This is a genomic window from Aeromonas sp. V90_14, from assembly GCF_029967615.1.
GTDB lineage: Bacteria > Pseudomonadota > Gammaproteobacteria > Enterobacterales > Aeromonadaceae > Aeromonas > Aeromonas hydrophila.
Window position 1 is genome coordinate 1 of sequence record NZ_JASCAS010000040.1, and the last position, 46,222, is coordinate 46,222.

The window sequence follows — 46,222 nt, forward strand, 5'->3', positions numbered from 1 at the left end:
AGCGCCGATGGTAGTGTGGCATTCGCCATGCGAGAGTAGGACACTGCCAGGCATCCAACACGAGAAACCCCGCTCATTTGAGCGGGGTTTTTTATTATCTAAAATCAGCGATTTATGGCCATAAATCGCTGATTTCTCTGCTTTATGCCTGCCCTTGACTGGCGCAGGGCAGCTCCATGTTGACCACCCCATCTTCCAGCTGGATATCGATCTTGAAGCCAAGCCGTTTGGCCAGGTTGATCATGCCGCGGTTGCTGGGCATGGTCATGCCCGACAGCTGGCCAATGCCGCGCTCTCTGGCATAGCGCACTATCTTTTCCATCATCAGCTTGCCAAGCCCCAGCCCTTTTAGGTCGGAGCGCACCAGGATGGCAAACTCTGCATCAGACAGGTCCGGGTTAGAAATGGCTCGAACTACCCCCAGGATCTGCTGGTCGAACGGACCATCCTGCCCCACGGCGACAAACGCCATTTCCCTGTCGTAGTCGATCTGGGTCATGCGGGCCAGCTCTTCATGTCCCAGCTCCCCCACGTCGGCGAAGAAGCGCTTATACCTGTCTTCGTCCGATACCTTGAGTACAAACTGCTTGTGAGCGGGTTCATCCTCCGGTCTGATCGGGCGGAGCAGCACATGGCTCTGATCCTTGAGCCAGGCCCCCTCTTCCAGTTCGGTGGGATAGGGGCGGATAGCCAGTCTGCAGCGGCCTTCTTCAGCAGGTTGCAGAGTCAGGCTGGCATCCAGTACCACCATTTCGGCGCCGCAGGCCTGCAGTGGGTGCAGATCCAGCTGCTGGATCTCGGGGAAGGCGAGTAGGAGCTCCGACAATTGGCACAACACCTGGCCGAGGGCATCGATATCGAGTCGTTCCGGACTGGCCTGCTCGCGGATCTTGCGGCTCTTGAGCGCCCCGATGATTTGGTAGCGTGCCAGCGCCTGGTTCAGCGGCGGCAGGGCCGCCATCATCTCCTGCGGTTCGGCGCCTGATTCACCGAGCAGGATGACGGGGCCGAATACGGGGTCTTGTTGCAGCCGGATCCGCAGCTCCAGCCCCCCGCTGCGGCGCGCCATGCGCTGCACCAGCAGGCCTTCGATACGGGCACCGGGATCATGCTGCCTGACCCGATCCAGAATGGCATCTGCAGCCTGGGCGACTTCGGCCGAGGTACGCAGGTTGAGCATGACGCCGTGTACCGCCGACTTGTGAAGGATGTCTGGTGAACGCAGCTTGACTGCCACTGGATAGCCGATCTGCTCCGCGGTCAGGGTTGCCTCGATGGCATCGGAAACGATCCAGGTCGGCAGGGTGGAGAGCCCCGCAGCCTGCAGAATGGGGTGTGCCAGATGGGTGTCGAGGGTGAGCTGTTTGCGTTCCAGCGCCTGTCTGATCAACTGCTGGCACAGCTCGAGGTTGAGCCTGTCACCCTGCAGGGAGGCGGGGGTCTCCATCAACTGCTTCTGGTTGCGCCGGTATTCCACCATGTGCATGAAGGCGGCGACCGCGCTCTCCGGGGTGCGGTAGGTGGGGAAGCCTGCCTCGCTGAACAGACGACGCCCCTCCTGGGCCGAATATTCCCCCGCCCAGTTGGTCAGGATATTGAAGCGTCTGGCCCTGGGGTGCTGTTTGACGTAGTCGATCAGGCTGCGCGCCAAGGCGGCGCCACGGGCGGTGAGCGACGGGGCGTGGATGAGCAGGATGGCGTCCGCCTCGTCCCCTTGCAGCAGGTCGTCGAGAGCCTGCTGATAGTCATTGATGTCGGCATCGCTGCCGATGTCGCGAGGCGGCATCGCCAGCTTGCCGCCCCGCTCCAGCAACTTGTCGATAGCCATGTTGGCCAAGCCACGGCCATTGGAGATGATGGCGAGCCGCTCCCCCTTGAGGGTCAAGGAGTGACTCAGGGTCTCGACGGCGGCAAACAGTTCGTGGGTATCCCGCACCCGCAGCATGCCGGCCCTACGAATGGCGGCGTCATAGACGTTGTCGAGCCCGTTGTCCGGCTCATGGCGGCCACTCTTGAGCACCAGGATGGGTTTGTTGCGGGCGGCGGCGCGGGCGGCCGAGAGAAAATGGCGGGCGTCCTGCAGCTTGTCCATGTAGAGCAGGATGGCGCGGGTCACGCTGTCGCGAGAGAGCTGATCCAGCAACTGGCCGAAGTTGATGTCGCAGTGATCGCCAAGGGAGATGAAGGCCGAGAAGCCAAGTTCATGCTGCTTGGCCCAATCCAGGATGGTGGTGCTGACGGCGGCCGACTGGGAGAGAAAGGCAACCTGACCAGGCTTGGCGGCAATCGGCGAGAAGCTGGCATTGATGCCCTGACCCGGCAGCAGCATCCCCATGCTGTTGGGGCCGAGCAGGCGGATGCCGTATTGCTGGCTGAGCTGTTGCAGCTGTTCCCGCTCCGGCGCAGTGAAGTCTGCCGCCAGTATGATGGCGGCACCCGTTCCCCGTTTACCAAGTGCTTCGATGAGGGTCAGCACTCGTTCCCGCCGGGTACAGACGATGGCGAGATCCGGGGCCAGCGGCAGGCTGTCGATATCGGCATAGGCCAGCACGCCGGCAATGGCCTTGCTGTGCGGGCTGACTGGCAGGATGGGGCCCTTGAACTGGCCGGCGAGCAGGTGTCTTATCACCACGTGACCCGCCTTCTGCGGGTCGGTCGAGGCACCGATGACGGCGATTGACTGGGGTTTGAAGAGCCGATCCAGGCCGCTTGGTTTCATGGGCACTCCCGTGGGTGGCGGATGGTGCCAGTGTAATACGCTTTCAGCGCCGGTTCTGTGACCGGTTGCGGATCACTGCCTGGTCAGGGCACTGGCTCGCAGGTAAAACTTCAGCTCACCCTGGATCTGGCGTACCGCTGCCAGATGGCGCTCCTGCAGATAGATATCCTGTTCCTGATCGAGCTGTGTTTGTGGTACTCCCAGGCTCTGCAGGTACTCATCGAACAGCAGCGAGCTGTTGATTTCGATCAGATGAGGCATCATGGCGCGGCTCCTTGTTCCATTCAGGCTGAACATCCAGTCTAGTCGGTGAATTGATCCTCAGACTGACCATTGTCAGATTTGACACGAAGTGGCTCACACATCTGTGGCGTCCTGCATCAAGGGGGCCAGGCCTGAGGTTATAGTGAATGGACGGCGGGGGAGGTGCGCGATGAGCAGGATCTGGTTGTGTTGCGTCATGTTGTTTGCCGGCAGCGTGGCGGCGGCAGAGGTGCCCATCAGGGCCTGGAACCTGCTGCTGGACCATCCCAATCCCGCTGTGGCCGGTCTGCTGCGACTCTCGCTCGATCTGACCGTGCCGGAATACGGTTCCTATCGGCTGATTGCCAGCCCGCCGATGGAGCAGGGGCGGGCGGTCAAGGAGTTGCAAAGCGGCGAGCTGGTGCAGATCGGGGTGTTTGCCCCCGACGAGGAGCGCGAGCGTACCCTGCTGGCCATCCATGTTCCGCTGGCAAAAGGGTTGCTGGGCTGGCGGGTGTGCCTCATTCGGCAGGGGGATGAGGGGCGGTTCGCCAACATACGATCGCTGACCGACTGGCAACATGCCGGGCTTCGCATCGGCCAGCACAGATCCTGGCCTGATACCCGTCTGCTCAAGGAGAACGGTCTCAACGTGGTGGTGGGCAGCCTCTACGACGCTCTGTTCAACATGCTGCGCAAGCGGCGCTTTGACTGCTTCCTGCGCTCGGTCATCGAGATCGAGGAGGAGCTCAAGCAACACCCTGAGCTGGCCATCGAGCCGCACCTGGTGTTTCGCTATCCGCTGGCGCTGCTGTTCTTCGTCTCCCCCAAGTACCCGGAACTGGCCAAGCGCATCGAACTCGGCCTGCAGCGAGCCCGCCAGTCCGGTGACTATGAGCGGGTATTCGAGGCGGGCTTTGGCAGCACCATCCGGCGGCTGCAGCTGGATCGGCGGGTGATGCTGGAGCTGAGCAATCCCGATCTGCCGGCCGGCAGCCGGGCCATGATGCAGGATCCCTCGCTTATCTATGCTCCGGCGCTGCCCGCCGTGTCAGCGCAATGAGCCCTGGCCCCGGGCGGTATCCCAGAAGGCACGGATCAGCGGCTCTTCCAGCCGCTTCTTGAGCACGGCGATGCCGACATCGAACGGCTTGAGCGCGGGCTTGGGCTCGACGATGCGCACCTTCTCACCCATGGGGCTGTGGTCGATCACCGCCGCCGGCACCAGCCCCACTCCGAAGCCGAGCGCCACCATGGCGACAATCCCCTCGTTGCCCGCCACCTCCGCATAGATGTTGGGGGCGATCCCCTTGTTGCGCAGCCACTGATCGCAGCGTTTGCGGGCCAGCCCCTGCTCGGAGAGGATCAGCGGCAGCCGCTCCCAGTCTGGCTCCCCCTGGGAAAACCACTGGCTCTGCTGCGGTGCGGTGCGAGGGGCGATGAACACCAGCGGCACCTGCTGCAGGCTGGCAAACTCCAGCTTGGCGGAGAGGGCATCCGGGCGGGCGGCGATGGCCAGATCGGCCTCGTCGGCCAGGATCTTGTCCACCGCCAGCGCCGGGTCGCCGGTCTCCAGCTTGATCTCCAGCTGGGGATAGCGGCGGCGAAAGCGCTCCAGCACCTCGGGCAGCAGGAAGTAGCTGGCGGTGACCGAGCAGAACACCCGCAGCCGCCCCTGCAGCGGCTCATCGCTGCGTTTGAGCTCCTGCTTGAGCTGGCGCCACTCCTGCAGCAGGGCGCCGCCGAATTCACGCAGCTTCTCGCCCGCCGGGGTGAGTCGCACCGAGCGGTTGTCCCGCTCGAACAGCACGCAGCCGGTCTCCTGCTCCAGCCGCTGGATGGCGCGGCTCAGCGTGGAAGGGCTGACCGCCATGGCGTCGGCGCTCTTGCCGAAGTGGAGGGAGTCGGCAAGGTGGAGAAACAGCTCGAGATTGCGAAGGTCCATCTTTTCAACTCCTGGTGCGGCATCGCTGCCCGAGACCCATGTTCTGGGCGGCTTCAATCTACCGTTTGGAGGTAGGTCTTGCCTGCGATGATGAAGGGTTCACGTTTCAATTATTGCAACGTACTGTTTCGAATATATCAGTTCAGGCAATAAGTGTCCCGCGCTATAGTGGTTTCGACAACGCCGCCATCCGGCATGGAATCAATCGAACGGAGCAATCACCATGGCTAACTATTTCAACACCTTGAACCTGCGTCAGCAGTTGGCCCAGCTGGGCAAGTGTCGTTTCATGCAGCGCGAAGAGTTCGCGGACGGCTGCAACGTGCTGAAGGGCAAGAAGGTGGTGATTGTGGGCTGTGGTGCCCAGGGTCTGAACCAGGGCCTGAACATGCGCGACTCCGGGCTGGATATCTCCTACGCCCTGCGCAAGGCCGCCATCACCGAGAAGCGCGCCTCCTGGCAGAAGGCCACCGACAACGGCTTCGCGGTCGGCACCTATGAAGAGCTGATCCCGACTGCCGATCTGGTGCTGAACCTGACCCCGGACAAGCAGCACTCCGACGTCGTCAAAACCGTGATGCCGCTGATGAAGCAGGGCGCCGCGCTGGGCTACTCCCACGGTTTCAACGTGGTGGAAGAGGGTCAGCAGATCCGCTCCGACATCACGGTCGTGATGGTGGCGCCGAAGTGCCCGGGTACCGAGGTGCGCGAAGAGTACAAGCGCGGTTTCGGTGTACCGACCCTGATCGCCGTTCACCCGGAGAACGATCCCAAGGGTGAAGGCATGGCCATCGCCAAGGCGTGGGCCTCTGCCACCGGTGGCGACCGTGCCGGCGTGCTGGAGTCCTCCTTCGTGGCGGAAGTGAAATCCGACCTGATGGGCGAGCAGACCATCCTCTGCGGCATGCTGCAGGCCGGTTCCCTGCTTTGCTACGACAAGCTGGTTGCCGAAGGGACCGACAAGGCCTATGCCGGCAAGCTGATCCAGTTCGGTTGGGAGACCATCACCGAAGCCCTGAAGCAGGGCGGCATCAGCCTGATGATGGACCGTCTGTCCAACCCGGCCAAGCTGCGCGCCTTCGAGCTCTCCGAGCAGCTCAAGACCCTGATGCGCCCGCTGTTCGAGAAGCACATGGACGACATCATCGCCGGTGAGTTCTCCCGCGGCATGATGGCCGACTGGGCCGAAGACGATGCCAAGCTGTTCGGCTGGCGCGAAGAGACCGGCAAATCCGCCTTCGAAAACGCGCCGGCGTTTGCTGGCAAGATTGCCGAGCAGGAGTACTTCGACAATGGCGTGGTGATGGTGGCCATGGTCAAGGCGGGTGTCGAGCTGGCGTTCGAAACCATGGTGGCCTCCGGCATCTATGAAGAGTCTGCCTACTACGAATCCCTGCACGAGCTGCCGCTGATCGCCAACACCGTTGCCCGCAAGCGTCTGTACGAGATGAACGTGGTCATCTCCGACACCGCCGAGTACGGCAACTACCTGTTCGCCAACGCCGCCGTGCCCTTGCTGCGCGAGCACTTCATGCCGACCCTGAAAGCGGGCGACCTGGGTGCCAGCAAGGCGGAAGGGCAGAGCGTCGACAACCTGGCGCTGCTGGCCGCCAACGAGGCGACCCGCAACCACCCCATCGAAGCGATCGGTCAGGTACTGCGCGGTTATATGAAGGACATGAAGCGTATCGCCGTCGGCGGTTAAGCCGGCATAGGGCAGGATGATGAAGGGGCGGGGATGACGATCCCCGTCGCCGGTCGGGCTGGACACCCGACCGGCCAGCCAGAAAACCCGGCCACAAAAAAGCCCCGCTCATCGAGCGGGGCTTTTGCATTCAGAAAGGCCGGCTAAATCAGGCTTTCCACGCTTTCCAGGTGTTGATCAGACCGTTGGTGGAGCAGTCGTGGCTGGTGATAGCCGCATCGGTGTTGAGCTCCGGCAGGATCTTGTTGGCCAGCTGTTTGCCCAGCTCCACGCCCCACTGGTCGAAGCTGAAGATGTTCCAGATTGCACCCTGTACGAAGATCTTGTGCTCGTACATGGCAATCAAAGAGCCCAGCGTCTTCGGGGTCAGGCTCTTGAACAGGATGGAGTTGGTCGGGCGGTTGCCTTCGAACACCTTGAACGGCACCAGATCCTTGACCTGCTCCAGGGTTTTGCCAGCCGCCAGGAACTCGGCTTCGACCTGCTCCTTGCTCTTGCCGAAGGCCAGCGCTTCGGTCTGGGCGAAGAAGTTGGCCAGCAGTTTCGGGTGGTGGTCGCCGATCGGGTTGTGGCTGATGGCCGGTGCCAGGAAGTCACAGGGGATCAGCTTGGTGCCCTGGTGGATCAGCTGATAGAAGGCGTGCTGGCCGTTGGTACCCGGCTCACCCCAGATGATGGGGCCGGTCTGGTAGTCAACCGGCTTGCCGTTGCGATCCACGTACTTGCCGTTGGACTCCATGTTGCCCTGCTGGAAGTAGGCAGGGAAGCGGTGCATGTACTGATCGTACGGCAGGATGGCTTCGGACTCGGCACCGTAGAAGTTGTTGTACCACAGGCCGATCAGCGCCAGCAGCACCGGCACGTTCTGCTCATAGGAGGCAGTGGCGAAGTGCATGTCCATCTCGAAGGCGCCTTGCAGCAGAGCTTCGAAGTTTTCGAAACCGACGGACAGGGCGATGGGCATGCCGATGGCAGACCAGGAGGAGTAGCGGCCGCCAACCCAGTCCCAGAACTCGAACATGTTGTTGGTATCGATGCCGAACTCGGCCACGGCCTTGCCGTTGGTGGAGAGCGCAGCGAAGTGCTTGGCAACGTGGGCCTTGTCACCGGCGATCTTGATGAACCAGTCGCGGGCGGTCAGGGCGTTGGTCATGGTCTCCTGAGTGGTGAAGGTCTTGGAGGCCACCAGGAACAGGGTGGTTTCCGGATCGATCTTCTTCAGGGTTTCGGCGATGTGGGTACCATCGACGTTGGAGACGAAGTGCATCTGCAGGTGGTTTTTGTAGGGACGCAGCGCCTCGGTGATCATCACCGGGCCGAGATCGGAGCCACCGATACCGATGTTGACCACGTGCTGGATCGCCTTGCCGGTGTAGCCTTTCCACTCACCTCCGATTACCTTCTCGCAGAAGCCTTTCATCTTGGCCAGCACGGCGTTCACTTCCGGCATCACATCCTTGCCGTCGCTCTCGATGGGGCGGTCGGAGCGGTTGCGCAGGGCCACGTGCAGCACCGAGCGGCCTTCGGTCATGTTGATCTTGTCGCCATTGAACATGGCGTCGATCGCGCTGCGAAGATCGGTCTCTTTGGCCAGATCTACCAGCAACTTGAGGGTTTCTTCGGTGATCAGGTTCTTCGAGTAATCGACCAGGATGTCGCCGCCGAAGGTGAGGGAGAATTTGTCGAAACGCTGGGGATCCTGGGCAAACAGATCCTTGAGCCGGGTCTCTTTGTTCGCTGCAAAGTGGGCTTCCAGTGCCTGCCAGGCCTGGGTCTGGGTTGGATTGATGTTTTTCATAGGATTATCAGTCTTCCAAGTTGTGTATGAACCTTGCAGGCAAGGCTCCCGCCAAACCTTATTATTCGAGCATTATACCGGGCCAGCTGCGCGGCCCGTGTAACAGAGCTTTACCAATTGTCTGCCATCGACCGAGTTTACAACCAAAACGCTGCGATTATGAGTCACTGATGGCGGCCGGATCTTGCGTTTGCGCATACTTGGTCGGGCTTGCCGCCGTTGAAAGGGCTTTCAGGGCGAGAGCCTGCTGCGAGTGGGGTGGCAGTTTGGCCTGGCCGTCAAAAGAGTATTTGACAGACGCCTTTTCGCTCATTTCATGCGCAGGCGCAAGTTGTTGGCACTGGAGGCTGGCTAGCATATGAGCGAATGGACGAGATCTCCCAGGGATGGCCACTGTCTGGAATGAGGAGATCGCTATGAAAGCTGTGTTGTCCCTGTTTGCTCTGAGCCTGATCGCCACCGGCCTCATCGGCCTGCTGACCATGGTACTGACCAGTGCGGCGCCGACCTTGCCGTTACGGGTGCTGGCGGTGATCGGTGCCGTGCTGGGAGGCTATGTGCTGGTGCAACCGCTGCTCAACCGGGTGGCTCGTCGGCTGGTGTAAGTCGACGCCCCCGGCATGCTGAAAACAAAGTCCGGCCCAGGGTGGCCGGATTTTTTATGCCCGTCAGGGGGCCGGAAACGACAATGCCAGCCCGGAGGCTGGCATTGTGTCATTCAGGAAAAGGCTCAGGCCTGCGGCTTTTGCATGTGCATGACCATCTGCGGAAAGGGGATCTCGATGCCTTCGGCATCGAAGGTGAGCTTCACCTTCTCGTGGAAGTCGAACCAGACTCCCCAGTAGTCGCCGGTCTTGACCCAGGGGCGCACCACGATATTGACCGAGGAGTCGGCCAGCGCGGCGACGGCGATAGTAGCGGCCGGCTCCTTGAGGATGCGCGACTCTTCGCTGACCAGCCGTTCCAGGATCTGCTTGGCCTTGCGCAGATCGGAGCCATAACCGATGCCGAAGGTCATGTCGACCCGGCGGGTATCCATGCGCGAGTAGTTGACGATGGTGCCGTTGAGGATGGCGGAGTTGGGTACCACCACCATCTTGTTGTCACCTGAGGTGAGGGTGGTGGTGAACAGCTGAACGGATTGCACCACGCCATTGGTGCCTGCCACCTCGATGAACTCGCCCGCCTTGATGGGGCGGAAGATGATGAGCAGGAAGCCGGCGGCGAAGTTGGAGAGCGAGCCCTGCAGCGCCAGACCGATGGCCAGACCGGCGGCACCGATGATGGCGACGAAGGAGGCGGTCTGCACCCCGACCCGGCCCAGCGCGGCGATCACCACGAACACCAGGATGGCGTACTTGAGGATGCTGCCGACGAAGTGGGTGACAGTGGTGTCCAGCTTGCGGGCCTGCATCACCTTGACCACGGCGCTGCTGATGAGGTTGGCGGCGATATAGCCGACCAGCAGGGTGATCAGGGCGGCTGCGATGTTGACGGCGTACTCGATCAGCAGGCCCTGGTTGTTGACCAGCCAGGTCTGCGCTTCGGTGATGATTTCGGGTTCCATAGGGTGTCCTGTCAGGCGATAAAAGGTTTATGACGCATGAATCTAACACTGGAATGCGACAATCCGGGTCGCATCTGGTGCTCATCGTCTCTTTTGTGCCACAAAAAACAAGGGAGGCCAAGGCCTCCCTCTTTACTGCAACTCGTCTGGAGCGGCGTTGCCGCTACTGATTGCAAATTGGGCTCGTCAGCTCTGCAGCAGCTGGCTGCGGATAAACTGCCACTGATCTTCGAAGCCGGCGGTGGGCTTGATTTTGAACTCGGAGCGGACGAACTGACTGATGCGTCCCTCGGTGTAGGCCAGCAGCAGGTTGGCCAGCATGGTCTCGTCGAGCTGGAAGCCCTGGCCTTCGCGCAGCCGCTTCTCCCGCAGCACCTGCTTGATCTGGGTCTCCAGCTTGTCGAACAGAGCGCTGATGCGATCTCGCAGCCGGTCGTGCTCACCCAGCAGGGCATCGCCATTGAGGATGCGGGTGATGCCGGGATTGCGCTCGGCAAACACCAGCAGCAGCTGCAGTATGTGGTGGCAGCGGGCCATGGTGTCCTTCTCTTCGGCCATGATCAGGTTGACCCGTGACAGCAGGGAATCCTCGATAAAGTCGATCAGCCCCTCGAACATTCGCGCCTTGCTGGGAAAATGTCGATAGAGCGCGGCCTCGGATACCCCCACCTCGGCCGCCAGACGGGCCGTGGTGATGCGCTGGCCAGGGCTGGTCTCCAGCATGTGGGCGAGCGCCTGCAGGATCTGATCGCGCCGACTCTGTTTCTGATTACTGCTTGCCATGGATTCCCCTAAAAAAACAATGGCCTGATTCTGTTATTAGGCACCGCCGCGCGGGCTGGTGTGGTCTGTTATTGGCGACCAGAAGAACCAAAACCGCCTTCACCCCGTTCGCTCTGATTGAACTCATCGACCAGTTGGAAGCTGGCCTGAACTACCGGCATGATCACCAGCTGGGCGATGCGCTCGCCGGGCTGCATGGTGAAGCTGTCATTGCCACGGTTCCACACCGAGACCATCAGCTGGCCCTGGTAGTCGGAATCGATGAGGCCGACCAGGTTGCCCAGCACGATGCCGTGCTTATGGCCGAGGCCGGAGCGGGGCAGGATGGTGGCACACAGGCCCGGATCCTGAATATGGATGGCCAGCCCGGTCGGCACCAGGGTGGTATCACCCGGGGCCAGGGTCAGCGGAGCATCCAGCAGGGCGCGCAGATCCATGCCGGCGGAACCCGGTGTGGCATAGGCGGGCAGCGGGTAATCGGTGCCGATGCGGGCATCCAGAATCTTCAGTTCAATTTGTGTTGTCATAAATCGTTTTTAATGGAGTGGAGGTGGTCGATTGACTGGCTCAGTGCCGGCAGTGGTCTGCAATCAGGGCGATGAGATGACGAGCCAGCGTCAGCTTATCGGCCAGGGGCAGGGGTGCTTGACCCCCTTGCCAGAACACGGTCAGGGCGTTGTCATCGGCGTTGAAGCCCTGGCCCGCACGAGATACGTCGTTGGCGGCGATCATGTCCAGCCGCTTACGCTGCAGTTTGTCGAGGGCGTATTGTTCCACATCCACGGTTTCTGCGGCAAATCCGACGGTGAAGGGTTTGTCTGACAAGGCCCCCACGGCGGCGATGATGTCGGGGTTTTTGACCAGGGTCAGCTGCATCTGGTCGTTGTCACCGGTCTTCTTGATCTTCTGGTTGGCCACCTGCGCGGGGCGGTAGTCGGCGACGGCGGCGCAGCCGATGAAGAGGTCGCACTCGCCAACCCGGCTCATCACAGCCTGATGCATCTGCTCGGCACTTTCCACGTCGACACGGGTGACGCCTGCCGGGGTGGCCAGTGCCACCGGGCCGCTCACCAGAGTCACCTCGGCGCCCGCTTCACGGGCAGCGCGGGCGATGGCGTAGCCCATCTTGCCTGAGCTGTGATTGCTGATGTAGCGCACCGGATCCAGCGCCTCGCGGGTCGGCCCGGCGGTGAGCAGCAGCCTGACCCCGGCCAGCAGCGGCTCGGCGGCGAGCTGTTGGCAGCAGCGCTCAACCAGCTCGAGGGGATCCAGCATCCGGCCCGGGCCCACGTCACCGCAGGCCTGGCTGCCGGAGTCCGGCCCCCACAGCAGGATGCCGCGGCTGGCCAAAGTCTTGAGGTTGGTCTGGGTGGCTGTGTTGAGGTACATCTGCTGGTTCATGGCAGGCGCCAGCGCCACCGGTGCCGGTGTGGCCAGGCAGAGGGTGGTGAGCAGCTCGTCGGCCATGCCGGCGGCCATGCGGGCCATCAGGTTGGCGCTGGCGGGGGCGATCAGCACCAGATCGGCCCACTTGGCCAGCTCGATGTGACCCATGCCCGCTTCGGCGGCCGGATCCAGCAGACTGTCGGCCACCGGGTGGCCGGAGACGGCCTGCAGGGTCAGCGGGGTGATGAACTCCTTGGCGGAACGGGTCATCACCACCCGTACCTCGGCCCCCTGATCTTTCAGGCGGCGTACCAGTTCGGCACTCTTGTAGGCGGCTATCCCGCCGCTGACACCCAACAGGATGCGTTTATCGGCCAATCTCATCTGCTGCTTCTCTTCCGGCTCACTCTGACTGGTCGGCTAAGATACCACAGGCAGCGGACGACGACAGAGGCTGACATGGGGGACTTGTGGTCGGGCTCCCGCGATTTTTTGCTATGTTTTCTCTCAATAGGCATGAGGGAGAGACAAATGAGCATCAAGGAGTGGCCGGAAGATGAACGCCCGCGCGAGAAGCTGTTGCGTCAGGGGCCTGGCGGTTTGTCCGACGCCGAGCTGTTGGCGATCTTCCTGCGCACCGGGGTCAGTGGCCTGAGTGCGGTCGATCTCTCTCGTCATCTGTTGCAGCAATTTGGTTCGCTGCGGGCGCTGCTTGGCGCCGAACAGCGGGCCTTTTGCGCGGCGCACGGTCTTGGACCGGCCAAATATGCCCAGCTGCAGGCCGTGCTGGAGATGGGCAAGCGCCATCTGGCCGAGCAATTGCAAAGGGGCGATCCGCTCACCTCGCCCCAGTTGACCCGGGACTATCTGCAGGCCCAGCTGCGGGATCGACCGCGGGAGGTGTTTGCCCTGCTGCTGCTCGACAACCAGCACCGAGTGATTCAATTCGTTGAACTTTTTTACGGCACCCTCGACTCGGCGAGCGTCTGGCCCAGAGAAATCGTGCAGATCGCACTCAAACATAATGCAGCCGCCGTGATTCTGGCGCATAATCACCCGTCCGGCGTCGCCGAGCCCAGTCGGGCCGACCGCCAGATCACGGATCGGATCACGGCCGCCTTGGCCCTGATCGATATCAGAGTGCTGGATCACTTGGTGATCGGTGACGGCATCACGGTTTCTTTCGCCGAGCGCGGTTGGTTATGACTGTGCTCTGGCGCCGTATTAGTTGATCTTTGATCACGGATGCTGTATAAAATGCCGCCTTCTGTTTGCCCCGCAATCGAAGGCCAGCGGGGCAGATATTTGCTCGAGCAATGAAGTAAGATTTGGAGAGACTGACATGTCTAGAGTATGCCAAGTAACCGGCAAGCGCCCGGCAGTTGGTAACAACCGTTCGCACGCTAACAACGCTACCAAGCGTCGTTTCCTGCCGAACCTGCACACTCACCGTTTTTGGGTTGAGAGTGAAAAACGCTTCGTAAGCCTGCGCGTATCCGCAAAAGGCATGCGTATCATCGACAAGCGTGGCGTTGAAGTGGTTCTGGCTGAACTGCGCGCCAGCGGTGTTAAGGTATAAGGAATTAGATCATGGCTAAAGGTATTCGCGAGAAAATTCGCCTGAACTCCAGCGCCGGTACTGGTCACTTCTATACCACTACCAAGAACAAGCGCACCATGCCCGAAAAAATGGAGATCAAAAAGTTTGATCCCGTTGTTCGTCAGCATGTGATCTACAAGGAAGGCAAAATCAAGTAATTACTTGATGCTGCATTCCCAAAAACCCGGCCTAGTGCCGGGTTTTTTTATGGCCGAAATTCAGTACACTGCCGGTTCTAAGGGAGGCTTGTCATGTTCAAACTGAGCCGCAAAGGCTGGAACAACGTGATCATCGTGGTGGTGCTGATCGTGATCACCCTGTTGCACCGGCTGGAGCTGGCCCAGCAGGAGAACAGCGCCAAGCGGGCGCGTCCGCTGCTGCCGGAGAGCGCCGTGGTGCTCACCTGGCAGGGGCCGAGCTGGCAGATCGAACGGATCGGGCAGGGCTGGCGCAGCGGGCCGGATCTGGGGCTCAGCAGTGCCCAGCTGGCGACGCACATCGAGGCCTGGCAGGGCTGGTTGCTACCGCCCGGCGAATCCGTGCGCGGCACCCCGGTTACCCTCAAGATCTGGGTCGCCGGCCAGAGCGATCCCATCGAAGTGGGCCTTTATCAGGACAGCGGCAAGTTTGCCGCCCTGCTGCCCCCATCGACCTGGCTCAGCCTGAGCCAGGAGCAGTACCGCAGCCTGCTGCGTCCCGCTCCCTAACCCCTTTTCAGCGTCAGCACGAGGATCCCATGCCTGAATTACCGGAAGTCGAAGTCAGCCGCCAGGGTATCTCGCCCTGGCTTACCGGCATCAAGGTCACCCGAGTGGTGGTGCGGGACGGCCGTCTGCGCTGGCCGGTGCCGGGGGAAATCCAGGAGCTGGTGGATCTCACCATCCACCGGGTCAGCCGCCGCGCCAAGTACCTGCTGCTGGAGACCGACTTCGGCACCGCCATCCTCCATCTGGGCATGTCGGGCAGCCTGCGGGTGCTGGAGATCGGTACCCCGGCCGAGAAGCACGATCACGTGGATATCGAGCTGGCCAACGGCAAGCTGCTGCGGCTCAACGATCCGCGCCGCTTCGGCGCCCTGCTGTGGACCCGCGAGCCGGCCGAGGCGCATGCGCTGCTGGCCAAGCTGGGGCCGGAGCCGCTCACCGACGCGTTCAATGCCGATTACCTGCGTGAGCGCGCCAAGGGGCGCAGCACCGCCATCAAGACCTTCTTGATGGACAACCATGTGGTGGTCGGGGTGGGCAACATCTACGCCAACGAGGCGCTCTACGCCGCCGGCATTCACCCCAAGCGGGCAGCGGGCAGCATCAGCGCCGAGCGGTTGGGCACCCTGGTGGCCGAGATCAAGCGGGTGCTGGCCGAAGCGATTCGGCAGGGCGGCACCACCCTCAAGGATTTCACCAGTGCGGACGGCAAGCCGGGCTATTTCGTGCAGCAGCTGCAGGTCTATGGGCGGGGCGGCCAGCCCTGTTTTCACTGCCACACCCTGCTCAGTGAAATCCGGCTGGGGCAGCGTACCACCGTGTTCTGTTCCCACTGCCAGCGCTGAATCGCGGTTTTTTTGGCCTGAAATGGCCAAGTTGTAAGAGAGTATTTCCAGTCTGTTGAAGATTTGCTCGCCTGTTACTACTATCTCGACCGTTCAGGCGGTTTGAGAAAATAAAATGACAGCTAAATCAATAGACTGGGACCATTTGTCCCGGCAGGGGCACTATTGTGCCCAAAAAATGGCCCGCTTCCTCTATCCCGATGACAGCGCCCGCAAAACCTTCAATCGCGCCAAGTTCGTGCTGCGCAGCCTGCTCTATCGGCAGCAGCTGAGCCGGGTGTTCGAGCTGTTTCAGGCCGAACCGCTCAAGGCCCTGCCTGCCCACTATCCCGAGCTGCTCGACAAGCCGATGCGGCCCTATCGCTTTGCCGGTTCCACTGCGACCGAGCGGGCCGAGATGCTGGAAAACCACTACCGGCTGATGCTGGCCCGCTACCCGGACCTGATCGACCCGCTCTATCTGGGGGGTGGCATCGAGCTCGGCCGTTATCCCGAGAGCGGCTGCCGCATCGTGCTGCGCCACGACGGCACCTTCCGCCGCGAGGCGGAGCTGGCCCTCTCTATCGTCGACCCGCAGGGCAAGCGGCTCTACAGCTGTGCCTTCTCGCTGGCCGGCACCCCCAACCGGCTGGCAGTGGTGATCGGTTCGGTACAGGGACCGGAGCCCTGCATCGAGCAGGCACAGGACAAGGTGCGTGCGCTGACCAAGGAGGGCCACGGTCTGCGACCCAAGTCGCTGGTGGTGATGCTGGTGATGCAGCTGGCCGAGGTGATGGAGGCCGAGCACATCTCGGCGGTGCGGATGAAGGCCCATATCTATCAGGCCCGGCGTTACAGCAAGAAGAAGAAAGCCTGCCTGCAGGCAGACTATGACGAGCTGTGGCAGGAGTTTGGCGCCATCGATCTGGATGACAACTTCGTGCGGCTGCAGCCCGCCCAGCGCAAGCCGCTGGAGGAGATCGCCTCCAAGAAGCGGGCCATGTACCGGCGCCGTTACGAGTGGCTCGATCAGCTGACCCTGGCGAGTCAGCAACTGCTGGGCCCGCGTCTGGCGGGCTGAGCCGCGCAGGCTCCTTGCAGCAAACAGGCTACCCTCGGGTAGCCTGTTTCGTTGTTACTTGGTCTGTTTGGCCTTGATGGCGGCGGCCACGGTGGGGTCGACAAACTGGCGGATGTCGCCGCCGTGCAGGGCAACCTCCTTCACCAGGGTGGAAGAGATGAAAGAGTTCTCCTCGGCCGGGGTGAGAAACACGCTCTCCAGCTCCGGCATCAGGCGACGGTTCATGTTGGCCAGCTGGAATTCGTACTCGAAGTCGGAGACGGCGCGCAGACCGCGGATCAGCACGTTGGCCTGCTGCTCCCTGGCGAAGTCCACCAGCAGGCCGGAGAAGCCGACCACCTTGACGTTGGGCAGGTGGGCGGTCACCTGGCGGGCCAGCTGCACCCGCTCGTCCAGATCGAACAGCGGCCGCTTGCTCGGGCTGTTGGCCACCCCGACCACCACTTCATCAAACAGTTTGGCGGCCCGGCCGATGAGGTCGGTGTGGCCGTTGGTGACGGGATCGAAGGTGCCGGGATAGATTACCTTGTTGGTCATGCTGTTGATTCCTGCAACCGGGAAATTTGGTCGCATTATAGGGTCTGTTGGGGGATTGGCGCGACCGCCTTGGGGCGAGTTTTGGCGCCCCAAGGCCGGCTTTGCCGATCCAAATCGGGGTCACCGGGTCTCTTCGCTTGAGAATAGCGATACATCAGGCAAGAATACCCGCACCGCGCATCAAGCCTCCTTGCATTGGTGACAGGGAGCAAAGGGATTTTTTATGAAACGTATTCTGGTAGTCCGCAATGACAAGATTGGTGACTTCATGCTGGCCTGGCCGAGCTTTGCCATGCTCAAGCGCTCCATGGAGTGTCATGTGACTGCCCTGGTTCCTGCCTACACGGCGCCGTTGGCCCGCCTCTGCCCCTGGATTGACGAGATCATCCTGGATCCGGGCTCACGGGCCGACAAGGAACAGCAACGCGCCTTGCAGGCGCGCATCAAGGCCGCCGCCTTCGATGCCTCCATCTGCCTCTTCTCCAACTCCCGCAACGCCATGCTGGTATGGAAGGCGCACATTCCCTACCGGTTGGCACCGGCCACCAAGCTGGCCCAGGTGCTCTACAACCAGCGCCTGATCCAGCGCCGCTCCCGCTCCCAGAAGCCGGAGTACGAATACAACCTGGATCTGGTGCGCCGTTTCCTCGCCGACCAGCAGGTGAGCACGGTGGAGCCGCAGGGCCCCTACCTCAGCTTCGATGCCGAGAGCCTGCAACAGGTGCGCGAGCAGGTCGCCGCCCGCCTGCGGCTCGATGCCGGCCGCCCCTGGCTGATGGTACATGCCGGCAGCGGCGGCTCGGCCAACAACCTCTCCATCGAGCAGTACGCCCGCCTCATCATCAAGCTCAACCAGGCCTGTCCCGAGTTGCAGTGCATCCTGACGGCGGGGCCGGGGGAGGAGAAGATCGCCGAACAGCTGGCGGCGGAGCTGCTGGCCCACGGCGGCAACGGCTGGATCTACCGCTCCGACGAGGGGTTGCCCAAGTTCTGCCAGGTGATGGCCAATGCCGCCCTGTTCGTGGCGGGCAGCACCGGGCCGCTGCACATCGCCGCGGCGCTGGATGTGCCCACCATCGGCTTCTTCCCGGCCCACCGCTCGGCGACGCCGCTGCGCTGGCGTCCGCTCAACAGCGAGGGGCGCCACCTGGCGTTCAGCCCGCCGGAAGACAGCGATCACCCGGAAGACATGAGCCAGCTCGATCCCAAGACCATGGCGGCGGCGATCGCCCGTTGGGCGCCGCCGTTCTGGCGCACTGAACACTGATACCAGATGATGTAAATGCAGACAGGGCCCTTGAAGGGCCCTGTCTCGTATGAGGGGGGGGCTGCGGCTTACTTGTCCGTCTGATCCGGTGCCTGCGGCTGCTGGCGGATCCAGAGGTCGGCGTACTTCACGAAAGTGGAGTGGGCCGACAGGATGGCCAGCAAGAGCCCCTGCTTGCCATCGAGGAAGCCGACCTTGAGCAGGTACATCTTGAGGAAGCAGCCCAGCGCGTGCACCAGCCCCTGGCCGAGGGAGCCCTTCTTGCCGCGGGCGGTGCGCTGATCGGCCCAGGCGCGGGCATAGCCGGCGGACTTGACCAGATAGTGCTCCAGATCCCGATAGGTGAAGTGGAGCAGGTCGCCGTGCAGGTTGACGATCTTCATGTTGGCGCGCACCTCCACCTTCTCGTGCACCAGCACCTCGTTGTAGCTGGTGAGCGCCTTGGGATAGAGGCGCAGCACCCGGTCCGGATACCAGCCGCTGTGGCGGATGAAGCGGCCGAATACCCAGGAGAGGCGCGGGATCGAGTAGATGGTGTCGCTGGCCGGGTTGGCCATGACGGCGGCGATGGCGGCTTTCAGCTCGGGGGTGAGCCGCTCGTCCGCATCCAGCCACAGCACCCAGTCGGATTGCACGTGGGACTGGGCGAGGCGGCGTTGGCGGCCGAAGCCCGGCCACACCGGATTGACGAAGAAGCGGGCGCCGAATTCGGCGGCGATGGCCGGGGTCTCGTCCTGGCTGCCGGAGTCCATGATGACGATCTCGTCGACCAGTCCGTCGAGGGAGGCGAGGCAGGGGCGCAGGTTTTCGGCTTCATTCTTGACGATAAGGACAGCCGCCAGAGTCGGTTTGTTCACGGATTAAAGGCTCTTGTTGGCGCCCGGCTGGCGGGCCATGCTCAAATTGGCGCCCATTCTAGCCTAAAACGGCAGGCGGAGCATGGTTCCGGCTGTCGGGCTGCGTAAGTTTCAAATGGGTTGCTTTTTGGCATGAGAGCGGGTGGTGCGGGGATCTTCTGTTATTTCTCGGGCCATTCTTGGGGCATAATCTCGGCCAGCAACGATTAACCGCAGGGCTTGGCCCAAGAGACGCGCGAGATGAAGATATTGGTGATCGGCCCCTCCTGGGTCGGCGACATGGTGATGTCCCAGAGCCTCTACAAGGCGATCAAGGCCAATCACCCCGACAGCGAGCTGCACGTGATGGCGCCCGCCTGGTGTGGTGCCCTGCTGGAGCGGATGCCGGAGGTGGACAAAGCCATCCCGATGCCGCTTGGCCACGGCGACTTCAAGCTGGGGGCCCGCCGTCGGCTCGGCAAGCAGCTGGCGGCCGAGAAGTACGATCAGGCCATCATCCAGCCCAACTCCATGAAGTCGGCGCTGATCCCCTGGTTTGCCCGCATCCCGGTGCGCACCGGTTGGAAGGGGGAGCACCGCTTCGGTCTGCTCAACGACATGCGCAGCAACAAGTCCGCCTTTCCGCTGATGGTGGAGGCCTACCTGGCGCTGGCCTATCCCAAGGCACAGATGAAGAGTCGGGCCGACATCCCGACCATTCCCCAGCCGGCCCTCAACGTCGATCTCATCAACCAGGAGAAGGCGCTGGAGCGGCTCGGACTGGATCGCGCCCGCCCGGTGCTGGTGCTCTGTCCGGGGGCCGAGTTCGGCCCGGCCAAGCGCTGGCCGGAGGGCCACTACGCCGTGGTGGCGCAAAAGCACCTCGACGAGGGCTGGCAGGTGTGGATCTTCGGTTCCGCCAAGGACGCGGCGGTGGCCAACACCATCCGCGACCGGATCAACCCGCTGTCGCGCCCCAACTGCCACGTGCTGGCGGGCAAAACCAATCTGTACGAGGCGATCGACCTGATGGCGCTGGCCGGGCGGGTGATCGCCAACGACTCCGGCCTGATGCACGTCGCGGCCGCCCTCAACCGGCCGCTGATCGGGGTCTATGGCTCCACTTCGCCGCTCTATACCCCGCCGCTGGCGGACCGGGTCGAGATCGTCCACACCGACATCGAGTGCCGACCCTGTTTCAAGCGCACCTGCAAGTTCGGCCACCTCAAGTGCCTGATCGAGCTGATGCCGGAGCAGGTCATCGAGGCTGGCCGCCGGCTGGAGTGCAGCGAGACGCCGGCCCCGCCGCTGCCGCCCGGCGAACCGCCCCGTTTCGTCGCCGAGCCGGGCAAACGCGGGGAGCCGCACTAGCATGGGCTATCGGCTGCTCTACAACCTGCTGATCCACCTGGGGTTGCCGCTGGCATTGCTGGCGCTCTACAAGCCGAAGAAGGGCAAGCCCGGCTTTGGCAAGCGCTGGGCCGAGCACCTGGGGCAGACGCCCGCCAGCGGGCAGGAGGCGCCACTCTGGATCCATGCGGTGAGTGTGGGGGAGACGCTGGCCATCACTCCTTTCATCCGCGCCCTCAAGGCCGAGCGGCCCGATCTGCCGATCCTGCTCACCACCACCACCCGCACCGGTGCCGAGCAGGCCGCCAGGCTGGGGGATCTGGTGGAGCACCGCTACGCACCGCTCGACTACCCCTGGGCGGTGGCGGCGTTCCTCAATGCCGTCAAACCGCGCGCGCTCTGGGTGATGGAAACCGAGCTGTGGCCGAACTGGCTGGCCGCCTGCGAGGCGCGCCACCTGCCGGTAACCATCATCAATGCCCGCCTCTCGGAGCGATCCTGCCAGCGCTATGGCCGCTTTCAGGGGGCGTTCGATGCCCTCAGCCGGCCGCTGACCCATTTGCTCTGCCAGCACCAGGACGACGCGGATCGCTTCCATCGGCTGGGGCTGGGGCGCGAGCGGCTGGCGGTGACCGGCTCCATCAAGTTCGACATCCAGCTCGATGAGCAGCTGCAGGCCAGGGGCCGTGCCCTGCGCCAGTTGCTGGGGGCGGATCGGCCGGTCTGGATCGCCGCCAGCACCCATCAGGGGGAGGACGAGCAGGTGCTGGCCGCCTTCGATCGGGTGCTCGCGGCGCAGCCGTCGGCCCTGCTGATCCTGGTACCGCGTCACCCCGAGCGATTCGAGCGGGTGGCGGCGTTGTGTGGCCCCTACGGCTGCGTGCGGCGCACGGCGGGTGGTGCGGTCGGCGAGCACGACAAGGTTTACCTCGGCGATACCATGGGCGAGCTGCCGCTGATGCTGGCGGCGGCCGACGTGGCCTTCGTCGGTGGCAGCCTGGTCAAGGTGGGCGGCCACAACCTGCTGGAGCCGGCTGCGCTCGGCAAACCCTGTCTGAGCGGCCCCGCCTACTTCAACTTCAGCGATATCACCCGCCAGCTGGTGGCTCAGGGGGGCGCCGCCGTGGTGGCCGATGCCGCCGAGCTGGGGGAGCAGGTGAGTGCGCTGCTGGCCGACGAGAGCCGGCGCCGGGAGATGGGCGAGCAGGCCCGCGCCGTGGTGCTGCGCAATCAGGGGGCGCTGGCTCGCACCCTTTCCCACTGCCTCGCCAGCCTGGAGAACGACTGAAGCCGGGCAGACGGACATAAAAAACGGAGCGCATGGCGCTCCGTTTTTGTTTGTCGTGTGGGCTGAGGGTTAGCGTACGATCAGGCCGAGCAGGATCCCTACCACGCCGAAGTCGGCATCGCTGAAGGTGGTGTTGGCAAAGCCGAGATCCCCCAGCACCGGCAGCAGGAACACCGGCAGGAAGGTGATCAGCAGGCCGTTGGCGAAGGCCCCTAGCAGGGCGCCGCGACGGCCGCCGGTGGCATTGCCGAACACCCCGGCTGCCGCGCCGACGAAGAAGTGCGGCACCACCCCTGGAATGATGACGGTGAGCCCCAGCAGGTAGAGCAGCACCATGCCCACCAGACCGGCGGCAAAGCTCGACAGGAAGCCGATCAGCACCGCATTGGGGGCGTAGGGGAAGACGATGGGGCAGTCGAGCGCCGGCTTGGCGTTGGGCACCAGCTTGTCGGAGATCCCCTTGAAGGCCGGCACGATCTCGGCGATGACCATCCGTACCCCCTGCAGGATCACGTAGACCCCAGCGGCGAAGGTGATGGACTGCATCAGGGAGAACATGAACCAGTGCTTGCCCTTGGCGACGCTGGCGACGAACTCGGGGCCGGCGAAGGCGGAGGTGATGAGGAAGATGATGCCCATGGTGAAGGAGATGGCCACCGGGGTATCGCGCAGGAACAGCAGGCTCTTGGGCACCTGCACCTCTTCGCTGCTGTGGGCCTTGTTGCCGAACTTGGCGCCGATCCAGCCGGCCAGCACGTAGGAGCAGGTGGAGAAGTGGCCGAGTGCCACGTCATCGGAGCCGGTGATCTGCTTCATGTAGGGGTGGGCGAGGGCCGGGAACAGCACCATGGTCACGCCGACCACCAGGCTGCCCACCGCGATGAGCGGAATGCCGCTCATGCCGCCGGCGGAGAGGATGGCTGCCACCATCATCGACATGAACAGGGTGTGGTGACCGGTCAGGAAGATGAATTTCCACGGGGTGAGCCGGGCGATCAGGATGTTCACCAGCATGGCGAAGAACATGATCATCGCCATCTCCTTGCCGAACGACTGCTGGGCGATGGAGACGATGGCCTCGTTGTTGGGCACCACCCCCTTGATGCCGAAGGCGTGCTGGAAGATGGTGGCGAAGTCGCCCAGCGAGTTCACCACCAGGGTGGCGCCGGCCCCCAGGATGACGAAGCCCATGATGGTCTTGACCGTGCCCTTGATGCACTCGGTCACCGGCTTCTTCTGGGCGATCAAACCGATGAGGGCGATCAGGCCAACCAGCACGGCCGGCTCCGACAGCACGTCAAACATCAGAAAATTGAAAAATTCCATGGTCAGCTCCAAGCAGATGGAAGCGGCGGCTCACCGGCCGCCCAGACAGTTGCAAAGGGGTTAGAGTGCGCCCAGCTCGCGCAGGGCGATGGCGAGTTTTTCTTTCATGGCGGCCTTGTCGACCATGTTGTCCAAGGACACCAGCCGGCCGTCGACACCCATGCTGACCAGTTGTTCGGCGATGTCGCGGGTGGCGACAAAGATCTCGGCGCTCTCGCTGCCAGCGGAGGCGAGATCCCGGTGATCCACCTCGGCCGTCACGGCCAGCTCCTTGAGAATGCTCTTGATGCTCATCTCCATCATCAGGCTGGTGCCCAGGCCGTGTCCGCATACAACCAGAATCTTCATGTGCTCTTCCTCTGTCGGGCGCAGGGCGCCTCTCAATAACGCGCCAGGATGCGCAAGATGTCGTCTTTGCTGGTGGCCGCCATGATGGCCGCCACCTCTTCTTCATTCATGAACAGCTCGGCCAGCTGGGCGATGGTCTCCACGTGGGAGTTGCTGTCGCTGGCGGCCAGGGTGACCAGCAGCCGGACCGGGTCGTTGCCCTCGGAGCCGAAGTTGACCCCCTCCTTCAGCACGGTCAGCGCCAGTCCCAGCCGGTTGACGCCGTCTTCCGGGCGGGCGTGGGGCATGGCCAGGCCCGGGCCCAGCACGTAGTAGGGGCCGAGCTCTTCGTGGGAGCGATAGAGCGCCGCCACATAGGAGGGCTCGATGGTGCCGTTGGCCAGCAGGGGGGCGGTGGCCAGCTCGATGGCATGACGCCAGTCGCGAGCGCCCGCTTCGATGGAAATGACCTCCTCGGTCAGCAATTGTGTCAGCATGGCAATGTCCGGGCTGGATAAGATGGCGCCAATCTAGCGATCTTGCCGGCTGATAACTGTGAGCCCGATCGCGAAAGTTAGCGCTACCAGATAGCGCTAACATCGATCTGTGATAGCGCTATCATTTCTCCCATAGAAGGGATTCATCTTGCCCCTTCTCTGGCTCAAAGGAGGTAAAATCCGGTTTGAGCAAATAGTCAGTGCCGCGCTTTTGCCTTAAAGTGAGCACCCGTATGCCGAGGAAGGGAAAGGATGTCAGAAGCGAAGAAACGCCGTAGCACGGGTCGGGTGACCCTCAACGATGTGGCCCAGCTGGCCGGCGTGGGGGCCATGACGGTGTCGCGCGCCCTGCGCACCCCCGAGCTGGTGTCCGACAAGATGCGCGAGCGCATCGAGGCGGCGGTGGACGAACTCGGCTATATCCCCAATCGGGCGGCGGGGGCGCTGGCGTCCGCCACCTCCCAGACCATAGTGGTGATCGTGCCCAGCCTGACCGAGTGTGGCTGCGGCGAGGTGATCGCCGGGCTGCAGCAGACGCTGCGGGGCGAGGGCTACCAGATCATGCTGGGGGATGCCCAGCACCTCAAGCAGCAGGAAGAGAGCCTGCTGACCAGTTTTTTGCAGCACAATCCGGCGGCCGTGGTGCTGTTTGGCAGTGATCCCGGCGAGACCATCCGCCAGCGGCTGCAGGCGGCCCGCCTGCCGGTGGTGGAGGTGGGGGCCATGGCCCGCAGCCCCATCGACATGAACGTCGGGGTCTCCAACTTCGATGCCGGCTACCAGCTGACCCGCCACCTGATCGAGCGCGGCTACCGCAATATCGGCTTTCTCTGCGCCCGCCAGGAGCAGTGGATGCTGCAGCAGCGCATGCAGGGCTGGCAGAAGGCGCTGCTGGACAACTACCTCTCCCCCGACGCCATCATCAACACCTCGGAGCGACCCAGCTTCAGCACGGGGGCGGCCATGCTGGGGGAGTTCCTGCTGCGCTGGCCCGAACTGGATGCGCTGGTCTGCGTCAACGACGAGCTGGCGGCCGGGGTGCTGTTCGAATGCCAGCGCCGTCACCTGAACGTGCCGGGCAAGCTCGCCATCGCCGGTTTCGACGATCTGGACGTGGCGCGAGCCTGCTATCCGGCCCTCACCTCGGTCCGCATCCCCTATCAGCGGATGGGGCAGGAGGCGGCCGATCTCATCTTGCGTCAGCTGGCCGGTGAACCCGTCATGGGCTCGGCGCTGACCCTCGATTTCCAGCTGCAGAAGCGGCAAAGCAGCTGACCCCTTTCACACTCATCAAAGAGGCAACCATGTTCAAGGCTCTGTTACTGGAAAACCAAGACGGCAAGACGGTGCCGACCCTGACCCGGCTGGACGAGAGTCAGCTGCCGGCCGGCGAGGTGCGGGTGGCGGTGAGCTACAGCTCCCTCAACTACAAGGACGGGCTGGCCATCACCGGCAAGGGCAAGATAGTGCGCCAGTGGCCGCTGGTGCCCGGTATCGACTTCGCCGGTACCGTGCTGGAATCTGCCGACGACCGCTATCAACCGGGCGACAAAGTGGTGATGACCGGCTGGGGCGTGGGGGAAGGGCACTGGGGCGGCATGGCCGAACAGGCGCGGGTCAAGGCCGACTGGCTGGTACCGCTGCCGGCCGGGCTGGATGAGCGCCAGGCCATGTGCATCGGCACCGCCGGTCTGACCGCCATGCTCTGCGTGCTGGCGCTGGAAGAGGCGGGGGTGACCCCGCAGAGCGGCGAGATCCTGGTGACCGGCGCCGCCGGCGGGGTGGGTTCCGCCGCCGTCGCCTTGCTGGCCGCGCTGGGTTATCAGGTGGCGGCCCTGACCGGCCGTCCAGAGGAGCAGGGCGAGCTGCTGACGGCGCTCGGCGCCAGTCGAATCGTGCCGCGCAGCGAGCTGCTGGAGCCAGCCAAGCCGCTGGAGAAGCAGCTGTGGGCCGGGGCGGTCGATACCGTCGGCAGTCAGGTGCTGGCCAAGCTGCTGGCCCAGATGAACTACGGCGGCGCCGTGGCGGCCTGCGGGCTGGCGGGTGGCTTCGATCTGCCCACCAGCGTGATGCCCTTCATCCTGCGCAACGTGCGGTTGCAGGGGGTCGATTCGGTGATGTGCCCGCTGGCGCGCCGCCAACTGGCGTGGCAGCGACTGGCGCGGGATCTGCCCGCCAGCTTCTTTGCGCAGGCGGTCACCGAGATCGGGCTGGAGCAGGTGGCGGAGGCCGCCGAAGCCATCACCCAAGGGCAAATCGCGGGGCGCACCCTGGTCAAACTTTGATCCAGCCCTGACTGGCGAGCCCCATTTTTCTGGATAGACTTTGAGTGCGGGTGCACTATCCAAGGAGAATGAGCATGGGTGGACACAAGCCGGATTACGATCTCGATGACGATTGGGAGCCGGAATCCTGGGAAGAAGAGCTGGACGAATGGGAAGACGAGAGCTGGCAGGATGATGACCCTCTCGACGACCAGTAATCCGCGTATTGAATACACAGGCGGGCCTCGGGCCCGCCTGTTTTTTTGGGCGGCTCACAGGAATGGGGAGAGGTGCTTGGAGGGGGCTGCGGCTCTGGCTAGAATGAACTGCCCAAACGACACTCAAGGATGATTATGCGACTCTCGGTGATAGTGTTTGCCGTTCTGCTCGGGGGCTGCGCCTCCCATTCGGACGATCCGTGCGAGAAGGTGTGGAGCGAGGTGGGGGAGGCCGATGGCAAGCTGGGCTTTACCACCGAGCGGGTCGAGTTTCATCAGGCCCAGTGCGGCGAGAAGGTGGATGCCGAGCTGTGGAAACAGGGGCATCAGAAGGGACTGGCCTGGTATTGCCGGCCGGAGCATCTCTATCTGGCGGGCCGTTCCGGTGGCGAGTATCGCGGGGTTTGCCCCAATGACGTCCAGGCGCGCCGATTGTTCGAGCAGGGCCGCCAGGGCTGGACCGATCAGTAGCCGGGCTGGCGGCTCAGGCTTCTTTCTCTTTCAACCGCAGTGGCTGACACAGATAGCTCTTGTCGTTGGCGCTGCGGGCACACTTGCCGCAGACGAACTTGGGTTTGCGCACGATTTTGCGCAGGGTCTTGAGATCGGCTGGGATCTCGCTGCGACGCCATTCACACAGGGTCTTGTTGCCCATCTCGACTACCTCGACAACTCGGTGGGCCCTAGTGTAATCAATTTTCATTTCTAAAACAGCGAGCGGGCCCGGATGATCTCGCGGCCCGCTCGTGGTGACGGGAGATTACTGATAGAGGAACTTGGTAAAGATCAGCTCGCGCACCGCCTTCTTGCCGGTCTCCTTCACCAGCAGCTCGTTGGCCCGGGTCTGACACTCCTTGCGCAGGTCTTCGCGGCTGACCAGAGACTTGATCTGGTCGGCACTCTTGCTGCCCATCAGCCGGATGATGGCGTCACGGATGAGGGGGTCATGCTGCTCCAGCAGCTTGAGGTCGGCCTCGTTCTCGGCCATCAGCTCCACCGTCACCCGGACGTAGCCGAGGGTTTTGCCATCGCTCAGGTAGTTGGTGATGATGTCGGGATCCAGCAGGTGATAGAAGAAACCCGGCTTGGCGGCGGCAGCTTCCCCTTCTGCAGGGGCTTCCCCCCCTTCGGAGGCATAGGCCTGAAGTGCACCGCAGCTTAGCAACAACACCAGCAGAAATTTGAATAGCTTCATAGGGATGGCTCATCAGCAAGAGATACCCCATTTTTGATGCTGCCATCGGGGCCGTCAAGCACGGATGTTCTTACAATTCTCGATTGATTTACGGATAATAAACCGGATTTTAACCTGATAACGGAAATCTCCGGATGGTGAAGCTGTGAAGTCCGAGTTGACTGTTCCCCTTGCCCGGCTCGTGCCCTGGCAGACGCCCGCGCAGTGCGAGCCGCCCGAGGCCTTGCTGCCCTGGTTGCTGGAGGCCGATTCCATGACCCGGCGCCTGCGCCGCCACAATCGCCATTTCTCGGTACAACTGTTTGGCAATCGCAGCGTCGCCCTCGATGCCGACGAGCAGCAGCTGGTGGTCGCCGAGCACCCCATGGGGCTGTGCCGCGAGGTGATCCTGCACGGCGATCATGGGCCGGCCGTGCTGGGCTGGACCCTGTTTGCCGAAGCCGCGCTGCAAGAGAGCGGTCTGCGCGAGCTGGGTGAGCAACCGCTAGGTGAACGTATCTTTGGTGACGAGCCTGCCCGGCGCGATCACCTGCAACTGGCCTGTTTCGAGATTGCGAGCAATCCCTGGTGTCCGGCCGGCATCGTCTGGGGACGTCGTTCCCGTCTGTTTCTGGGGCAATGGCCACTGCTGGTCCATGAACTCTTCTTGCCCTCTCTGTCATGCAACAAGGAGCTGGAGTGAATCTGTTAACCAAGGAGCGGGGACTGGCCTACGTGCAGTTGGCCCGCATCGACAAGCCCATCGGTACCCTGCTGCTGCTGTGGCCGACCCTGTGGGCACTGTGGCTGGCGGCTGACGGCCTGCCGGATCTCTGGACCCTGCTGGTGTTCGTGGTGGGGGTGTTTCTGATGCGCTCCGCCGGTTGTGTCATCAACGACTATGCGGATCGCAACTTCGACGGTCACGTGAAGCGCACCGCCGGCCGACCGCTGCCCATGGGCAAGGTCAAGCCGCGGGAGGTGCTGGCGCTGTTTGCGGTGCTGGCGCTCATCTCGTTCGCCCTGGTACTGACCATGAACCCGCTCACCATCGGCCTGTCGTTCGCGGCCCTGCTGCTGGCGGTCTGCTACCCCTTCATGAAGCGCTATATCCCGATCCCCCAGCTGGTGCTCGGCATGGCCTTCTCCTGGTCGATTCCCATGGCCTATGCGGCCCAGGCCAACGCCTTGCCGGCGGTGGCCTGGCTGGTGTTTCTCGCCAACCTGCTGTGGACCATCGCCTACGACACCCAGTACGCCATGGTGGACCGGGACGACGACCTCAAACTCGGCCTCAAGTCGAGCGCCATTCTGTTCGGCCGCCACGACAAGCGGATCATCGGCGCGCTGCAGCTGCTGACCCTGCTGATCCTGCTGCTGGTGGGGCAGTTGAGCGAACTGGGCTCCAGCTACTACTGGTCGTTGCTGGCGGCGGCGGCGCTGTTCGTCTATCAGCAACGGCTGATCCGCGAGCGGCAGCGGGAGGCCTGCTTCCAGGCGTTTCTCAACAACAACTACGTGGGGGCGCTGATCTTTGCCGGGGTAGTGATCAACTACCTGTGAGCAAGCCACTGTCATGAAAAAAGGCCGCATGTTGCGGCCTTTTTTATGGTGTCGTGCGAGCGGGGTCAGAGCCGGTTGCCGGCCTGGATGGTGCGGCGGATCTTGGTGCTCAGCAGCGGCACTATGTTGTCGGCCAGCGCCTGGAAGCGGCCCAGATCCGGCTTGCAGCCCGGGTCGAGGTAGCCTTCGCTGCGCAGGGTGTGGATCAGGGTGCTGAACAGCTTCTGGTCGAAGAACTCGGGGGCGTTGATGCCGTGCAGGGTGCCGAGGCGCTCTGCCATCATCAGGCCGTCCGCCTCCAGCTGCTCGGCCTCGATGCGGGGCTGGGCCAGCACCCGGGTCAGCACGATGGCGTAGCGTTGCAGGGTCTCCTGGATGCTCTCGGCCAAGAGCAGCAGGCGGGTCTGGTTGACCGGATTGACCCAGAAGCCGCCGTCGCGGGCCTCGATCAGCTGCTGGCGCTGCAGTTCGGCCAGCAGGGCATCGACCAGCTCCGGCAGCTCGTCCTCTTCATAGCGCAGGAACAGCTCGGTCTTGAGCAGCGGGTAGATGTCGATGCAGCGGGCAACGATCTCGCTGCGGGAGATCCCCTCGCAGCGCTCGATCAGGGCCGCCACTAGGGAGGGCATGGCGAACAGATGGAGGATGTTGTTGCGGTAGTAGGTCAGCAGGATCGCCTGATAGCGGTCCAGGCTGACGATCTGGCCCAGCTTGTCCTCGCTCACCTCGAACTTGTTGAGCTCCATCGCCTGATCCAGCAGGGTCTTGGCATCCTCGTCCGGGATGGTGCTGTGCGGGCTGTAGGGCACCTGCTTGAGCAGATCCAGATAGGTGTTGAGCTGGGCCTGCAGTTCGTCGCGGGTCAGCGCGTGGCGCTCGGCGGCCAGCAGCGCCAGCGCGCTCAGAGTCAGGCCGTTGACGGCGGCGGCACCGTTGATGCGGGTCATCAGCAGCTCGGCCAGCTGGTTGACGGTGGGCGCCATCCACTCGGGACGCTCCTCCTCACCGATGTGCTCCTTCCAGCTGGGCACGTGTTCGTTGAGGTAATTGTTGAGGGTCAGCGGCTCACCGAAGTTGACGAAGCCGCGGCCGTAGTTGCGCAGCTTGCGCAGGATGCCGAGCACCTGCAGGAAGCTCTCCTTCTCCTTGCGGCTGCCCTTGAGCTCGTTGTGGTAGGTGTTCACCTCCATCACGTGCTCGTAGCCCAGATAGACGGGCACCAGGGTCACCGGTCTGTCCAGCCCGCGCATCATGGCCTGCAGGGTCATCGCCAGCATGCCGGTCTTGGGCGGCAGCAGGCGGCCGGTACGCGAACGCCCGCCCTCGGTGAAGAACTCCACCGAATAACCCTTGGCAAACAGCAGGTTGAGGTATTCCCGGAATACCGTGCTGTAGAGCGGGTTGCCCTTGAAGGTGCGGCGGATGAAGAAGGCGCCGCCGTGGCGGAAGATCGGGCCCGCCGGCCAGAAGTTGAGGTTGATGCCCGCCGCGATATGGGGCGGCACCATGCCCTGGTGGTAGATGACGTAGGAGAGCAGCAGATAGTCCATGTGGCTGCGATGGCAGGGTACATAGACGATCTCGTGCCCTTCCTGGGCCAGCTGGCGCACCTTCTCGGCGCCGTTGACCGAGAGGCCGCGGTAGAGCTTGTTCCACAGCCAGCCGAGGAAGCTCTCGCCGAGCCGGATCAGCCGGTAGGAGAAGTCGGAGGCGATCTCGTCCATGTAGCCGTGGGCCCGTTTCTGGGCTTTCTCCAGGCTGATCCCCTCGCGCTGGGCTTCTTCCTCGATGGCCTGCTGAATGACGTTCGAATCGAGCAGCTGTTTGAACAGCAGGTTGCGGTTGGGCAGTTTGGGGCCGGTGGCGGCCAGCTGCTGGCGGCTGAAGTGGGTGCGAGCAACCCGCGCCAGCTTGTGGGCGATGGCCTCGTCGGTGCCGTGCTTGTCCGCCATGTAACGCAGGGAGAGCGGCGGGGAGAAGCGCACCAGATTCTCGCGCCCCTTGAGGATCACGATCAACGCCTTTTTGAGGCGGTTTGGTGCCAGGCTGCTGATGATGTTCCAGCCGGAGGCCTCCTCGCCTTCCCGGCCGGGGGCGCGGCCCCAGAACAGGGTGACGGGCACCACCTGGATATCCAGTGCCGGATCCTGCTTGTGTAGATCCAGCAGCTGGTGGAACTCCTGCAGGAAGGGCAGCGGCTTGCTGCGCTTGCCAAACAGGGGAGGCGGACGGTCCAGACAGACATAACGGGGCAGCAACTGGCCGTTCAGCTCCAGCGGGGTGAAGGGGCCGGGCAGGCCGAGATCCTCGCAGCACTGTTGCAGGGTCATCAGGTCGGTGATCGAGCTGGTCTTCAGGGCGTAGACGATGGGTCTGGCCGGATCCAGCTTGAGCTCGGTGATGGGATTTTCCGGCAGGCTCTTGTGATTGACCAAGCCGCTGACCGGCCATTGCAAGATGGCTCTGGAAATGTTCTGTCCAAGGGACATGTGCGTCTGCTCTCCAAAAAAATGCGGCGTGAGCATAGCAAATCACCGACTGCTTGTCGCCGAGAGGTACGATGAGTCGGCTGCGCGGGATCAAATCTGCAGCAAATGAGCGCCGGGTCGCGACAAATGTCAGCTGCGCCTTGCCTTGGCCACTGCACTGTATATACTGCCAGTGTGCTGTATAAAAAGACAGGTGCCCATGCTATGAAACCCCTTACTCCCCGCCAGGCCGAAGTGCTGGAGTTGATCAAGGCGAACATGAACGAAACCGGCATGCCGCCGACTCGCGCCGAGATAGCCCAGAAGCTTGGTTTCAAGTCGGCCAATGCGGCCGAGGAACATCTGAAGGCCCTGGCCAAAAAGGGGGTCATCGAGATCATGCCGGGCACGTCCCGCGGCATCCGCCTGTTGCTCGAAGAGGAAGAGCCGCTGGAAGAGAGCGGCCTGCCGCTGATCGGCAAGGTGGCCGCCGGCGAGCCCATCCTGGCGCAGGAGCATATCGAGAGCCACTACCAGGTGGATCCGGCCCTGTTCCACCCGCGGGCCGACTTCCTGCTGCGGGTGCAGGGCATGAGCATGAAGAACATCGGCATTCTGGATGGCGACCTGCTGGCGGTACACAAGACCCAGGAGGTGCGCAACGGCCAGGTGGTGGTGGCGCGGCTCGACGAGGATGTCACCGTCAAGCGCTTCCAGCGCAAGGGCAGCCAGGTGTGGCTGCTGCCGGAGAACGAAGAGCTCTCCCCCATTGAGGTGGATCTCTCCTGCCAGCAGCTCACCATCGAGGGGCTGGCGGTCGGCGTCATTCGCAACGCCGACTGGATGTAATCCTTGCCATGAAACGGCCTCCTGCGGGAGGCCGTTTCGTTTCTGTACTCCTTTCTCCATGATTTCAATCAGATCCTGATACCCGCCACTTTTGTCTGCGGGCGGTGACCGCAGGCGATTCATTTCAGATATATCATTTGGTAAGGCGGACTCGTTGGCTTGAGCCGCCCCCGCTGCTCGCCATGACGCGCGTTATCCAGATCGCTGATAGCAGGAACCCGGAGGGCAGCAGGGAAAAACAACAGCCTCGTGCGGTGTGCAGCGCACACCTGGCAAAGAGGCGCTTGCGGGATAGAAGGGAGAGTGGCCAGGACGCCGGCAGTCGGCACCGCAGCGGCACACTCGCGCAGTCGACACGCGGCAGTCATCGACTCATTCACCCTGGTGGTGATGGGCGGTGCCGGTTGGCGTGACCTGTTGATCGAGGAGGACAGGTATGGCTTCAAGCTCGCCATGGGATCCGGGTCTGGCATCGCCCGTTTCTTCCATCACCCGTTTCATCAAGGGTAACCGGATGACCCGTTTCTATGCCCTCTGGGTACACCACAAGGGCGCCTGCTGGACCATCTGGCTGGGGTGCCCCAAGGACAAGATTGTCCGGCTGGTGCGCCTGTTTCACAGCCATCATGACGGCGGGCTGGCCGACGTCCCCTGGACCGCCCCCGTCATCCCGCTGCGGGCACAATCCAGACGCCCGCATGAGCGGCGTCGACAGCAGCCCTGAGCGTCACTGCTTCTTGTACAGCCCCACCCCATGGTGGGGCTGTTGTTTTGGGCGGGTTCGGGCCGGCATCACCGGCCCTTGCGTCATCTTCTGACGGAAGTTGGCCAGCGAACGGGCATCCGCTACAAGGGGGTGACCGGTGTGGCGCCGGCTGGGTTACAATGGCTCTTCCATTCGGGCCCGGTTGGCGGGTATGTCGAAGTGAAAGGGTCTGTTCTCTTATGGTTAAACCGCGTTACCCCTTGCTGTTTCTGCTGCTGGTCGGGGGCATGATGGCCGGATTTTACTGGAACCAGCCCTCCCTGCCTGAGCATGCCGACTACTACCCGGCGGGGCGGGACATCAATCCGTTCGCCTTCACCGATCAGGATGGCCAACCCTTCGTCCCCGCCAGCCTGACCAGCCACTGGACCTTTCTGTTCGTCGGCTACACCTTCTGTCCCGACATCTGCCCGACCACCCTGGCGGATCTGCGTTCCGTCTATCCCGAGCTGAAAAAGATCGCCCCGAGCAGCCAGGTGGTGTTCATTTCGGCGGATCCGCAGCGGGACGACGTGGCCCGTCTCAAGACCTATACCGCCTTCTTCAACCCGGAGTTCAAGGCGGCGACCGGCCCTCACGACAAGCTGTTCCCGTTCGTGCGCAATCTGGGGCTCATCTACTCCATCGCCGACCAGGGTGAGAAGGACTACCTGATCGACCACTCCGCCTCCATCGTGCTGATCAATCCGGCCGGCAAGCTGGAGGCCGTGTTTCGCCCCCGTCTGAGCGAGGGCAGTGTGCCCAGGGTCGTGATGGCGAGCATGGTGTCGGACTTTGCCAAGATAGTGCGGCTGGACGACGCATGATGAGCAACGGACTCCCTCCGACATGCTGACCCCTGTCTGGTGGCGGGACGGGCGGCGCCACCGCGCCGTGTTTGCCCTGGCCCTGCCCATGGTGTTTTCCAATGTCACCACTCCGCTGCTGGGGCTGGTGGATACCTGGGTGATCGGTCATCTCGGCCAGGCCTGGTTCCTCGGCGGCGTGTCGGTCGGCGCCACCCTCATCAATCTGCTGTTCTGGCTTCTTGGCTTCCTGCGGATGTCCACCACCGGCCTGACCGCCCAAGCTCACGGCGCCAGCAGCCCGGCCGGCCAGCTCGACACCCTGGCCCGTGCGCTGGGGCTTGCCGTCGGGCTGGGGGTGGCGTTGCTGCTGCTGTTGCTGCCGCTGATCCCCACTCTCATCGCGCTCAGCGGTGGCTCTGCCGAGGTGCAGCACTATGCCGCCGAGTATGTTTCGGTGCGGGTCTGGAGCGCCCCGGCGGCGCTCTGCAACCTGGTGATCATGGGTTGGCTGCTGGGCATGCAGGATGCGCGCAGCCCCATGCTGCTGCTGATCTTCACCAATCTGGTCAACATGGGGCTCGATGCCTGGTTCGTGCTGGGGCTGGGCTGGCAGGTGAAAGGGGTCGCCGCCGCCTCGCTGCTGGCGGACTACAGCGCACTCGGATTGGGGCTCTGGCTGGTGAGCCGTCACCTGCGCCGGCTGGCCGCATCGGCGTGGCAGGGTGCCTGGCAGCGCTGGCGGCAGTGGCCTGCGTTGTTGCGACTGCTGGCCCTGAACCGGGATATCTTCATCCGCTCACTCTGCCTGCAACTCTGTTTCGCCTTCATGACCCTGCAGGGGGCCAGGCTGGGGGATGTGGCGGTGGCGGCCAATGCGGTGCTGCTCAACTTCCTGATGCTGATCTCCTATGGGCTGGATGGCTTCGCCTACGCGGTGGAGGCCATGGTGGGCCGCGCCATCGGGCGGCGGGATCGGCAGGGGTTGCGGGAGGCCATCGTGCTCAATCTCGGCTGGGCGCTGCTGATCGCCCTGACGTTCAGCCTGCTGTTTGCGGTGGGAGGCAGCCGGCTGATCGCGCACATCACCGATTTGCCGGCGGTGATCGCCGCCGCCAATGCGCAGCTGCCCTGGCTTATCGCCATGCCGCTGCTGGCGGTCTGGTGCTTCCTGCTGGACGGGGTCTTCATCGGGGCGACCCGGGCGCGGGAGATGCGCAACAGCATGCTGGTGGCGGCACTGTGCGGCTTCTTCCCGGTCTGGTGGCTCTGCCAGGGCTGGGGCGTGGCGGCCTTGTGGGCCGCGATGGCGGCCCTGATGGCGGGGCGGGGGCTGACGCTGGGCTGGCTCTGCTGGCAGCTGGAGCGCGATGGCCGGCTGCTGCACTCAGCCCACGGGGTGGGAGAGGCGCAGCAGGCCTCCTCCTGACCTCAGCGCCTGCCTGGAGCTGTCGGGTTCACTCCTGCAGCGAGCCGGCGTAGCCCAGCTGGCGCCAGCTTTCGTAGACGAACACCGCTACCGCATTGGCGAGGTTCATGCTGCGGCTCTGGGGCAGCATGGGGATGCGCAGCCGCTGCTCGAACGGCAGGCTCTCGATGATCTCGATGGGCAGGCCGCGGCTCTCGGGCCCGAACAGCAGGGCATCGCCTGCGGCAAACTGCACCGCCGAATGGGCGGTGCGCCCCTTGGTGGTACAGGCGAATACCCGCGTCGGTGCCACCGCCGCCAGAAAGGCCTCGAAGTTCGGCCAGCGTTTCACCTCGGCAAACTCGTGGTAGTCGAGCCCCGCCCGTTTCACCCGCTTGTCATCCCACTCAAACCCCAGCGGCTCTATCAGGTGCAGTCGATAGCCGGTGTTGGCGCAGAGGCGGATGATGTTGCCGGTGTTGGGCGGAATTTCCGGTTGGTAGAGCACGATGTCGAGCATGACGGCGTCCTGATGGGGCGAAAAGGGCGCCAGCATACCCAGCGCCCGTACGGATGAAAAGAGTCTGCTCAGCCGATGGGCAGGCGGATGGTGATGGTCAGCCCGGCCGGTTGGTTGCTGCTGGCGCGGATGGTGCCGCCGTGGCGCGCAATGGCCTCCGCGGCGATGGCCAGCCCCAGCCCGGTGCCGCCGGTCTTGGCGTTGCGGGCATCGTCCACCCGAAAGAAGGGCAGGAACAGCTGGGCCTGCTGCTCCACCGGCACGCCGGGACCGTCGTCGCGGATGGTCATCACCCACTCCAGTCCCTCCCGATACCAGTCCACCTTGATGAACTCGCGGGCGTATTTGAGTGCGTTGCGCAGTGGGTTCTCCAGTGCCCGGGCCAGCAGATCGGGCCACATCCGCAGCGATTCAGCCGGCAGCGGTGGCAGCCGGAGCTGCTTGCCACTCTGGTTGGCTTCGAACATGGCGTCATCCAGGATGGGCTCCAGCAGCTCGGCCAACGGCATCACCACCGGCGCTTCCACATGCTGCTGTACCCGCGACAGGTCGAGCAGGTCGCCAATCAGCTTGTCGAGCCGGCCGATCTCCGATTCGATCCGTACCAGCTCGTTGCTGTCACCCTGTTTGCGGCGGATCAGCGCCTGCGCCAGCTGGATGCGGGTGAGCGGGCTGCGCAGCTCGTGGGAGATGTCGGAGAGCAGCTGCTTCTGCTTCTGGATCATGTTCTTGAGGGTATCGACCATGTGGCTGACGTGATCCGCCAGCTGGCCGATCTCGTCCCGCCGCCCCAGGTTGGGGATCTGTGCCTCCAGATTGCCCTCCGCCAGCTGGGAGACCGACTGCTGCAGCTGCAGGATGGGGCGGGTCAGCCGCCAGGCCAGCAGCAGACAGAGCGGGGTGCTGACCAGCATGGCGATGCCGAGGATCTGGATCGGGTGATCCAGGATCTGGATGAACAGGAACAGATAGGAGTTCTCGACGTTGAGGCCGAAGTAGATGTGGTAGATCTGGCCGTGATGCGTCATCTGGAAGGGGCCGGCGATGGCCCGCTTATGTTCGCTGCCCAGCATGGGCTTGGCCGGGTTGTCCGAGTCGAGCATGAAACGGATCACGAACTTGCTCAGGCGGGTACTGGACTGCATCTGCCCCTTGGCATCGCGCAAATAGATGTTGTCGACCGGCAGCAGGCCGGCGGCATCGATGGCCTGGGCCAGATCGAAATCCTGATTGGGGTCGGCCCCCTTCTGCAGTGCCTTCAGGTTGTTGTTGAGGCGGGTGATCTCGTGGGCCGGCAGCGGAATGATGTTGCGGGGATCCAGGGTCGGCAGGATCACCACGGCGGCCACCACCAGCAACAGCATGAACCAGAACCAGAGGAAGATCTGGGTGGAGAGACCGTTGAAGGTGCGGGCGGTTCTCATGCCTGTTCCAGCCACAGATAGCCTCTGCCGCGCACCGTCTTGAAGCGGGGCTGGCCATCGGTGCGCTCCGGCAGCTTCTTGCGCAGGTTGCTCAGGTGCATGTCGATGGCGCGATCGAAGGGCTCGAGCTTCTTGCCGAGCACCAGCTCGGAGAGCTGACTCTTGCTGACGATCTGGCCCGGGTTGCGCAGCAGGCACTCCAACAGGCCGAATTCGGTGGCGGTCAGCTCCAGCAGTTCACCGTGGCAGCTGGCCTGCTGCAGGCCGGGTTGCAGCACCAGATCCATGAAGCGCACCTCTTCCGAGCTGCCGCCGCGCTGGGGCTGGGTGCCCTGGGTACGGCGCAGGATGGCGCGCACCCGGGCCAGCAGCTCCCGATCGTCGAACGGCTTGGCGAGGTAGTCGTCAGCCCCCGCTTCCAACCCGTTGACCCGATCCTGGCTGTCGCCACGGGCGGTCAGCATCAGCACCGGGGTGTCGTGGGTCTTGCGCAGTCGGGCCAGCATGGCGAAGCCGTTGAGCTTGGGCATCATCACGTCCAGCAGCACCAGGTTGAAGTGCTGTTCAGCCAGCCGTTGCAAGCCCTCTTCGCCATCCTCGGCGACGGTCACCTGGAAGCCTTCCAGGGTCAGAATTTCGGTGAGCAACTGGGTCAGCTCGAGATCGTCGTCGACCAGGAGTATTTTGTGCATCTGAAGTCATTCCGCTGATTTTTCGCGCCAATCCGGCGTCGGGGTCAGGGTATAATAGATTTTTAACCGCAAGAGGAAAGCCGGTTTTGAGCCATCAACAATATTCCCGCTGGGTGACGCTGGCCAGCATGGCCGCCGTCACGACCGCCACCCTGCTGATCACCGGCAAGCTGATCGCCTGGCTGATGACCGACTCCTCGAGCCTGCTGGCCTCCCTCACCGACTCCTTCATGGATGTGAGCGCCTCCATCATCAACCTGCTGGCGATCCGCTACGCCCTGTCACCGGCCGACGACGAACACCGCTTCGGCCACGGCAAGGCGGAGTCGCTGGCCGGGTTGATCCAGGCGGCCTTCATCTCCGGTTCCGCCCTGCTGCTGGTGATGCACGGCATCTCCTCCCTGCTCAAACAGGCGCCGCTGGAGCGACTCGAAGCGGGTCTGTGGGTCAGCGGGGGCTCCATCGTGCTGACCCTGCTGCTGGTCAGCTTCCAGAGCCTGGTGATCCGCAAGACCAACAGCGTAGCCATCAAGGCCGACATGCTGCACTACCGCTCCGACCTGCTGCTCAACGGCGGCGTGTTGCTGGCACTGGTGCTGGCGGGGCAGGGCTGGTACTGGGCCGACGGCCTGTTTGCCATCCTGATCGGGTTGTTCCTGCTGTGGGGGGCGCTGCACATCGGCTATGAATCGGTGCAGGCGCTGCTCGATCGTCAGTTGCCAGCCGAGGAACAAGCGAGAATAATGGCCCTCTGCTGTGACGTCGAAGGTGTACACGGGGTGCATGATCTGCGCACCCGCCAATCCGGTCCGACCCGTTTCGTGCAGTTGCATCTGGAACTGGATGATCAGCTCCCTCTGATCAAGGCCCATCAGATTGCCGATGAAGCCGAACTGGCGGTTCGTCAGGCGTTCGAGCGCATGGATGTCATCATTCATATGGACCCCATCTCCGTGGTGCACAAGGAACAGCAAGGCACTCCCTCAGAACAACAGTAGGCTGCAACATGGATGATCTGGTTGCCAGAACCTGGCAAAAAATTCAGCAAGAAGCGGCGAGCATGGCGACCGAAGAGCCCATGCTGGCCAGCTTCTTCCACTCCACCATTCTCAATCACAAGAACCTGCGTTCGGCCCTCAGCTTCCAGCTGGCCAACAAGCTCGACAGTGCCACCATGCCTGCCATCGCCCTGCGCGAGGTGATCGAGCTGGCTCTGCGCAGCGAGCCCGAGCTACTGGCGGTCGTGGCGGCCGACATCTGTGCGGTGCAGGAGCGCGACCCGGCGGTCGATCTCTTCTCCACCCCGCTGCTCTACCTCAAGGGATTCCATGCCCTGCAGGGCTACCGGGTCGCCAACTGGCTGTGGCGCCAGGGGCGTCGCTCGCTGGCGCTCTACCTGCAGAACCAGATTTCCGTGGTGTTCGGGGTGGACGTGCACCCGGCCGCCCGTATCGGCAAGGGCATCATGTTTGACCACGCCACCGGCATCGTGGTCGGCGAGACGGCGGTGATCGAGGACGATGTCTCCATCCTGCAGAGCGTCACCCTGGGTGGTACCGGCAAGGAGAGCGGCGATCGCCACCCCAAGATCCGGGAAGGGGTGATGATAGGGGCGGGCGCCAAGGTGCTCGGCAATATCGAGGTGGGCATGGGGGCCAAGATCGGCGCCGGCAGCGTGGTGATCAACCCGGTGCCGCCACACACCACGGTGGCGGGCGTACCCGCCAAGATCGTGGGCCGTCCGGAGTGCGACAAGCCTTCGCTGGACATGGATCAGTGTCTCTGATCCCCTGACCGAGGTGCATCGATGGCCAAGCGCTGGTCGGGTTATCTGATCCTGGGGATGTGGCTGCTCAATCTGCTGCACCTCTATCTGGGATTCTCCCCCTGGCCGGCAGCCATCGCGGCCTGGGGGGCCTCCCTGCTCACCTGGCCCTGGCTGGTGGGCGCGGCGCGGCGCCAGGCGCTGGCCCTGTACGGAGCTGCGCTGGCACTGCTGCTCTTCTCCTGCTGGCGGGGGGCAAGCCTCACCGCCGGTGACTGGTTGCTGCCCAACATCAACATGCTCACCATGTTTGCGGCGGTGAGCACCCTCAATCTCGCCACCTCGGGCCTCTTGACCGGCACCACCTCATGGCAAGGACGCAAGGGGCTGTGGAGCACCATGGCCAGCCTCAACCTGCTGGGGGCCGTCATCAACCTCTCGGTGCTGTTCATCATCGGCGATCGGCTGGAACGTAACGGCACCCTTGAGCGGCGTCAGGTGCTGGTGCTGAGCCGGATCTTCTGCGCGGCGGCCTTCTGGTCCCCCTTTTTCGTCGCCATGGCGGTGGCGCTCACGTATGCGCCCGGCCTGCAGCTGTCGCGCATCCTGCCGTTCGGGGTGGTGGCGACCCTGTTGGCGATGGGGCTGACCGCCTGGCAGGTGGAGCGGCTGGGGGTGGCGAACTTTGCCGGCTATCCGCTGCGGCTGCAGACTCTGGGATTGCCGGTGGCACTGGCCCTGCTGGTGCTGCTGATCAAGCAGATCTGGCCGGATCTCGGCATTCTGGCGGTGATCGCCCTGGTGGCACCACTGTTGGCCTTTGCCTTCATGCCGAGCGCGGGGCGCGGCCCGGCCCTCAAGCGGCAGGTGGTGGAACGTTTCCCCGCCATCGGCGGCCAACTGGTGCTGTTTCTGGGGGCTGGCCTGCTGGCCGCCGGCATCAACAGTGCGTTGTCGGTGCTCGAGCTGGGTGGCAGCCACGGTTTGCCCTTCTTCCATCACTTCGGCTGGCTGGAGTCTTCGCTCACCCTGTTGCTGATCCTGCTGGTGGCCATCGTCGGGGTGCACCCGCTCATCAGCATCTCAGGATTGGCGCCGCTGCTGTGGCCGCTCTCGCCGGATCCCAGCCTGCTCGGCATGTGCTTCCTGCTGGGTTGGGGGCTGGCCACCGGTACCAGTCCGCTCTCCGGCTCCAACCTGGCGCTGGCCTCCCGCTACAACCTGAGTGCCGGGGCGATTTTGCGCGGCAACCTGTTATACGGCCTGCTGATGTACGGGGTCGCCTGTCTGCTGCTGGGGGCCTATATCGCCCTGCACGCCTGATGATGCGGGCTTGCGGCAAGGGCGTGCAGGGCGGTTGCGCAGGGGCGGGGTGGCGACTTGTGCGGGGCCGGCCGTGGCCCGGGCGCAGGATGCGAGAAAAATAGACGCATATTTAGGCAATACATCCATGGAAGGCGCATTTTACAGCGCACCGGCTTGTTTGTGCCGATAGGCTCGGGGTATGCTGGCTTCACGCGCTTGAATCGCCCTCTGTGGGGCATCGCAATTGAACATACAGGTATGCATATGTCACTAGAAGTCCTTGAGCAACTCGAATCCAAAGTACAATCCGCCGTCGACAACATCTCCCTGCTGAAGATGGAGCTGGACGAGCTGAAAGAGCAGAACAACAAGCTGCAAGACGAGAACCATCAGCTGCGCAACGAGCACGTCGCCTGGCAAGAGCGTCTGCGTGCCCTGCTGGGCAAGATGGACCAGATGGGCGAAAGCATCTGAGTCATCGCCATCCGCGAGAATTGAAAACGGGCCGCTCCATGAGCGGCCCGTTTGTTTGGGTCAGGCGGGAAATCAGAGCGCCAGCAGCTGTTTGACGGTCTTCTCGATGCCGTCTGCCGCTTCCACTATGTTGCTGGCCAGCATGTAGGCGGGGGTGGAGATCACCTTGCGCTCCTGATCCACCACGAACTCGTTGACCGGGCAGTTGAGGTGGCTGCCTCCCATTGCCTCGATGGCGTTGGCAGTACCCTCGTCGTGGCCTATGGTCGCCAGGGTGCCGGCGCCATAGATGAGCGGGATCATGGCCGGTGCGATGCAGATGTAGGCGGCCGGCTTGCCGGCCCTGGCGAAGCTCTGGCACGCCTTCAGTACATCCGGCTGGATTTGGCACTCGGCTCCCTTGATGGCGAAGTCGCACAGGTTCTTGGCGGCGCCAAAGCCACCCGGTACCAGCAGGGCATCGTAGTCGGCCGCATCCAGCTCGGCCACGTCCCTTATCTGGCCACGGCAGAGGCGGGCCGCTTCGACCAGCACGTTGCGGCGCTCGCCTTCACTCACTTCCCCGGTCAGGTGGTTGATGACATGGAGCTGTGGAACATTGGGAGCGAAGCACTGGACTGCTGCGCCCTGCCTGGCCAGCGCCAGCAGACTGATGACGGCCTCGTGGATTTCGGCCCCGTCAAAGACGCCACAGCCACTCAAAATCACGGCCACTTTTTTCATGACAGACTCCTCGTTGTTGAAAATGTGAGCCAGAATGGATTGTTGTACTTTTGTATGGTTATCGTTCGTCCTCAGCTGGTCAAGTCATCTTGCTGTGCTAGGATTGTTTCGTTTTGGATCCTGCCGTACTTACTCCCTTAAATTTTTTTCCACATTGATCGAGATCATCCAAGTCGTCTCGCGATCGGTTTTTACATATGCAACCAATTGTTATTTATTGGTTTTTATATTTTTGTGCACAGTTTTATCACTGTGGTTCATACTGCCCCCCATTTTTGAGCACAGAGTTATCCACAGATTGATGGCCTGTGAGGATCCGCCGACAGGGTCTTTGCCCCTCTTGGTGTGAGGGGGGCCCTGTGGCATCCTAGCGGCTGTTTATCTCTGGCAGGACGATTTCATGGCCCCTAGCAATCCCCTTATTCTGGTCGACGGCTCTTCATATCTTTACCGCGCCTTCTTTGCCTCCCAGCAGGCCGATCTGCGCACCTCGACCGGTTTGCCGAGCGGCGCCGTCCGTGTCATGGCCAACATGATGCGCAGCCTGCGCAAGCAGTACCCCGACTGCCACGTGGCCGTGGTGTTCGATGCCAAGGGCAAGACCTTCCGCGACGACATCTATCCCGAATACAAGGCCAACCGGGCCAGCATGCCGGACGATCTGCGCAGCCAGGTTGCCCCCATCCACCAGATGATCAAGGCGATGGGCTTTCCCTTCCTGATGGTGGAGGGAGTGGAGGCCGACGACGTGATCGGTACTCTGGCCCGCCAGGCGACCGAGAAGCAGCTGCCGGTGCTGATCAGTACCGGCGACAAGGACATGGCGCAGCTGGTCTCCGACCATGTCACCCTGATCGACACCATGAAGGACGTGAAGACCGATCGGGAAGGGGTGATCGATAAGTTCGGCGTACCGCCCGAGCTCATCATCGACTACCTGGCCCTGATGGGGGACAAGGTGGACAACATCCCCGGCATGACCGGCGTCGGCGAGAAGACCGCGCTGGCCCTGCTGCAGGGGATCGGCAGCATCGACGAGATCGCCGCCAACCTCGACAAGGTGGCTGCGCTCGGTTTCCGCGGCTCCAAGGCGTTCGCCGACAAGTTCCGCGAGCAGGAAGAGCAGGTGCGCCTCTCCTACGTGCTGGCCACCATCAAGACCGACGTGGCGCTGGAACAGAGCCTGGAAGAACTGCAGCTCGGCCCCATCGACAAGGAGGCTCTGCTGGCGGTCTACCGTGAGTACGAGCTGCGCAACCTGATCAAAGAGCTGGAGTCCGGCGGCGCTGAGGAGAGTGACGCCGAGGGTGATGATGAAGGCGCTGCCCCGGTAGCCGCCATCGAAACCGACTATCGCTGCATCCTGGACGAGGCCGAATTCGACGGTTGGCTGGCCCGTCTGCAGGTGGCACCGCTGTTTGCCTTCGATACCGAAACCACCAGTCTCGACTATATGGAAGCGCACGTCGTGGGTGTCTCCTTTGCCATCGAGCCGGGCAAGGCGGCCTACGTGCCCTTCGGCCACGATTATCTGGGGGCGCCGGTGCAGCTGACCGAGGCCGTGGTGCTCGGCAAGCTCAAGCCGCTGCTGGAAGATCCGGCCCGTCTCAAGGTGGGGCAGAACCTCAAGTACGATCGCAACGTGCTGCTCAATCACGGTATCGAGCTGCAGGGCATCGCCTACGACACCATGCTCGAGTCCTATGTGCTCAACTCCACCGCCAGCCGCCACGACATGGATTCCCTGGCCCGCAGGTATCTGAACGCCGAGACCATCTCGTTCGAGGATATCGCCGGCAAGGGGGTGAAGCAGCTCACCTTCAACCAGATTGAACTGGAGCAGGCAGCCCCCTATGCGGCGGAAGATGCCGACATCACCCTGCGTCTGCATCAGACGCTGTGGGGCAAGCTCTCTGCCGAGCCGGGTCTCGCCAAGGTGTTCAGCGAGATCGAACTGCCGCTGCTGCCGGTGCTGGCGCGGATGGAGCGACTCGGTACCACCATCGAGCCCAAGCTGCTGCACCAGCAGAGTCAGGAGATCGAAGTGCGTCTGGCAGAGCTGGAGAAACAGGCCCACGAGCTGGCCGGGCAGGAGTTCAATCTCTCCTCGCCCAAGCAGCTGGGGGAGATCCTCTTCACCAAGCTGGGCTTGCCGATCATCAAAAAGACTCCCAAGGGAGCGCCATCCACCGCGGAAGAGGTGCTGGCCGAGCTGGCGGAGACCTATGAGCTGCCGCGCCTCCTGATGGAACACCGTGGTCTGGCCAAACTCAAGTCCACCTACACCGACAAGCTGCCGCTGATGATCAAGCCGCAGACCGGACGGGTGCACACCTCCTATCATCAGGCGGTGGCGGCGACCGGTCGGCTCTCGTCCACCGATCCCAACCTGCAGAACATCCCGGTACGCAACGAACAGGGGCGCCGCATCCGGCAGGCCTTCATCCCGTGTGCCGGTTACAAGCTGGTGGCGGCGGACTACTCCCAAATCGAGCTGCGCATCATGGCGCACCTCTCCGGTGACAAGGGGTTGCTGACCGCCTTCGCCGAGGGCAAGGACATCCACAAGGCGACCGCTGCCGAGGTGTTCGGGGTCGCGCTCGAGGCGGTGACCAGCGACATGCGCCGCAGCGCTAAGGCGATCAACTTTGGCCTCATCTATGGCATGAGTGCCTTCGGTCTGGCCAAGCAACTGGGGATCGGCCGCGCCGAAGCACAGAAGTACATGGATCTCTACTTCGAGCGCTACCCGGGTGTGCTGGAGTACATGGAGCGCACCCGCCAGCAGGCGGATGCCCAGGGCTATGTCGAGACTCTGTTTGGTCGTCGCCTCTATCTGCCGGATATCAAGTCCCGCAACGCCGGTCTGCGCAAGGCGGCCGAACGGGCCGCCATCAACGCACCCATGCAGGGTACGGCTGCCGACATCATCAAGCGCGCCATGATCAACGTGGATGGCTGGATCCGTGGAATTGAAGACCAGTCGATCCGCATGCTGATGCAGGTACACGATGAACTGGTGTTCGAGATCCGCGAAGAGAAGCTGGAGGAGTACATCGCCATCATCAAGGAGAAGATGTCAGCCGCAGCCGAACTGCATGTGCCGCTGGTGGTGGAAGCGGGTACCGGTGACAACTGGGATCAGGCCCACTGACCCAGTCTGATGGTCATAAAGCTATATAAGAAGAGAAGCCCGGCATGATGCCGGGCTTCTTGTTTGTGGCGGCGGGGTATCAGGCTTCTTGCAGATACTCGTCCTTGAGCAGTACATAGTTGTCGGCCGAGGTCTTGAGGAAGGCGATCTCGGCCGGCTTGAGGGCGCGGGCCTGCTGGACCGGATTGCCCATATAAAGAAAGCCTGCCTCGAGCCGCTTGCCTGGCGGCACCAGGCTGCCCGCCCCGATCATCACATCGTCTTCAACGATCACCCCATCCAGCAGGATGGCACCCATGCCGACCAGCACCCGGTTGCCGATGGTGCAACCGTGCAGCATGGCTTTATGACCGACCGTGACATCCTCGCCGATCAGCAGCGGATAGCCGCCGGGATTGCTGGCGCTCTTGCGGGTCAGGTGCAGCACTGTACCGTCCTGAATGTTGCTGCGCGCACCGATGCGGATATGGTTCACATCCCCCCGTGCTGCCACCATGGGCCAGATGCTGGCATCGTCACCCAGCTGGATATCCCCCACCAGGGTGGCGCAGGGGTCCACATATACCCGTTTGCCCAATTGCGGGCGTTTTCCTTTGTAAGGTCTCAGTCGCAAGTCCATCTCGGCCTCCTTGTTTTCGGCCATTCTAGCAATTCGAGACCGGTTTCTGTGGATAAGTTTGTATAAAAGCTGTGCTTGGATATGAATAACTAAAAAAGTGCAGTTTTTTGCAATTTTATTGCCGATGAGGGGTTGCCAGAAAGAATCCGTTCCCTATAATGCGCCTCCATCGACACGGCAAGCGGCAACGCAAACAGCCAGGTCGGTAGCCTAGAAAAGCCTTTGCAAATAAGGCTTGACTCGAGAAGGCGGTTGAGTAGAATGCCAC

The 46,222-nt window shown here is 63.0% G+C and carries 48 protein-coding genes; 27 read left to right on the plus strand and 21 right to left on the minus strand.

Features of this window, described 5'->3' with window-relative positions; translation table 11 throughout:
* Positions 1-142 precede the first annotated feature (142 nt).
* Positions 143-2,719: a bifunctional acetate--CoA ligase family protein/GNAT family N-acetyltransferase gene (locus QLG02_RS16200; RefSeq protein ID WP_282465656.1), complete on the minus strand. Its 2,577-nt coding sequence runs from the start codon at positions 2,717-2,719 to the stop codon at positions 143-145.
* A 72-nt stretch (positions 2,720-2,791) separates the two neighbouring features.
* Positions 2,792-2,983: a hypothetical protein gene (locus QLG02_RS16205; protein WP_011704172.1), complete on the minus strand. Its 192-nt coding sequence runs from the start codon at positions 2,981-2,983 to the stop codon at positions 2,792-2,794.
* 169 nt (positions 2,984-3,152) lie between these two features.
* Here QLG02_RS16205 and QLG02_RS16210 point away from each other — a divergent pair, with 169 nt between their 5' ends.
* A complete protein-coding gene (locus QLG02_RS16210; protein ID WP_282465657.1) occupies positions 3,153-4,025 on the plus strand; it encodes a transporter substrate-binding domain-containing protein in 873 nt (290 codons plus the stop codon).
* Here QLG02_RS16210 and ilvY read toward each other — a convergent pair.
* Positions 4,014-4,907 carry an HTH-type transcriptional activator IlvY gene (gene ilvY, locus QLG02_RS16215; RefSeq protein ID WP_017411123.1) on the minus strand — a complete coding sequence of 298 codons (894 nt, stop codon included), beginning with the start codon at positions 4,905-4,907 and terminating at the stop codon, positions 4,014-4,016. The genes QLG02_RS16210 and ilvY overlap by 12 nt on opposite strands.
* Positions 4,908-5,130: 223 nt before the next feature.
* Between ilvY and ilvC the strand changes: the two genes are divergently transcribed.
* Positions 5,131-6,612 (plus strand): ketol-acid reductoisomerase, encoded by a 1,482-nt coding sequence (gene ilvC, locus QLG02_RS16220; RefSeq protein ID WP_005307463.1) that lies wholly within the window; start codon positions 5,131-5,133, stop codon positions 6,610-6,612.
* A 148-nt stretch (positions 6,613-6,760) separates the two neighbouring features.
* Here ilvC and pgi read toward each other — a convergent pair whose 3' ends face one another.
* Positions 6,761-8,410, minus strand: a complete 1,650-nt coding sequence (gene pgi, locus QLG02_RS16225) for a glucose-6-phosphate isomerase (protein ID WP_282465658.1) — start codon at positions 8,408-8,410, stop codon at positions 6,761-6,763.
* A 416-nt stretch (positions 8,411-8,826) separates the two neighbouring features.
* Here pgi and QLG02_RS16230 point away from each other — a divergent pair, with 416 nt between their 5' ends.
* Positions 8,827-9,015: a holin gene (locus QLG02_RS16230; RefSeq protein WP_005323764.1), complete on the plus strand. Its 189-nt coding sequence runs from the start codon at positions 8,827-8,829 to the stop codon at positions 9,013-9,015.
* 125 nt (positions 9,016-9,140) lie between these two features.
* On the opposite strand, the gene QLG02_RS16235 is transcribed toward QLG02_RS16230, so the two are convergent.
* The 4 genes from QLG02_RS16235 to coaBC all read right to left on the minus strand — a co-directional run bounded on the left by QLG02_RS16235 (position 9,141) and on the right by coaBC (position 12,530).
* On the minus strand, positions 9,141-9,977 hold the full coding sequence (locus QLG02_RS16235; protein ID WP_101150977.1) for a mechanosensitive ion channel domain-containing protein: 837 nt from the start codon (positions 9,975-9,977) through the stop codon (positions 9,141-9,143).
* A 186-nt stretch (positions 9,978-10,163) separates the two neighbouring features.
* Complete coding sequence (gene slmA / locus QLG02_RS16240; protein ID WP_254202084.1) at positions 10,164-10,760, minus strand: nucleoid occlusion factor SlmA; 597 nt, start codon at positions 10,758-10,760, stop codon at positions 10,164-10,166.
* Positions 10,761-10,828: 68 nt separating this feature from the next.
* Positions 10,829-11,287, minus strand: a complete 459-nt coding sequence (gene dut / locus QLG02_RS16245; protein ID WP_017411128.1) for a dUTP diphosphatase — start codon at positions 11,285-11,287, stop codon at positions 10,829-10,831.
* 40 nt (positions 11,288-11,327) lie between these two features.
* A complete protein-coding gene (coaBC, locus tag QLG02_RS16250) occupies positions 11,328-12,530 on the minus strand; it encodes a bifunctional phosphopantothenoylcysteine decarboxylase/phosphopantothenate--cysteine ligase CoaBC (protein ID WP_282465659.1) in 1,203 nt (400 codons plus the stop codon).
* Positions 12,531-12,677: 147 nt separating this feature from the next.
* On the opposite strand from coaBC, the gene radC reads away from it, so the two are divergent.
* The 6 genes from radC to QLG02_RS16280 all read left to right on the plus strand — a co-directional run bounded on the left by radC (position 12,678) and on the right by QLG02_RS16280 (position 16,355).
* Entirely contained in the window at positions 12,678-13,352 is a 675-nt protein-coding gene (gene radC / locus QLG02_RS16255; RefSeq protein ID WP_011704181.1) for a DNA repair protein RadC, read from the plus strand.
* 136 nt (positions 13,353-13,488) lie between these two features.
* The gene (gene rpmB / locus QLG02_RS16260) at positions 13,489-13,725 is read left to right on the plus strand and encodes a 50S ribosomal protein L28 (RefSeq protein WP_005307492.1); all 237 of its coding nucleotides are present in this window, start codon (positions 13,489-13,491) and stop codon (positions 13,723-13,725) included.
* 11 nt (positions 13,726-13,736) lie between these two features.
* Complete coding sequence (rpmG, locus tag QLG02_RS16265; RefSeq protein ID WP_005307500.1) at positions 13,737-13,904, plus strand: 50S ribosomal protein L33; 168 nt, start codon at positions 13,737-13,739, stop codon at positions 13,902-13,904.
* A 93-nt stretch (positions 13,905-13,997) separates the two neighbouring features.
* Positions 13,998-14,453 carry a hypothetical protein gene (locus QLG02_RS16270; protein ID WP_282465660.1) on the plus strand — a complete coding sequence of 152 codons (456 nt, stop codon included), beginning with the start codon at positions 13,998-14,000 and terminating at the stop codon, positions 14,451-14,453.
* A gap of 29 nt (positions 14,454-14,482) precedes the next feature.
* Complete coding sequence (gene mutM, locus QLG02_RS16275) at positions 14,483-15,295, plus strand: bifunctional DNA-formamidopyrimidine glycosylase/DNA-(apurinic or apyrimidinic site) lyase (protein ID WP_282465661.1); 813 nt, start codon at positions 14,483-14,485, stop codon at positions 15,293-15,295.
* A gap of 178 nt (positions 15,296-15,473) precedes the next feature.
* On the plus strand, positions 15,474-16,355 hold the full coding sequence (locus QLG02_RS16280) for a VirK/YbjX family protein (RefSeq protein WP_282465662.1): 882 nt from the start codon (positions 15,474-15,476) through the stop codon (positions 16,353-16,355).
* A gap of 54 nt (positions 16,356-16,409) precedes the next feature.
* Here the strand turns inward: QLG02_RS16280 and coaD are convergent, their stop codons facing one another.
* Positions 16,410-16,892 (minus strand): pantetheine-phosphate adenylyltransferase, encoded by a 483-nt coding sequence (gene coaD, locus QLG02_RS16285; RefSeq protein ID WP_171281887.1) that lies wholly within the window; start codon positions 16,890-16,892, stop codon positions 16,410-16,412.
* A gap of 223 nt (positions 16,893-17,115) precedes the next feature.
* Here coaD and QLG02_RS16290 point away from each other — a divergent pair, with 223 nt between their 5' ends.
* The gene (locus QLG02_RS16290; RefSeq protein ID WP_282465663.1) at positions 17,116-18,159 is read left to right on the plus strand and encodes a glycosyltransferase family 9 protein; all 1,044 of its coding nucleotides are present in this window, start codon (positions 17,116-17,118) and stop codon (positions 18,157-18,159) included.
* Between the two features lie 68 nt (positions 18,160-18,227).
* Here QLG02_RS16290 and QLG02_RS16295 read toward each other — a convergent pair whose 3' ends face one another.
* On the minus strand, positions 18,228-19,016 hold the full coding sequence (locus tag QLG02_RS16295) for a glycosyltransferase family 2 protein (RefSeq protein WP_282465664.1): 789 nt from the start codon (positions 19,014-19,016) through the stop codon (positions 18,228-18,230).
* 240 nt (positions 19,017-19,256) lie between these two features.
* On the opposite strand from QLG02_RS16295, the gene waaF reads away from it, so the two are divergent.
* On the plus strand, positions 19,257-20,366 hold the full coding sequence (gene waaF / locus QLG02_RS16300) for a lipopolysaccharide heptosyltransferase II (RefSeq protein WP_268029770.1): 1,110 nt from the start codon (positions 19,257-19,259) through the stop codon (positions 20,364-20,366).
* A 1-nt stretch (position 20,367) separates the two neighbouring features.
* On the plus strand, positions 20,368-21,633 hold the full coding sequence (waaA, locus tag QLG02_RS16305) for a lipid IV(A) 3-deoxy-D-manno-octulosonic acid transferase (RefSeq protein ID WP_282465665.1): 1,266 nt from the start codon (positions 20,368-20,370) through the stop codon (positions 21,631-21,633).
* A 69-nt stretch (positions 21,634-21,702) separates the two neighbouring features.
* On the opposite strand, the gene QLG02_RS16310 is transcribed toward waaA, so the two are convergent.
* Genes QLG02_RS16310 through QLG02_RS16320 form a run of 3 tightly spaced genes read right to left on the minus strand, consistent with a single transcriptional unit; the run spans position 21,703 to position 23,783 of the window.
* Positions 21,703-22,959, minus strand: coding sequence for a PTS ascorbate transporter subunit IIC (locus QLG02_RS16310; RefSeq protein ID WP_011704190.1), 1,257 nt, complete (start codon positions 22,957-22,959; stop codon positions 21,703-21,705).
* 60 nt (positions 22,960-23,019) lie between these two features.
* The gene (locus QLG02_RS16315; protein WP_016349013.1) at positions 23,020-23,307 is read right to left on the minus strand and encodes a PTS sugar transporter subunit IIB; all 288 of its coding nucleotides are present in this window, start codon (positions 23,305-23,307) and stop codon (positions 23,020-23,022) included.
* Between the two features lie 32 nt (positions 23,308-23,339).
* Positions 23,340-23,783 (minus strand): PTS sugar transporter subunit IIA, encoded by a 444-nt coding sequence (locus tag QLG02_RS16320; RefSeq protein ID WP_282465666.1) that lies wholly within the window; start codon positions 23,781-23,783, stop codon positions 23,340-23,342.
* A gap of 252 nt (positions 23,784-24,035) precedes the next feature.
* On the opposite strand from QLG02_RS16320, the gene QLG02_RS16325 reads away from it, so the two are divergent.
* The 4 genes from QLG02_RS16325 to QLG02_RS16340 all read left to right on the plus strand — a co-directional run bounded on the left by QLG02_RS16325 (position 24,036) and on the right by QLG02_RS16340 (position 26,736).
* Positions 24,036-25,058 (plus strand): LacI family DNA-binding transcriptional regulator, encoded by a 1,023-nt coding sequence (locus QLG02_RS16325; RefSeq protein WP_024946139.1) that lies wholly within the window; start codon positions 24,036-24,038, stop codon positions 25,056-25,058.
* Positions 25,059-25,087: 29 nt separating this feature from the next.
* Positions 25,088-26,068 (plus strand): MDR family oxidoreductase, encoded by a 981-nt coding sequence (locus tag QLG02_RS16330; RefSeq protein ID WP_282465667.1) that lies wholly within the window; start codon positions 25,088-25,090, stop codon positions 26,066-26,068.
* A 74-nt stretch (positions 26,069-26,142) separates the two neighbouring features.
* On the plus strand, positions 26,143-26,265 hold the full coding sequence (locus tag QLG02_RS16335; protein WP_016349017.1) for a hypothetical protein: 123 nt from the start codon (positions 26,143-26,145) through the stop codon (positions 26,263-26,265).
* Positions 26,266-26,400: 135 nt separating this feature from the next.
* Positions 26,401-26,736: a DUF2799 domain-containing protein gene (locus QLG02_RS16340; protein WP_282465668.1), complete on the plus strand. Its 336-nt coding sequence runs from the start codon at positions 26,401-26,403 to the stop codon at positions 26,734-26,736.
* A 13-nt stretch (positions 26,737-26,749) separates the two neighbouring features.
* Here the strand turns inward: QLG02_RS16340 and QLG02_RS16345 are convergent, their stop codons facing one another.
* The gene (locus QLG02_RS16345) at positions 26,750-26,920 is read right to left on the minus strand and encodes a hypothetical protein (protein WP_005307551.1); all 171 of its coding nucleotides are present in this window, start codon (positions 26,918-26,920) and stop codon (positions 26,750-26,752) included.
* A 105-nt stretch (positions 26,921-27,025) separates the two neighbouring features.
* The gene (locus QLG02_RS16350; RefSeq protein WP_011704197.1) at positions 27,026-27,460 is read right to left on the minus strand and encodes a flagellar basal body-associated FliL family protein; all 435 of its coding nucleotides are present in this window, start codon (positions 27,458-27,460) and stop codon (positions 27,026-27,028) included.
* Between the two features lie 145 nt (positions 27,461-27,605).
* On the opposite strand from QLG02_RS16350, the gene QLG02_RS16355 reads away from it, so the two are divergent.
* A complete protein-coding gene (locus QLG02_RS16355; protein WP_041216379.1) occupies positions 27,606-28,142 on the plus strand; it encodes a chorismate lyase in 537 nt (178 codons plus the stop codon).
* Positions 28,139-29,002: a 4-hydroxybenzoate octaprenyltransferase gene (gene ubiA, locus QLG02_RS16360; protein ID WP_011704199.1), complete on the plus strand. Its 864-nt coding sequence runs from the start codon at positions 28,139-28,141 to the stop codon at positions 29,000-29,002. Before QLG02_RS16355 ends, ubiA begins: the two co-directional genes overlap by 4 nt.
* A 65-nt stretch (positions 29,003-29,067) precedes the next feature.
* Here the strand turns inward: ubiA and plsB are convergent, their stop codons facing one another.
* A complete protein-coding gene (plsB, locus tag QLG02_RS16365) occupies positions 29,068-31,491 on the minus strand; it encodes a glycerol-3-phosphate 1-O-acyltransferase PlsB (protein ID WP_282465669.1) in 2,424 nt (807 codons plus the stop codon).
* 204 nt (positions 31,492-31,695) lie between these two features.
* Here plsB and lexA point away from each other — a divergent pair, with 204 nt between their 5' ends.
* The 4 genes from lexA to dinF all read left to right on the plus strand — a co-directional run bounded on the left by lexA (position 31,696) and on the right by dinF (position 35,299).
* On the plus strand, positions 31,696-32,319 hold the full coding sequence (gene lexA / locus QLG02_RS16370; protein ID WP_011704201.1) for a transcriptional repressor LexA: 624 nt from the start codon (positions 31,696-31,698) through the stop codon (positions 32,317-32,319).
* Between the two features lie 436 nt (positions 32,320-32,755).
* Positions 32,756-33,043, plus strand: a complete 288-nt coding sequence (locus QLG02_RS16375; RefSeq protein ID WP_106553619.1) for a hypothetical protein — start codon at positions 32,756-32,758, stop codon at positions 33,041-33,043.
* 221 nt (positions 33,044-33,264) lie between these two features.
* Positions 33,265-33,891, plus strand: a complete 627-nt coding sequence (locus QLG02_RS16380) for an SCO family protein (RefSeq protein ID WP_199796145.1) — start codon at positions 33,265-33,267, stop codon at positions 33,889-33,891.
* 22 nt (positions 33,892-33,913) lie between these two features.
* The gene (gene dinF / locus QLG02_RS16385; RefSeq protein ID WP_282465670.1) at positions 33,914-35,299 is read left to right on the plus strand and encodes an MATE family efflux transporter DinF; all 1,386 of its coding nucleotides are present in this window, start codon (positions 33,914-33,916) and stop codon (positions 35,297-35,299) included.
* Positions 35,300-35,327: 28 nt separating this feature from the next.
* Here dinF and trmL read toward each other — a convergent pair whose 3' ends face one another.
* The 3 genes from trmL to QLG02_RS16400 form a co-directional block, all read right to left on the minus strand.
* Positions 35,328-35,798 (minus strand): tRNA (uridine(34)/cytosine(34)/5-carboxymethylaminomethyluridine(34)-2'-O)-methyltransferase TrmL, encoded by a 471-nt coding sequence (trmL, locus tag QLG02_RS16390; protein ID WP_045528619.1) that lies wholly within the window; start codon positions 35,796-35,798, stop codon positions 35,328-35,330.
* Positions 35,799-35,866: 68 nt separating this feature from the next.
* The gene (locus tag QLG02_RS16395) at positions 35,867-37,222 is read right to left on the minus strand and encodes an ATP-binding protein (RefSeq protein WP_016349024.1); all 1,356 of its coding nucleotides are present in this window, start codon (positions 37,220-37,222) and stop codon (positions 35,867-35,869) included.
* Complete coding sequence (locus QLG02_RS16400) at positions 37,219-37,914, minus strand: response regulator (RefSeq protein ID WP_016349025.1); 696 nt, start codon at positions 37,912-37,914, stop codon at positions 37,219-37,221. The genes QLG02_RS16395 and QLG02_RS16400 overlap by 4 nt, the downstream gene beginning before the upstream one ends.
* Before the next feature lie 86 nt (positions 37,915-38,000).
* On the opposite strand from QLG02_RS16400, the gene QLG02_RS16405 reads away from it, so the two are divergent.
* From QLG02_RS16405 to QLG02_RS16420, 4 genes are all read left to right on the plus strand, one after another.
* Positions 38,001-38,912 (plus strand): cation diffusion facilitator family transporter, encoded by a 912-nt coding sequence (locus QLG02_RS16405; RefSeq protein WP_282465671.1) that lies wholly within the window; start codon positions 38,001-38,003, stop codon positions 38,910-38,912.
* Between the two features lie 8 nt (positions 38,913-38,920).
* Entirely contained in the window at positions 38,921-39,700 is a 780-nt protein-coding gene (gene cysE / locus QLG02_RS16410; RefSeq protein ID WP_011704210.1) for a serine O-acetyltransferase, read from the plus strand.
* Between the two features lie 21 nt (positions 39,701-39,721).
* Positions 39,722-41,002 (plus strand): hypothetical protein, encoded by a 1,281-nt coding sequence (locus QLG02_RS16415; protein WP_282465672.1) that lies wholly within the window; start codon positions 39,722-39,724, stop codon positions 41,000-41,002.
* Between the two features lie 246 nt (positions 41,003-41,248).
* Positions 41,249-41,458 carry a cell division protein ZapB gene (locus tag QLG02_RS16420; protein ID WP_016349028.1) on the plus strand — a complete coding sequence of 70 codons (210 nt, stop codon included), beginning with the start codon at positions 41,249-41,251 and terminating at the stop codon, positions 41,456-41,458.
* A 72-nt stretch (positions 41,459-41,530) separates the two neighbouring features.
* On the opposite strand, the gene elbB is transcribed toward QLG02_RS16420, so the two are convergent.
* Positions 41,531-42,181: an isoprenoid biosynthesis glyoxalase ElbB gene (elbB, locus tag QLG02_RS16425; protein WP_282465673.1), complete on the minus strand. Its 651-nt coding sequence runs from the start codon at positions 42,179-42,181 to the stop codon at positions 41,531-41,533.
* Between the two features lie 400 nt (positions 42,182-42,581).
* Between elbB and polA the strand changes: the two genes are divergently transcribed.
* Positions 42,582-45,335 carry a DNA polymerase I gene (gene polA, locus QLG02_RS16430; protein WP_282465674.1) on the plus strand — a complete coding sequence of 918 codons (2,754 nt, stop codon included), beginning with the start codon at positions 42,582-42,584 and terminating at the stop codon, positions 45,333-45,335.
* A gap of 79 nt (positions 45,336-45,414) precedes the next feature.
* On the opposite strand, the gene QLG02_RS16435 is transcribed toward polA, so the two are convergent.
* A complete protein-coding gene (locus tag QLG02_RS16435) occupies positions 45,415-45,954 on the minus strand; it encodes a gamma carbonic anhydrase family protein (protein ID WP_026080495.1) in 540 nt (179 codons plus the stop codon).
* Between the last annotated feature and the right edge of the window lie 268 nt (positions 45,955-46,222).

What these genes read in the sequence shown, in the direction of transcription:
- QLG02_RS16200 (WP_282465656.1), bottom strand. Translation starts at nt 2,719, where the DNA reads ATGAAACCAAGCGGCCTGGATCGGCTCTTCAAACCCCAGTCAATCGCC.
- QLG02_RS16205 (WP_011704172.1), bottom strand. Translation starts at nt 2,983, where the DNA reads ATGATGCCTCATCTGATCGAAATCAACAGCTCGCTGCTGTTCGATGAG.
- QLG02_RS16210 (WP_282465657.1), top strand. Translation starts at nt 3,153, where the DNA reads ATGAGCAGGATCTGGTTGTGTTGCGTCATGTTGTTTGCCGGCAGCGTG.
- ilvY (WP_017411123.1), bottom strand. Translation starts at nt 4,907, where the DNA reads ATGGACCTTCGCAATCTCGAGCTGTTTCTCCACCTTGCCGACTCCCTC.
- ilvC (WP_005307463.1), top strand. Translation starts at nt 5,131, where the DNA reads ATGGCTAACTATTTCAACACCTTGAACCTGCGTCAGCAGTTGGCCCAG.
- pgi (WP_282465658.1), bottom strand. Translation starts at nt 8,410, where the DNA reads ATGAAAAACATCAATCCAACCCAGACCCAGGCCTGGCAGGCACTGGAA.
- QLG02_RS16230 (WP_005323764.1), top strand. Translation starts at nt 8,827, where the DNA reads ATGAAAGCTGTGTTGTCCCTGTTTGCTCTGAGCCTGATCGCCACCGGC.
- QLG02_RS16235 (WP_101150977.1), bottom strand. Translation starts at nt 9,977, where the DNA reads ATGGAACCCGAAATCATCACCGAAGCGCAGACCTGGCTGGTCAACAAC.
- slmA (WP_254202084.1), bottom strand. Translation starts at nt 10,760, where the DNA reads ATGGCAAGCAGTAATCAGAAACAGAGTCGGCGCGATCAGATCCTGCAG.
- dut (WP_017411128.1), bottom strand. Translation starts at nt 11,287, where the DNA reads ATGACAACACAAATTGAACTGAAGATTCTGGATGCCCGCATCGGCACC.
- coaBC (WP_282465659.1), bottom strand. Translation starts at nt 12,530, where the DNA reads ATGAGATTGGCCGATAAACGCATCCTGTTGGGTGTCAGCGGCGGGATA.
- radC (WP_011704181.1), top strand. Translation starts at nt 12,678, where the DNA reads ATGAGCATCAAGGAGTGGCCGGAAGATGAACGCCCGCGCGAGAAGCTG.
- rpmB (WP_005307492.1), top strand. Translation starts at nt 13,489, where the DNA reads ATGTCTAGAGTATGCCAAGTAACCGGCAAGCGCCCGGCAGTTGGTAAC.
- rpmG (WP_005307500.1), top strand. Translation starts at nt 13,737, where the DNA reads ATGGCTAAAGGTATTCGCGAGAAAATTCGCCTGAACTCCAGCGCCGGT.
- QLG02_RS16270 (WP_282465660.1), top strand. Translation starts at nt 13,998, where the DNA reads ATGTTCAAACTGAGCCGCAAAGGCTGGAACAACGTGATCATCGTGGTG.
- mutM (WP_282465661.1), top strand. Translation starts at nt 14,483, where the DNA reads ATGCCTGAATTACCGGAAGTCGAAGTCAGCCGCCAGGGTATCTCGCCC.
- QLG02_RS16280 (WP_282465662.1), top strand. Translation starts at nt 15,474, where the DNA reads ATGGCCCGCTTCCTCTATCCCGATGACAGCGCCCGCAAAACCTTCAAT.
- coaD (WP_171281887.1), bottom strand. Translation starts at nt 16,892, where the DNA reads ATGACCAACAAGGTAATCTATCCCGGCACCTTCGATCCCGTCACCAAC.
- QLG02_RS16290 (WP_282465663.1), top strand. Translation starts at nt 17,116, where the DNA reads ATGAAACGTATTCTGGTAGTCCGCAATGACAAGATTGGTGACTTCATG.
- waaF (WP_268029770.1), top strand. Translation starts at nt 19,257, where the DNA reads ATGAAGATATTGGTGATCGGCCCCTCCTGGGTCGGCGACATGGTGATG.
- waaA (WP_282465665.1), top strand. Translation starts at nt 20,368, where the DNA reads ATGGGCTATCGGCTGCTCTACAACCTGCTGATCCACCTGGGGTTGCCG.
- QLG02_RS16310 (WP_011704190.1), bottom strand. Translation starts at nt 22,959, where the DNA reads ATGGAATTTTTCAATTTTCTGATGTTTGACGTGCTGTCGGAGCCGGCC.
- QLG02_RS16315 (WP_016349013.1), bottom strand. Translation starts at nt 23,307, where the DNA reads ATGAAGATTCTGGTTGTATGCGGACACGGCCTGGGCACCAGCCTGATG.
- QLG02_RS16320 (WP_282465666.1), bottom strand. Translation starts at nt 23,783, where the DNA reads ATGCTGACACAATTGCTGACCGAGGAGGTCATTTCCATCGAAGCGGGC.
- QLG02_RS16325 (WP_024946139.1), top strand. Translation starts at nt 24,036, where the DNA reads ATGTCAGAAGCGAAGAAACGCCGTAGCACGGGTCGGGTGACCCTCAAC.
- QLG02_RS16330 (WP_282465667.1), top strand. Translation starts at nt 25,088, where the DNA reads ATGTTCAAGGCTCTGTTACTGGAAAACCAAGACGGCAAGACGGTGCCG.
- QLG02_RS16335 (WP_016349017.1), top strand. Translation starts at nt 26,143, where the DNA reads ATGGGTGGACACAAGCCGGATTACGATCTCGATGACGATTGGGAGCCG.
- QLG02_RS16340 (WP_282465668.1), top strand. Translation starts at nt 26,401, where the DNA reads ATGCGACTCTCGGTGATAGTGTTTGCCGTTCTGCTCGGGGGCTGCGCC.
- QLG02_RS16345 (WP_005307551.1), bottom strand. Translation starts at nt 26,920, where the DNA reads ATGGGCAACAAGACCCTGTGTGAATGGCGTCGCAGCGAGATCCCAGCC.
- QLG02_RS16350 (WP_011704197.1), bottom strand. Translation starts at nt 27,460, where the DNA reads ATGAAGCTATTCAAATTTCTGCTGGTGTTGTTGCTAAGCTGCGGTGCA.
- plsB (WP_282465669.1), bottom strand. Translation starts at nt 31,491, where the DNA reads ATGTCCCTTGGACAGAACATTTCCAGAGCCATCTTGCAATGGCCGGTC.
- lexA (WP_011704201.1), top strand. Translation starts at nt 31,696, where the DNA reads ATGAAACCCCTTACTCCCCGCCAGGCCGAAGTGCTGGAGTTGATCAAG.
- QLG02_RS16375 (WP_106553619.1), top strand. Translation starts at nt 32,756, where the DNA reads ATGGCTTCAAGCTCGCCATGGGATCCGGGTCTGGCATCGCCCGTTTCT.
- QLG02_RS16380 (WP_199796145.1), top strand. Translation starts at nt 33,265, where the DNA reads ATGGTTAAACCGCGTTACCCCTTGCTGTTTCTGCTGCTGGTCGGGGGC.
- dinF (WP_282465670.1), top strand. Translation starts at nt 33,914, where the DNA reads ATGCTGACCCCTGTCTGGTGGCGGGACGGGCGGCGCCACCGCGCCGTG.
- trmL (WP_045528619.1), bottom strand. Translation starts at nt 35,798, where the DNA reads ATGCTCGACATCGTGCTCTACCAACCGGAAATTCCGCCCAACACCGGC.
- QLG02_RS16395 (WP_016349024.1), bottom strand. Translation starts at nt 37,222, where the DNA reads ATGAGAACCGCCCGCACCTTCAACGGTCTCTCCACCCAGATCTTCCTC.
- QLG02_RS16400 (WP_016349025.1), bottom strand. Translation starts at nt 37,914, where the DNA reads ATGCACAAAATACTCCTGGTCGACGACGATCTCGAGCTGACCCAGTTG.
- cysE (WP_011704210.1), top strand. Translation starts at nt 38,921, where the DNA reads ATGGATGATCTGGTTGCCAGAACCTGGCAAAAAATTCAGCAAGAAGCG.
- QLG02_RS16415 (WP_282465672.1), top strand. Translation starts at nt 39,722, where the DNA reads ATGGCCAAGCGCTGGTCGGGTTATCTGATCCTGGGGATGTGGCTGCTC.
- QLG02_RS16420 (WP_016349028.1), top strand. Translation starts at nt 41,249, where the DNA reads ATGTCACTAGAAGTCCTTGAGCAACTCGAATCCAAAGTACAATCCGCC.
- elbB (WP_282465673.1), bottom strand. Translation starts at nt 42,181, where the DNA reads ATGAAAAAAGTGGCCGTGATTTTGAGTGGCTGTGGCGTCTTTGACGGG.
- polA (WP_282465674.1), top strand. Translation starts at nt 42,582, where the DNA reads ATGGCCCCTAGCAATCCCCTTATTCTGGTCGACGGCTCTTCATATCTT.
- QLG02_RS16435 (WP_026080495.1), bottom strand. Translation starts at nt 45,954, where the DNA reads ATGGACTTGCGACTGAGACCTTACAAAGGAAAACGCCCGCAATTGGGC.